Genomic DNA, 56,034 nt, shown 5'->3' with positions numbered 1-56,034 from the left:
TCGGCGACGACGGAGTACTCACCGGGGCGGTGTCCCGGGCGCTGGACGTGGCGCGTGATCGCCTGTTCGAACGGCGCGGGGCGGGAATTATCGGTTGATACGTCGTGGGTGCGGCCTTGTAGAGTCCCGGGGGTGAGCAGTCAAGATCAAGTCGGGGCCGAACTCGCCGCCTGGTTCCGCGACCACGCGACCCTGCTCGGGTCGCTCGAGGTGGACGATTCGCTCGACGATCTGGAGCCGCTGCGCGATATCGTCGGCGACGCGCGCATCGTGGCGGTGGGCGAGGGCGCGCACTTCGTCACCGAATTCCACCGGGCGCGACAGCGAGTCGTGCGGTTCCTGCTGGAGCGTCTCGGATTCACCGTTGTCACTTACGAATTCGGCTTCGGCGCGGGCTTCGACGTGGACCGCTGGGTGCAGGGCGAGACCGATGCGGAGCTGGCCGTCGTGAGCCCGGCCGCCGCGCGGTGGGGCGCGAGCGACTTCCTGCACTGGCTGCGCCGCTACAACGCGACGGCGGCCCGGCGGGTGCGCTTCGGCGGTATCGACCTGCCGGAGGCGGCCGGTTCGCTACGGCCGGTGCTCGATCCGGTGGCCGACTACCTGCGCGAGGTCGACCCCGACTCGCTGCCGACGCTGGACGCGGTGCTGGACATCGCCGATCGCGCCCTCGCGGGTGCCGGGTCGGGCGCGGCCGCCGCACCGGCCTGGGCCGTGCTGGACCCCGCCGACCAGGACGCCGTCACCGCGGGCCTGGCCCGGCTGCTGCTGCGCCTGCGCTCGCTGGAGCCGCGGCACGTATCCCGCTGCGGCCGACCGCGTTTCGAGATCGCCCGGCGACTGCTGGAGGCGGCGACCCACACCGACTACACGTTCCGGGCGGCGGCCGCGATGATGGCCGGGCGCGTCGCGGACATGTCGGTGCGCGAGATCTATCTCGCCGAATCGGTGCGCTGGCAGCTGGAGCAGGAGGATCCCGACGCGCGGATGGTGCTGCTGGCCCACAACAGTCACATTCTGCGCACCCCGATCGACTTCGGCGGGACGATCACCGGGCTGCCCATGGGCCTGCATCTGGATCGCATGTTCGGCGCCGACTACCGGCCGGTGGCGTTGACGCACACCGCGGGCAGTGTGCCCGAGATGGCGCCGGATCCGGCTGCGGCCGTGGGCTTCTCGCTGGTGGACGCGGAGCTGGCGGCACCGGAGCCCGGCACCGTCGAGGCGGCGCTGGTCGGCGCCGGGCTGGGCGAGCGGATCACGCTGACCGATGTGCGGCCCTCGCCGCGCGCCGAGGGCCGCCCCCTGCTCGACGGAATCCTTTCGCAGAGCACACCTATGCGCATGCCCGTCCCGGACGCCTTCGACGCGGTGCTGTCCGTGCCGACCACGACCCGTGATCAGACCGTCCAGTTCTGAAGATTTTTTCTTCATGATGGGTTAACGGAGCCGTTACTGGGGAAGTCCCGGAAGGGACTGTTACCGGATGGTGATGGTCCGGACGAGTGCAATACTCGGTCCCGAGAGCCGCATTGCATGCGTGGTCTCTCGCTGTCTTGGTCGCACCTTCACAACGTTGAGGAGGCAGTACCATGAGCAGTACCCTGCCCGGCGCCGACGCATTGATCTACAAAATCGCCGATACCGGTGCGCCGTTGCACATCGTGATGATTGCTCCGCCCTATTTCGAGGTACCGCCCGCCGGTTACGGCGGCGTCGAGGCCGTGGTCGCGCAATTGGCCGACGCGCTGGTGGCGCGGGGCCATCGGGTGACGCTGCTCGGCGCCGGACGCGCCGGGACCACCGCGCGTTTCATTCCGGTGTGGGACACCATCCTGTCCGACCGCCTGGGCGATCCGTTCCCCGAGGTGCTCAACGCCCTCAAGGTCCGCCAGATCGTCGCCGAGCTGGCCCGCACCGACCATATCGACGTGATTCACGACCACACCTTCGCCGGACCGCTGAACGCCCCGCTGTATCACGACCTCGGGATCGCGACCGTGGTGACGGTGCACGGCCCGGTCGACGGGGAGGCGCAGGAGTACTACCGGACGCTCGCGGACACCACGCATCTGGTCGCCATCAGCGATCGGCAGCGGTCGCTCGCACCCGACCTCAACTGGGTGGGCCGGGTGCACAATGCGATTCGGGCGAGCGAATGGCCGTTTCGGGTGAAAAAACAGGATTTCGCGCTGTTCCTCGGGCGATATGTCTCGTACAAAGGACCGGATCTGGCATTGCGGGCCGCGCAGGCGGCGGGAATCCCATTGGTATTGGCCGCGAAGATGAACGAGCCGCCGGAAAAGGCGTACTTCACCAAATCGGTACGGCCGCTGCTGTCCCCGCGCGACGTCGTCTTCGGCGAAGCCGACGCGGTAGCCAAAAAGCTGCTGCTCTCGTCAGCGCGATGCCTGCTGTTCCCGATCCGCTGGGAGGAGCCCTTCGGCATCGTGATGATCGAGGCCATGGCCTGCGGCACGCCGGTGGTGGCCCTGCGCGGCGGCGCGGTCGACGAGGTGGTCGAGGACGGCGTCACCGGCATCATCTGCGACGACCCGTCCGACCTCCCCGCCGCCATCGCCGAGGCGCACCGCATCGACCCGGCCGCCTGCCGCCGCCGCGTCATCGACCGCTTCTCGGTAGACCACCTGGGCGCAGGCTACGAATCCGCCTACTACACCGCCCTGGCCGCCCACCACTCCCGCTCCCTCCCCGACCGCCCCCTCTCCCTCGCCGGCCAAGCCGCCTACGACCTCGGCGTCCTCGCCTCCGAGGAGTAGCGAAAGCTCCTGCGCCCCAACGGTCCCGGCCAAAAGCACGCCGGGACCACAACAACCGGCGAAACGCCCGGATGACAACAACCGGCAGACATCGGGACCACAACCGGCGAACGCCGGAATGACAACAACCCGAGCCGTCACCCCATGGCCCCGGCGCGCTTTTGGCCGGGGCGGGTGGGTCAGTGGTCGAGGCCGCCCAGGCGGCCCTCGAGCATGAGGAGGAGGTCGCTGAGGATTCGGGCCAGGTTGTCGCGTTCGGGTTCGGGGAGGCCGGAGAGGAGGGCGTGTTCGTAGGAGAGTTGTTGTGGGAGTAGGCGGTCGATGAGGGTGCGGCCGGTGTCGGTGATGCCGAGGTGGGTGACGCGGCGGTCGCGGCGGTCGGAGCGGCGGGTGACCAGGCCCCGATCCTCCAGGCCGCGAACGCGTTTGGTGACGGCGGCGGGGGAGGCGAAGGTTTCGCGGGCCAGGCGGCCGGGGGTGAGTTCGCCGCCGACGCGGCGCAGGGCGCAGAGGATGTCGAATTCGGGGCGGCTCAGGTTCTCGCGGCCGAGCGGGGCGTCGGTGACCCGTTGCAGCAGTGCCGCACAGCGATTGAGGCGGCCGAGGATGGCGATGGGGCCGAGGTCCAGGTTCGGGTGGGTGTCTGCCCACTGCCGCAGCACCCCGGCGACCGCATCCTCCGCCGGGCTCATCGCGGCACGCCCGCCCGGGTCGACAGGTCGGCGAGCACCCGATGGCCCGCGCGTTCGGCCGCCACGATCCGCTCCTCCGGCAGTGGCGCGCTCCACCATTCGCCGGCCGCGGTGTCGGCGGCCTCGCGCAGCTCGATGAGCGCGGCGGTGAGATCCGCGCGGGCCGTGGGCCGGTCGGGGGCCGCCCGGGTGATGGCGGTCAGATTTCGCAGCGCCGCCTCGACCCGGCCGGTGACGCGGCGGTTGGGGATCGCGAAACAGACGAGGGTGCCGACGATCGCGCCCACACAGGTGTCCAGCCAGCGGTCGGTGATCAGTTCCCGCGCCGGGTGCCGGACCGCGAACTCGGTCATGATCAGCGCCATCGGCGTCACGAAAACGGTGGCGAGCGCGTAGTTCCGGGAGATGGTGCCCTCCGCGAGGAGCAGGCACACCAGCGAGACCACGACCAACGCCACGGCCCCGTGGGTGACCGGTACGAGCGCGGTGAACAGCAGCACCCCGCCGAGATTACCCGCCACCCGCTGCACCGCACGCTGCCATGACAGAGAAGTATTGGCGACGAAGACGGCGGTCGCGGTCACCACCGCCCAGTAGGGGCGGTGCACGCCGAGCGCGAGCGACACCCACCCGGCCGCCGCGCTGCCCAGCGCGACCCGCATGCCGATCGGGAACACCGTCGAGTGCGGGGCGAATGCCCGTGCGACCCTGCGGAATCCGCCGACACTGCGGCTGTCGGCGTGCTCGGCGGCGCGACCGCGCAGTTCGGCCTTCTCGCCGGGACGGCAGTCCAGCACCGGCACCGGTCGGCCGCGACGCAGCTCGCGGGCCCAGCCGACGAGTACGTCGGCCCGGTCGGATTGCCGTGTGGCGGTGAGGGATTCGGCCCGGACCACCAGGTGTGAGAGGGCGGTGAGCTCGGCGGCGCGGGTGTGCGAGCGCGCGGGCACCAGGCCGAGGGTGTGCCAGGCGACGTGCACGGCGGCCGCGGCATCGTGCCGCAGCCGATGCGTGGGCGACGCACCGGGTTCGGCCCGCAGCAGCGCGGCGGTGGCCTCCAGCACCCGGGCCACCGCGAACCGCTCGGGATCGTGCGGGCGGATCAGTCCCGGCGCCATGCAGACCAGCCATGCCAGCAGGCCGCCGAGCAGAACCAGGCCCAGATGCCCGGGCACATCCCCGGCCCGCTGCGGCACGAAGGCCGCGGTGGCGCTCACGAAGGTGAAGATGATGTTGTTGGGCGGCCCGATCCGGGTGGCCTCGCACACCATCTTGAACACGCCCGCCAGCAGCGCGATCACCGCGACCTTGATGATCGCCGAGTCGGTGAGCACCGCGGTCGCCAGCGCCACCCCCGTGCCCGCCGTCATGCCGAACACCACCCAGGCCAGCGTGCGCGCCCGCGCGGCATAGGGCAGCCCGTGCGCGTACAGCGCGCACAACCCGCCCGCGCTCGTATACAGCGCCAGATCCAGCCGCCCCAGGATCAGCAGCACCACCTCCGGCACCCCGATCGCGATCACCGCGCTCAGCCCCGACCGCAACCACGTGTCCGCCACCGGCCGCAACCGGAACATGCCCTGCATCGGCAGGGCCCGGCGCAGGCTGCGATACGACCGGGCAGCAGGCACGCGAAATCGAGCGGAGAGCGATGGCATGCAAGAAGGTTAACCGATGTTTTACTTGGAAAATACTGCTTGTGCGGGAGCCCACACGTCAGATCAGGCGAGGGAGTGCCAGCGCCATGTCATGTCGGCTTCGAGGGGGTTGGCGGGGGTGACCGGGCGGGGGGTGGTGTTGAGGCCGTTGGGTGGGCCGGATTCGGGTTCGACGCAGACCGTTTCGGGAGGGAGGTCGTAGACGACGACCCAGCGGGTGGGGCTGGTGATGGTCAGCCGGAGGGTTTCGGGCCAGGTGAGGGTGACGCGGACGCCGTCGGGCATGCCGAAGCAGTCGTCCCAGGGGCCGGGCAGCGGCGCGATGTGGTTGCCGGTGGGCAGGTAGTCGGCGCCGCGCTCCTCCTGCCAGCCGGGGGTGAAGTCGATCTCGACGTCCTTGCCGGTGGGGGTCAGGCGGCGCTGGAACCAGGGGTGCCAACCGACCTGGGCGGGAAAGGGATCCGACGCCGACTCCACGGTCATGCGGAATGCGGCGGAGTCGGGGGCGAGGTCGAAGGACTGGGTGACGCGGCCGCGGAACGGCCACGGCTCGCGAAGCTGCTGCGCCAGTACCAGTATCGTCTCCGAGCGCTCGACGACCTCCCACGGGTGGTCGCGCACGGTGCCGTGGATGGCGTGCGGCTCCGCGGTGCGCGGCAGCTGGTAGGTGGTGCCCTCCCACCGCAATTCGCCATTGCGCATGCGCCCGCACCAGGGCGCCATCGGGAAGCTGCCGAACCGCGCGCCGGTCCGCAGCACCTCGATATCTCCGAGACGGAAATTCGCGACGCGCCCGGTGGCGGCATTCACCGTCAGCCGCGCGTCCCCCGCGCTCAGGTGCAGTTCTTCGTCAGGCACTGTCGACTCCCGCCTCGCGCGATTCGGATACGGCCGCCGAGCATGACCGGCAGCCGTCGACCAGCATGGCACAACCGTGCCAGGGCGTGACCGAGCCGAAGCTCCGGCCTTCGGTCCCCGGCATGTGCTTCCACGATCCCGGCGCGCCCTCCCTGATCCCGGTGCGCCCTTCCATGATTCCGGCCGCGCCCTTCCATGATCCCGGCGCGCCCTTCCATGATCCCGGCGTACCCTTCCTTGATCCCGGCGTGCCCTTCCTTGATCCCGGCGTGCTTTTGGCCGGGATCTCGCGAGGATTCCGGCCAAAAGCACGCCGGAATCATGAGTGTCATGAGTGGGCACGGGACATGAGTGGACGTGGGCATGGACACGAGTGGACAAAGGCATGCACACGAGTGGACAAGGGCATGGGGCATGGTGGTGCTAGGAGAGCGGGATGATTTCGACCCAGTTCGGGTTGCGGCCCAGTGGGTGGCGGGCGAGTGGGGTGAGAGTGCCGGTAGGGGGATCTATGGAGTAGACCGTGAGGGCGTTCGAGTCTTGGCCTGCGGCGAGGAGGTGGTGGCCGGTGGGGGCGATGGCGAAGCCGCGAGGGCATGGCTCGGTTGGGGTGTGGCCCAAGGGGGTCAGGGTGGCGGGGTGGGGATTGATGCGGAAGGTGGCGAGGGTGTTGGTGTGGCGGTCGGAGGCGTAGAGGTGGTGGCCGTCGGGGGTGAGGCGGAGTTCGGCGGTCCACGGTTTCGAACCTTGGTCGGGGAGAACGGTGTACGTGTCGAGCAGGGTCAAACATCCGGTGTCGGAATCGAATTCGAAGGCGGAGACCGTGCCGTCCAGCTCGTTGGCGACGAAGGCGAGGCGACCGGCGGGGTGGAATACCAGATGTCGCGGTCCCGCACCGGGTTCGGTTACGACGAAGGCCGGGGTGTTCGGTGTCAGTCGCCCGGTTTCCGGGTCGAAGCGGAACTGGAGGATGGCGTCGCCGCCCAGCGATGTGGCGAACACGTAGCGGTTGGTGGGGTCGGGCACGATCGAATGGGCATGCGGCGGTGTCGAAAGCACCTCGACCGGGTCCGGTCGCACCACACCGTCGGGCCCGATGGGGTTCACCGAGACGACGTCGCCCGGGTAGGACGCGGCCAGCAGGTAACGACCGGTGCGATCGGTCGCCAGGTAGGCCATGTTGTCCGCCAGCGGAATCGTCGCGAGCGCGGTGAGACGCCCGGTGCCCGAACCGATGTCGAAGCACGCCACCGAGTACGGCCGCGATCGCAGCGCGGCGTACAGGTGGCGGCGGTCCGGGCCGACCGCCAGCGGCATGACCGCGGCACCGGCCGCGACCGTCTGCACCGGTGTCACCGTGCCGTCGGCGGTCAGGTGCAGGACCGAGATGGTGCCGCTGTCGGCATTGGAGACATAGGCCGCCGACCGTGTCACGCCGCCGCCTTTCCCGGCGCTCTCCCGACCCGCGCCCGCAGATCCAGTTCTATCCGTTCCAGGCTGCGCCCCTTGGTCTCCGGCACGAACCGCCGCACCAGCGCGAACAGCACGACGCTCACCGCGGCGAAGATCCAGGCCGAATACGCCAGGCCCAGCTGGTCGTTCAGCACCGGGAACAGGAAGGTGATGGCGAAGGTCGCCGCCCACAGCACCACGCTCCCGGCGCCCATCCCCACGCCGCGCACCCGCAGCGGGAAGATCTCGGCCATCATCACCCACACCACGGCGCCCCAGCCGAGTTCGTAACCGACCCAGTACAGATTCAGCAGCACCAGCGCCACGATGCCGGTCCCGGGACCCTTGCCCATGCCGAGCACGGCCGCGCCGAGCAGCAGCAGCGCCAGCGCCATGAGCACATTTCCGGTGAGCAGCAACGGTTTTCGGCCCCACCGGTCCACGACGACGAACACCCACGCGGTGAACACCAGCTTCACCGCGCCCATGACGATCGAGGCGAGCAGCGAGCCCGAATTGGCCAGCCCGAGGTCGGTGAACATGGTCGGCGCGTACAGATTCACCGCATTGGTCCCGGCGAACTGCTGGCCGACCGCCAGAATCATGGCCACCGCCAGCGCGGGCCGCGCCCACGGCGTGAGCAGGTCGCGCAGCCGCCCCTGCCGTTCGGTGTCGAGCCGGATCACCTCGCGAATGCTGCCCAGTTCGGCGTCGATATCGCCGTCGCGGTGGGTCTGCCGCAGCACCTCGCGGGCCTCGGCGTCGCGCCCGGCCCGCACCAGCCAGCGCGGCGTCTCCGGCATGCCGATGAGACCGAAGAACAGCACCACGGCCGGAATCGCGGCGATGGCGAACATCAGCCGCCAGTTCTGCGCACCCGACAGCGCCCAGTCGATGATGTAGGCGATGAGGATTCCCGACACGATCATCAGCTGATTGAGCGTCGACAGCGCACCCCGCACCCGCGTGGGCGCCAGCTCGGACAGGTAGGTCGGCACCGTCGCCGACGAGCACCCCACCGCGACGCCGGTCACGAACCGGGCCACCACCAGTACCGAAAACGTCGGCGCCACAGTGCAACCCAGCACACCCACGACGAACACGACCGCGGCGACCATGATCGACCGCCGCCGCCCCCACCGGTCGGTGATGCGCCCCGCGAACGCCGCCCCGACCACCGCCCCCGCCGCCAGGCACCCGCCGACCACCCCCTGGGCCACCGACCCGAGATGCCACAGCGGCTTGATGAACAACAGGACCCCGGAGATGACACCGAGGTCGTAGCCGAAGAGGATCCCGCCCAGCGCTCCGAAGAAATACAAGTAGGAGACGCCGATTCGCCGTCGCCGCCCGGGCGCCGATGCCGACTGCTGCATGTGGTGCTTCCTTAACTACCAAGCGAGTGTGCCCAGGGTCACATGCTCGAATAGTGAAGGCAATACGCGTTCCGATACTGATTCGGTATCGGGCCATACGTTCGTGTATACGAACTGGCCCAAGCGATTCCGGCGCGCTTTTGGCCGGAATCTTGGTGAGTTCCCGGCCAAAAGCATGCCGGGAACAAGAAATTGGCACGCCGGGAACATGGGTGGGCACACCGGGAACATGGGTGGGCACGCCAGGAACCAGAAGGGGCACACCGGGAACCAGAAAGGGCACGCCAGAAACCAGAAAGGGCACACCGGGAACCAGAAAGGGCACACCGGGAACCAGAAAGGGCACACCGGGAACCAGAAAGGGCACACCGGGAGGGGTGAGGGCTGGGGTCAGAGTGGATTGGGTTGTCCCAGTGGGCATTCGCAGAAGGTGCCGCCGAGGTAGTCGGGGAGCTTTCCCGGCGGGACCTCGGCGGCGAAGAGTTCCGCGTCGTCCTCGCTGTGGTAGCCGATCGCGGCGGCCTCGCGGAGGGAGACGACGGTGCGGGTGTTCGCCGAGACTGCCCACAGCACACGGTATCCCGGCTTGTCGGTGGCCAGGCAGGACTCCAGGAGGCGGGCACAGTCGTTGGGGGACAACCAGATCGACAGTTGGCGGATGTCGGCGGGGCGCTCGAAGCAGCTGCCGATTCGCAGGCAGGTGATGTCCATGCCGAAGCGGGAGTGATAGAGGCTGCCGAGCGCTTCCATCGCCGCCTTGCTCACGCCGTAGTAGGTGTCCGGGCGCGGGCTGCTGTCGGGGGGCAGGCCGTCGGGGCCCGCCTCGCCGATCCGCCGGAAACCCACCGCGTGGTTGCTCGAGGCCAGGATCACCCGCGGCACCCCGGCCGCGCGGGCGGCCTCCAGCACGGTGTGCGTGCCGTCGATATTGATCTCCAGCATGCGCGCCCAGGTGTCCTCGCGAGACAGTCCGCCCAGGTGGATCACCGCGTGCACATCACGACAGGCCGCGGCCGCGACCTCGGGATCGGTGAGCGATCCGGTGACGATCTCCACCCGCTCCCCCGGCCCGGCCGGATCCTGCGGCGCGATGTCGAGCAGCCGCAGCACCCGGTCCGGCCGGGCCAGCCGCGGGCGCATCAGCCGCCCGATTCCGCCCGCCGCGCCGGTGACGAGGATCCGTTGGTCGGCCATGGCTGACGCTCCTTGATGATCGAATTCTGGTTGATATCAACGAATTCCGGCGCGCCGCAGCTGGCGCGCGAGTTCGGCGGCGGCATCGCGCAGCACCGCGCCGATGCGGTGCTGCTCCCCCTCGGTGACCCGATCCATCGGCATCGAGCAGCTGACGGCGTCGGTGGCCGGAATGCGATACGGCACCGCCGCGGCCGCGCAGGCCACGCCCGCGGTGCCCTCCTCGCGCTCGGTGGCGTATCCGCGCTCGCGCACGACACCCAGTTCGGCGTACAGCGTGTCGCGGTCGGTGCGGGTGTGTGCGGTGAGCGCGGCCAGGCGCGGCGGCAGCAGGTCGGCGAGTTCGGGATCGGCCAGCTCGGCCAGCAGCGCCTTGCCCAGCGCGGTCGCGTGCGCGGGCAGCGTGCGGCCCACCCGGGAGATGAGATGGTCGGACCGTCGGGACTCGCGGGTCTCCAGGTACACCACCTCGGTGCCGGACAGCCGCGCGTAGTGGGCGGTGAATCCGGTGTCGTCGCGCAGCCGCTCCAGCACGGCGGTCGCGAACGGCACGGCCGGGTCGCGATCGAGATACGCCGTGCCACAGATCAATGCGCGCACCCCGAGCCGGAATCGGGTGCCGGTCTCGTCGCATTCGATCCATTCGGCGGCGCGCAGGGTGCGCAGCAGGCCGTGCAGGCTGGAGCGCGGAAAGCCGGTGGCCGCATGCATTTCGGCGAGCGAGAGCCAGGATCGGTTGGCGGCGAACACCTCCAGCAGCGTGATCGCGCGGCGCGCGGACTTGACGCCCGTCGCCGACGCCTCGTCGCGGTCCGCGTGGCCGTTGCGCTGCATGACGTTCCTCCGATCGACGGCCGCTGTGTCGGAGGCTAACCGAGGACCGCCGCCGTTCTCAATGCCGACGTTGTTCACGTACGTGAATCCCCCGGGTGATACCCACCGGATATCACCCGATACGAAACGAATGTTGGACCGGTATCACCGCCGGGTCCTAGCCTGCGAGGGAACCGATCCGCGCAACCGGAGGGCCGACCATGACCGGCGACGGCAAGCTGTCAGCCATGCTGTCCCTGGAGCAGGTGCGTGGATTCGTCGCGGTCGCCGAGGAAGGTAGTTTCCGCCGCGCGGCGGAACGACTGCGGATGACCCAGCCGCCGCTGAGCCGCCAGATCCAGAAATTGGAGCGCGACGTGGGCGTGCTGCTGCTGGACCGCACCCAGCGGCAGGTGGAGCTGACCCCCGCCGGGGTGGTCTTCCTGGCCGAGGCCCGCCGCCTGCTGGCGCTGGCCGAGGCCGCGCCGGGCACCGCGCGGCGGGTGGCCGCCGGTCGCGTCGGCACCGTCCGGATCGGCTTCACCGCGACCGCCGGATTCGGCTATCTCGGCCGCTTCCTCAACCGCGTCTCGCAGGCGCTGCCCGAGGTGCGGCTGTCGCTGAGCGAGCTGGTCAGCGCCGCGCAGTTCAACGAATTGTCCAGCGGCAGACTGGATCTCGCACTGGCGCGGCCGCCCTTCGACGGCGCCGAGTTCGCCGGGCGGCAGGTACATCGCGAAGCGCTGGTGCTCGCGGTGCCCGAACGCCACCGACTGGCCGACCGCGCCCCGATCGGCGTGCCCGACCTGGACGGCGAGCGCATGCTGGTGTACGCGCCCGGTCCCGCACGCTATTTCGCCGAACTGATGACCCGGGTGCTGGCGGGCGTGTCCTACGAACCGTCCGACCGGCTCACCCAGGTGCACACCATGCTCGCGCTGGTGGCGGCCGGGCGCGGGCTGGCCCTGGTGCCCGAGACCGCAGGCCACCTGCATCCGGACGGGGTGCGATTCCGGCCGCTGGCGGGGGTGCGCGAGCAGGCCGAACTGTATGCGGTCTGGCGGCGGGACACGGCCAATCCGGCCCTGCGCCGCGTGACCGATCTGCTGGAGATGTGGCCGGACGCCTGACGTCCGCGCGCCGACGATTCCCCGAGGAGGAAATTCGTGTCATCGATGTCCGCCGCCGAGTTGGGACCGGCGCTGAGCCGGGGCCTGCTCTCGTTCCCGGTCACCCATTTCGACGACGATCTCGCCTTCGACGAGGCCGCCTACCGGGAGCACATCGGCTGGCTGGCCGAATACGACGTGGCCGGGTTGTTCGCGGCGGGCGGCACCGGCGAGGGCTTCTCGCTCACCTCCGCCGAGCTGGATCGGGTGGTGCGCGCCGCGGTCGCCGAGACCGCCGGGCGGGTGCCGGTGATCGCCTCCGCCACCGCGGGCACCGCGACCGCCGTCGAACAGGCGCGGGCCGCGGAATCGGCGGGGGCACAGGGGATTCTGCTGCTGCCGCCGTATCTGATCGAGTCCGGGCCGGACGGGCTGGTCGAGCATGTGGCGGCGGTGTGCGCGGCCACCTCGCTCGGGGTGATCTTCTACAGCCGCGCCAATGCCGCATGCGACGATGTGACGGTGGCCCGGATGGCCGACCGCTGCCCCAATCTCGTCGGATTCAAGGACGGGGTCGGCAATATCGAGACGATGACGCGCATCTATGCCCGGCTGGGCGACCGGCTCACCTATATCGGCGGGCTGCCGACCGCGGAGACGTTCGCGCTGCCCTATACCGAAATGGGTGTCACCACCTACTCTTCGGCGATCTTCAATTTCGTGCCGGAGTTCGCGCTCGAGTTCTACCGGGCCGTGCGCGGGCGCGACCGGGACGCGGTCTACCGGCTGCTGCGCGCTTTCGTCCTGCCCTACCTGGAGATTCGCGACCGCCGCCCCGGCTATGCGGTATCGATCGTCAAGGCGGGGCTGCGGGCGGTGGGGCGGCCGTCGAGCCGAGTCCGGCCGCCGCTCACCGATCTCACCGGGTCCGAGCTCGCCGAACTGACCGCCCTGGTGAAAACCATTGTCTGAGTGGAGGACACAGTGATTGCGGAAACGACGCACGTCGATATCGACCGAATCGTCGCCGCCGCCGTGCGGGCCGGGGCGGCGCTGGCCGAATCCACACCGGGGGACCGGGTGCGGTGGCTGAACGCGGCCGCGGACGCAGTGGAGGAGGCTGGCGCCGAACTGGTGGCGCTGGCCGCGGCCGAGACGCACCTGCCCGCGCAGCCGCGGCTGCGATCGGAGTTGGTGCGCACCGTTTTTCAGCTGCGGCTGTTCGGCCGGGTGCTGAGCGACGGCGAATTCCTGCGCGCCACCGTCGATCACGCGGATCCGGCGTGGCCGATGGGTGCGCGTCCCGATATTCGGCGCATGGTGGTGCCGATCGGGCCGGTGTTGGTGTTCGCGGCGAGCAATTTCCCGCTCACGCTCAGCGTCGCCGGGCACGACACCGCGGCGGCCCTGGCGGCGGGCTGCCCGGTGGTGGTGAAGGCGCATCCCGGGCATCCGGAGCTGTCCGTGCGCACCCGCGACATTCTGGTCCGGGCGCTGACGGAAGCCGGTGCGCCGGAAGGGATTGTCGACATCGTCCACGGGGTCGACGCGGGCGTGACCGCGCTGCGGCATCCGGATATCGCGGCGGCCTCGTTCACCGGATCCGAGGCCGGGGGGCGGGCGCTGTTCGACATCGCGAACGCCCGCCCGCGGCCGATTCCGTTCTACGGCGAGCTGGGCAGCGTGAATCCGGTGATCGTCACGGCGGGCGCGGTGCGGGCGCGCGGGGCCGAGATCGCGGCGGGCTATGTCGGGTCGTTCTCCCTGGGCGCGGGGCAGTTCTGCACCAAGCCCGGACTGCTGCTGCTGCCGGCGGGGCACGGGCTCGGCGAAACCCTGCGCGCGGCAGTCGAATCGGTGCCTGCACAGGAAATGCTCAACGAGCGCATCGCGGGCGGCTACCGCGCCGGGGTGTCGCGGCTGCGCGAACAGCCCGCCCTCACGGTGCTTTCCGCGCCCGCGCCGGACGACCCGGAGTTCCGGCCGACGCTGTTCACCGTGCGCGCCGCTGATTTCGTGCGGGCCCCGGAAATCCTCGGTGCGGAATGCTTCGGACCCGAGTCGATCATCGTCGAATACCGCGACGGCGAGGAACTGCGCGCGGTGCTCGGGGTGCTCGAACCCGGGCTGACCGCGACGCTGCACGCCGAGGAGTCCGAGGCCGACGAGGTGCGGGCACTGCTGCCGACGCTGACCCGGCTGGCCGGGCGGCTGGTCTGGAACGGGTGGCCCACCGGCATCACGCTGTCCTGGGCGCAGCAGCACGGCGGTCCCTACCCGGCGACCACCGCGCCGACGTTCACCTCCATGGGAACCGCTGCGGTGGAACGGTTCCTGCGGCCGGTGGCCTGGCAGGGTTTCCCCGACGCCTTCCTGCCGCCCGCGCTGCGGGAGGACAATCCGTGGCGGCTGCCGCGCCGGGTGGACGGAGATCGCTGATGGCCGAGCGGCTTCCGATCATCACCGGGGTCCGGCTGACCCCGATCCTCGTCTCCGATCCGCCGCTGTTGAACCTGTCCGGCGTGCATCAGCCGTACACGCCGCGGCTGATCGTGGAGCTCGACACCGACGGCGGCGTGCCGGGGCTCGGCGAAACCTACGGCGACACCGTCTATCTGGAGCGGGCGGCGGAGCTGGGGCCGGAACTGGTGGGGCGTTCGATCGGCGCGATCACCGAGATCGCCCGGATCGGCGGGGGCGAGGGGCGACTGCTCGACGCCGCGCCCGCGGCCAGCGGCCTGCGGGGCGCGCTGACCACCGACAAGGTCAGGGCGAGTGTGGTGTCCGCGTTCGAGGTGGCCGCGCTGGACGCGCTCGGGCGGCGGCTCGGCGTGCCCGTGCACACGCTGCTCGGCGGTAAGGTGCGCGATCGGGTCGACTACTGCGCCTACCTGTTCTACAAGTGGGCCGAACATCCGGGCGGAGACGGTCCCGCCGACGACTGGGGCGCCGCGCTCGATCCCGACGGAGTGCTGCGGCTGGCCCGGAAGTTCGTCCGGCACGGCGGTTTTCGCTCGTTCAAGCTCAAGGGCGGGGTGATGGCCCCGGAGGAGGAGATCGCCGCCGTCCGCGCGCTGGCCGCCGAATTTCCCGGGCTGCCCCTACGTTTGGATCCCAATGGCGGCTGGTCGCTGCGCACCGCGTTGCGGGTCGCGGCGGAACTGGGCGGTATCGTCGAATATCTGGAGGATCCGGTCGCGACCGTCGACGGCATGGCGCAGGTGCACCGGCGGACCGGAATTCCGTTGGCCACCAATATGATCGTGACCTCGATGGACGAGGTGCTGCCCGCCTTCGAGCGGGACGCGGTGCAGATCGTGCTGTCCGACCATCACTTCTGGGGTGGGCTGCTTGCCACCCGCGACCTGGCCGCGGTGTGCAGGGTGCACGGCAGGGGGCTGTCCATGCACTCGAATACCCACCTCGGGATCAGCCTGGCCGCCATGACGCACGTGGCCGCCACAGTTCCCGAGCTCAATTCCGCATGCGACACCCACTATCCATGGCAGGCTGAGGATGTGGTCACCGAGCGGTTCACCTTCACCGACGGGGCAGTCACCGTCGGCGACGCTCCCGGCCTCGGCGTCGATCTCGACCGCGACGCCGTGGCCCGACTGCACGAACGCTGGAAGTCCCTGCCGCAGTGGCGCGATCGCGACGACGTCGCCGCCATGCGCCGGGCCGATCCGGCGTATCGGCCCCCGGACTCATCCAGATTCTGAGTCCGGGCCTGCCGGCCTCGCTCCACGTCGGCCGGCAGCGCGGCTCCCGGTACCAACCCCACCGGGAGCCGCATCCGGGGGTATCGACGTACCACCTGTTCCCGGCGCGCTGAGTACCACTTGTTCCCGGCGTGCTTTTGGCCGGGATCTGCGGGAGATCCCGGCCAAAAGCACGCCGGGATCAAGAGAAGAACGCACGCCAGGATCAAGAGACGAACGCACGCCGGGAACAAGAGACGGACGCGCCGGAACAAGAGACGAACGCGCCGGGACAAGAGACGGGATCGAGGGGCGAAGACGCCGGGATCGAGAGACGGTGGGGACCGTCACCGATAAGGGCGAGTTAGGACGGCGGGAGCTGGGCGGTTCAGTGACCGTTGGTCCAGGTGGTGGTCCAGGCGCGGGCTATGCGGGTGGCGCGGGTTGCGGGCATGCGGGTTGGTTCGGTGAGGACGGCTATGGCGAGGCCGTCGAGGAGGGCCAGCAATTCGGCTGCGGCGTCGGGGGATTCGGCGGCGCGGGCGGGGTTTACGGCGGCCAGGGCGCGGGATAGGACCTCTTCCAGGCGTTTCCATTGGGCTCGGTGCAGGGCGGCGATGTCCGGGTCGTGGGCGGCGCGGGCCACCAGGGCCAGCCACACTCGGGACAGTCTGTCGCCGCTGTCGGGGGCGATGAGCATGCCGGTGAGTGCCGCGTCGAGTCGTTGTTCCGGGGACAGGTCGGCCACCCCGGAGGCCCAGAAGCGCTGCTCCGCCTCGTCGCGGACGTGCTCCCACACCCGTTGCAGCAGATCGTTCTTGGTGGCGAAGTAGTACTGGACCGTGCCGATCGAGACCTGGGCGCGGGCGGCGAGGGTGCGGATGCTGACGCCCTCGATGCCCTCCTCGGCGATCACGTCGGCGAGCCGATCCAGCAGCTCGCGGCGGCGGTCGTTCGGCTCGGCGCCGACCGGGTTGCGGGCCGCGGCCTGCCTAGCGCCCATCGCGCCGACTCCTCTCCTGCCGATTGCGCTGCTGATAGTAGCGCCACGCGGCCCGGCCGAGCTGCTGCGCCATCGCCGTCGGCTCCCGGCGGCCGTCGGATCCCGGCTCGCGATCGACCACCGCGGCGAAGAACAGCAGCAGCACACCGATGCCGCCGATGCCGAAATACACGCTGTCACCCAGCAGGCTCACGAGGAAGCGGGTCGAATCGTGCTCCTCCCCGCGCAGCCGCGGCATGACCAGCCCCAGCTGCACCCAGTGGATGCCCTCGGCCACCAGCCAGGCCAGCGCGCCCCCCGCCAGCGCGAGCCCGGCGATCCGATAGCTGCGGGCCAGCCGCAGCCCGAAGGCCAGCGACCCGGCCACCAGCACCACCACCGCGACCTCGCTCGCCCCGAACACCATCGACCCCGACATCACCGCACCACCCGCTCGGACCGCGGCCGCCGGGCGATGGCGACCAGCAGCAGCACCCACGCCACCGCGAGCAACAGATTCCGCACGCCCGCACCGATTTCCATGCGTTCGGTCATGCCCTCCGCCCCGCCCCCGCCGAACCACATGGCCCGGCTCGTCACCATGCCCACCCCGGACCCGAACAGCGCCACCACCGCCGCCAGCACGGCCGGTACGAACGCCCGGCCCATCCGCCGCCGGTAGTACAGCACCATGCCCGCGCCGATCACGGGCGCCAACAGCCCGAGTAACTCGACGATCCGAAACACCGGCCCACCCCTTTCATACGACCGTATTGAGCGCTACCATACAGTCGTATGAAGGGGTGGTCAAACGACCGGGCGTGGGGTCGGCTATTCTCCTGCGGCGCGGCGGATTTCGCCGCCCGCGGCGCGGTTGCGGGTGGCGCGGGCGGCCGCGGCATCGAAGGGTTCGAGGTGGTCGAACATCGGGTCCTCGTCGTCGACATCGAGCACCACGGCCCGGCGGCGCAGGGCGCGGGACGAGTCGCGGTCGGCGGGTGCGCCGGTCCGGTCGGGGCGTTCGGCCGCGGGCTCCTCGCTCGACGCCCGGCGGCCACGCGCCAGCCGGGCGGCCCGGCGGCGGCGGATCTCCTCCTCCATACGCACCTGGCGGCGTAGGTAGAACAGGTACACCACCAATAACGCCGCGGACAGCCCACAGCCCCACCACAGCATCGGCGACACCGCCAGCGCGAACCCGCCGAACAGCAGCAGGCTCAGCACCAGCCCGAGCGCGGTGCGCTGCCGGAACCGGTACCGGGTCGCGCGGGCGATCGCGTCGGCCTCCGGGTCGAAGCCGCCGCGACCGCGCCGACTCGGCACGAAATCCGGGTCCGCGGAATCGAATTCATGGTCGGCCGGGTCCTCGGACAGGCGCTCGGGCCGCGCCGCGGAGCGGGCCGGAGGGATACGGGCCATGGCGCTCGCCACCGGTTCATTGTCGGCGAATTCCGGCTCTTCGTCAGCAAATTCCGAGTCCTGGTCGACGAATTCCGGTTCCTCGTCGCGGCGGACCGGATCGTCGGCGAATTCGGCCTCGTCGGCCGCCTCGTCGTCGGCCGAATCGGCCTCGCGCACAGCATTATCGTGCTCGCGCACACCGTCGTCGTTCGCGGCTCGCATGGTCGAGTTCTCGTCGTCGCGAGCGGTCTCGTCATCCTCGGTGACGGACTCATCTGTCGATGTCGTCATCCGATCCTCCGAATCATCGCCGTGGGGAAGCTTTCTCTGCACGCGGGTCGGCACCCAATCCGGGTCGGATTCGTGCCCGGCGGCCGGACCCTTCGTCGTGCGACGTCTGGTACCGCCGCGATGCAGTACCCGGGTGGCCAGGGCGGCGTCGGTCGTGCGCCGGATGCGTGGATGCCGGTCCGCGAGCATCGGGAACAGAACGAAGACCCAGAGCACGACCAGGCCGATCCACAAGATCGAATTCGGCATCGCGCTCGCACCTCCGTCCCCGCCTGGCTGTTGTCCCTTCGACGGTTGTCATCCGGGCGCCCGCGCCATATCGCGGGCTCCCTTCCGGTAGCGCGGGACGCACCACCGACGTCCGTAGGCTAATGCGGTGCCACAGGAATATCCCGCAGGCGCGCCGTCCACACCCGTCCCATGTGTCACAATAGTTGCCCCCGATGTCAGGCCGGGGACCTCGCGGTCGTGGCGTTACGGCAGGGTGACCCGGCCGGACCGGATCAGGCGATCGACCACGGTGCCGGAGATCTCCTCGACGGTCATGGCCACCAGCAGATGGTCGCGCCAGGCCCCGTCGACATCGAGGTAGCGGCGCAGCAGGCCCTCCTCGCGGAACCCGACATTGCGCAGAACCGCTTGGCTGGCAAGGTTTTCCGGGCGCACCGTGGCCTCCACCCGGTGCAGGCCGACCGGGCCGAAGCAGTGGTCCAGCCCCAGCGCCAGCGCGGCGGTGGCGACCCCCTGCCCGCCCACGTCCTTGGCCACCCAGTAGCCGATCCAGGCCGAGCGCAGCGCGCCGCGCACGATATTGCCGATGGTGAGCTGACCGCTGAAGGCCCCGTCGACCTCGATGACCAGCGGGATCATCGCCCCACGCCGCGCCTCGGCCTTGAGGCTGGACCACAGCGACGGCCAGTTCGACGGATGGTTGCGCGCGTCCCAGGCCCCGCGACCGGTCGGCTCCCACGGCTCCAGGTGGTCGCGGTCGCGAATCCGGGTCCGGGCCCAGGCCGAGGCGTCGCGCAGCCGGATCGGCCGCATGGTGACCCGCCCGGCCGCGACCCGCACCGGCCCCAGATGGGCGGGCCACCCAGGGTGCTGGGTGGCCCGAAACACGTTCATATCCATCAGCGTCCCGCCGCCGCTACCCGCGCTGGGCGAGGAAGGCGACCTGCACCTCGTCGCCCGTGCGCACATCGGTGACATCCGGGTCCAGCACGATGAGGCTGTTCGCCTCGGCCAGCGTCGACAGCAGATGCGAGGAGCCGTTCACCCCGAGCGGCTGCACCAGGTAGTCGCCGCTCTGCTCGTCGCGCATGAGCTGGGCACGCAGATATCCGCGCCGCCCCGACATCGAGGTGATCGGCATGATGGTGCGCGCCCGCACGATTCGGCGCATGGGCTGGCGGCGGCCCAGCGCGATGCGGATCAGCGGCCGCACCATGATCTCGAAAACCACAAGCGCGCCAACGGGATTCGACGGTAGTAGGAAGGTGGGCACCTCGTCGCGGCCGAGCCGGCCGAAGCCCTGCACCGAGCCGGGATGCATGGCGACGCGGGCGACCTCCAGCTCGCCCAGGCCCTCCAGCGCCTCGCGGATCTGCTCCGACACCCACCCGCCGACCGCCCCGGCGATCACCACCACCTCGGAGCGAACCAGCTGGCCCTCCACCACATCTCGCAGCCGCTTGGGATCGGCGCTGACGATGCCGACCCGGTTCACGTCCGCCCCGGCGTCGCGCGCGGCCGCGGCCAGCGCGTAGGAGTTCACGTCGTAGACCTGCCCCGGTCCGGGCGTGCGGTCGATGTCGACCAGTTCCCCGCCGATCGAGATCACCGACAGCCGCGGGCGCGGATGCACCAGCACCTTGTCGCGGCCGACCGCGGCCAGCAGGCCCACCTGCGCGGCGCCGATGATGGTGCCCGCGCGCACCGCGATATCGCCGGGCTGCACGTCGTCGCCGATGCGGCGCACGTAGTCGCCCGAGCGCACCGGCTCGTACACCTTGAGGCGAGCGCGCCCGCCGTCGGTGTAGTCCAGCGGCAACACCGCGTCGGCCAGCGTCGGCAGCGGCGCGCCGGTGTCGACGCGCACGGTCTGGCGGGGCTGTAACCGGATCGGCTGGCGCGAGCCCGCGGCCACCTCGCCCACCACCGGCAGCGTGAGATCGACCGGATTCCCGTCCTCGTCGCGGATATCGGCCCCGGCGCCCTGCACATCCACGCTGCGCACCGCGTACCCATCGATGGCCGCCTGATCGAAGCCCGGCAGCGGCCGCTCGGTCACGACGTCCTCGGCGCACAACAGACCCTGGGCCTCCGAGATCGCGACCCGGACGGGCCGCGGCGCCACGGCCGCCGCGGTCACCTTGATCTGCTGGTCCTCCACCGAGCGCATGCAGCCCTTCCCTCTTCGTCCGCCAACCACCCGATCTCGCCGCGACGGACTCCGGCCACCCGCGTCACTCGGACGAGGTCAGCTGCGGATTCCAGTCGGGAGCGAGCCGACGCTCCAGCCACGCCCGCAGGGCGGGGCCGTATTCGTCACGCTCCAAAGCGAAATCGACCGCAGCACGAAGATAACCGCCAGGGTTGCCCAGGTCGTGGCGCGACCCACGGTGGACCACCACATGAACGGGATGGCCCTCGGCGATCAGCAGCGAAATGGCATCGGTGAGCTGCAGTTCGCCGCCCGCGCCGGGCTCGATGCGGCGCAGCGCGTCGAAGATCGCGCGGTCGAGCAGATAGCGCCCGGCCGCGGCGTAGGTGGACGGCGCGTCGGCCAGGCTCGGCTTCTCCACCATGCCGTTGACGCGCAGCACATTCGGATTGGCCGCGTCGGGCACCGGGGCCACGTCGAAGACGCCGTAGGCGCTGACCTGATCCTTGGGGACGTCGATGGCGCACAGCACCGAACCGCCGCGCTTGCGCCGCACCCGGCTCATCACGTCCAGGACGCCGGAGGGCAGCACCAGGTCGTCGGGCAGCAGCACGGCGAGGGCGTCCTCGTCGGGGTCCAGCGCCCGTTCGGCCTGGGCCACCGCGTGACCGAGGCCCAGCGGCTCCTCCTGGACCACCGAGGTCACGTCCAGCAGGCCCGGGGCCTTGCGCACCTTCTCCAGCAGCTGGAACTTGCCGCGCTCGGCGAGGGTGCTCTCCAGCACCAGGTCCTCGACGAAATGCGCGACCACGCCGTCCTTTCCGGGCGACGTCACGATAACCAGGCGATTCGCGCCCGAGTCGGCGGCCTCGGCGGCGACGAGCTCGATGCCGGGTGTGTCCACCACCGGCAGCAGCTCCTTCGGCACGGTCTTGGTGGCGGGCAGGAAGCGTGTCCCGAGTCCGGCCGCGGGCACCACCGCGGTACGGAAGCAGGACGTCGGCTGCGGCGCGGCCGATCCGGCGTCAGCAGTCATAAGGCACACCCTATCCATCGGTACGGTCGGCGGAACGGGCATCATGCTCGTCCGGCATCACGGAAGCCTAAGCGGCGAAGGCCCTGGACGCTGGGTTATGACGACGGGAATCACAGCGCCCGCGCAACGCCCGGTTGCCCCTGATTACCCCGCGGTCCGCCCCGGAAACCCCCGCATATCCCAGGTCATCGCCGGTGCGCCCTATCGTGGTCGGCATGACGGCGGTCGACGGGCGGGACAAGCAGGAGTGGCGAAGCGAACTCTCGGCACACCGCGCGGCGGTGCCCGCGCAGGTGCGCGAGGCCGAGGCGCGCGCCCTCGCCGCGGCCATGGCCGAGGCGATCGCGGGCCTTCCGGAGGGCGGCTGGGTGGCCGCGTACGTGCCGGTGGGCGGCGAGCCGGGGGCGGTCGCGGGGCTCGACGCGCTGCGCGCGGCCGAGGCCCGGGTGCTGCTGCCGGTGACGGGTCCGCCGGGTCCGCTGGACTGGGCCGAATACACCGGGGCCGACTCGCTGCAACGCGCCCGCTACGGTTTGCTGGAACCGGCGGGACCGCGACTGGGGTCGGACGCGATCGCTTGGGCGCGAGTGATTTTCGTCCCCGCGCTGGCCGTGGATCGGCGCGGCGTGCGGCTCGGCCGGGGCGCGGGATACTACGACCGGACCCTGCCCGCGGCGCACCCCCGGGCCCGGACGATCGTGGTGATTCGCGACGACGAGCTGGTCGAGCGGCTGCCCGAGGAACCGCACGATCTGCGCATGGGCTGGGCGCTCACGCCGCGCGGCGGACTGCGGCGACTGGCCGGGAATCGGTGACGGATTGGCACTGTTGGCACTGTCGGCTGTAGAGTGCTAACGACGGAGACTGTGGAGGTTCCTGTGCCTACTTACTCGTATCAATGCACGCAGTGTGGCGACAAGTTCGACATCGTGCAGTCGTTCTCCGACGATGCCCTCACCACCTGCGAGAAGTGCGACGGTAAGCTGCGCAAGCTCTTCAACTCGGTCGGCATCGTCTTCAAGGGCAGCGGGTTCTACCGCACCGACAGCCGCAACGGATCGTCCACCGCGAGCGAACCGGCCAAGCCGTCGTCGAGCTCCAACGGGTCGTCCGGCTCGGAGTCGTCGTCGGGTTCGTCCGGCTCCGCGAGCGCCTCGACCGCGGCGAGCAGCAGCACGGCCTCGGCGGGCAGCGCGGCCTGACCACGCGAGTTGTCCACAGCCAGCTCGTTATCCACAGCCCGGTTGCGACCAGGCGTTCTCCGGTCCGGGTAGGCGGAGCCCGGCCGTAGCGTGCCGGGCATGAAGCGATTGCGTCTCGACGCCGACCTCGGTCGCGAGCCCCTGTGGGAGCCGCTGACCCGGCACCGGCCCGCCTGGGCCGACGCCACCCTGGCCCGCCGCCTGCTCGCGGCCGCCCTCGTGATCCTGGCCGCCGTGCTCGTCGTGCGCGGCGACCCGGCGGCACACCATGTCGAGGTGGTGGTCGCCGCCCGCGATCTCACCCCCGGCCGCGTGCTGCATGCCGACGATCTGCGCCGGGTGTCCCGCACCGCGGGCACCGTGCCCGGGGGCGCCGTGCACGCGGAGTCCGCGGTGCTCGGCGCGACCCTCGCCGGGCCGGTGCGCGGCGGCGAAATCCTCACCGACCTGCGGGTGGTCGGCCCACGCCTGGCGGCCGTCGCGGCCGGGGTGCCCGAGGCCCGGATCGTGCCGATCAAACCGGCCGACAACGCCATTGCCGACATCCTGCGCGCGGGCGACCGGGTCGACGTGGTCGCCGCCGAGGAATCCTCCGGCGATTCCGCCCGGGCCGGGCCGCCGCGCGTCCTCGCCACCGATGCCGCCGTGGTGCTGGTGGCCGGTGGCGAGAAGGAGCGCGGCGCAACCGAACGCGTCGTCCTGGTCGCGCTCGACTCCGCGCATGCCGTCACCGTCGCGGGTGCGTCGCTGCGCTCCGCGCTGACGGTGGTCTTCCATTAGTCGGTGTTGTTCGCCAAGCATTTGCCCGATTCCTCGGATAGCATCCGGCGTACCCGTTCCGGATGAGACAGGAGCCGCAATGCTGAAGGGTTTCAAGGACTTCCTGCTCCGTGGCAATGTGATCGATCTGGCGGTCGCGGTGGTCATGGGCACCGCATTCGTCGCGATCGTCACGGCGTTCACCGACGGCATCGTCAATCCGCTGCTCGCGATATTCGGGGGCACCAACGATCTCGGCTTGGGTTTCCGGATTGTCGCCGACAAGCCCGCGACCTATGTCGCGGTCGGCCCGATCATCACCGCGGCGATCAATTTCGTGATCATCGCGGCCATTCTCTACCTGGCGCTGGTACTCCCGGCGACCAAGCTGCGCAACCGCCGGGTGCGCGACGACGCGGCCCGCACCGACACCGATCTGCTGCGCGAAATCCGCGACCTGCTCGCGGAGGGCAGGGAGAGCGCGGGCGGACGCCACGAATCCTGAAGGGGGACAACGGAAAGGCCCGGTGCGAACGCACCGGGCCCATCGCGGTCGGAATTATCAGCCGAGGCTGAACGGCTGGCCCCAGATGGTGACCCAGGTGATGACGTTGTCGGTCTCGACCTCGACGCTCACGAACGACCGGGCCTGCGCGTAGCCGGCGCAGCCGTTCAGGCCGATGGTCTCGTCCTGCCAGGCCACCGAGCCCTGGCCGTTGTGGAACTTGTTGCTGGTCTTGTGCGCGTCCTGACCGAAGTCGTCCTTCTTCTCCAGGTCGAGGACGTAGAACGACTGCGCCTGGCCGGGGCCGAGGGTCAGGTTGGCACCGGTGGTGGCGCCGACGTTTCCGGTGACCTTCTTGCCGTCGCTCCAGTCCGCGCTGGCGTTCGGGCCGCCGCTGACGTTGCCGCCGGAGATGTTGACCTGGCAGCCGACGGTGTAGCCCGGGATGATCGAGCCGCTGACGTCGCTGTTGTTACCGGAGATCTGCACGTGCGCGGTGCCGGTGGCCCAGGCGTTGCGGTGCAGCGGGGTCGAACCCATGGACGGGTTGATATTGGCCGACTCATTGTCCAGCCATAGGTGCACGACGGTGCCGTCGGACAGGGTCTTGGTCAGATCGGCGCCCGGTAGCGGCACGAAGGTGTCGGCATTGGCGGCGCCGGTGGAGAACAGGCCGAGGGCGGCGGTGGCGACAGCACCGACACCGACGGCACGAGCCACGGTTTTGCGGATGTTCATATTTATGTCCCTCTAGGGTGAAATGCTTTGCGCGGGAATGAAAATCGACAGATCAGACCACCGTCAGCCGATGCTGAACGGCTGCCCGTAGAGGGTGGTCTTCGAGTAGTTGTCGCCGATGACCTCGACGACCGTGTAGGCACGCGCCTGGGCGTAGCCCGCGCAACCCTGAATCTGCATTTCCGCGTCCTGGTATTCCACCGAGTAATGACCAGGCTTGGTGATGTCCTTGGAATCGATCTGGACGAACTTGACCTGGCCGGGGCCCAGGTTGAGGCCGATCGAGCCGGAGGCGTTGGCGCCGGTCAGGCTGATACCGCCGGAGACACCGGCGGAAATCGCGTCCTGAGCGATGTTGACCTGGCAACCGACGATGTAGCCGGTGTTGATCTGCGAGGCGCCGTGCGTGGACGAGTTGTTGGTACCCGGGCTGCCCAGCTGGCCGTTGTTCGGGCCGACGGTGCCTTCGGGAGCGTTGGGCACATCGGCGGCGGCATTGCCCGAAACCCAGACGGTGCGCCCGGCTCCGTTGTCCGCCAGCGACGGCGAAATCAGGGCATGCTCATCGGTGCGGGTGATCACAACGCCATTCGGACCGAGCTTCTGGCCGTCCGGCAACGGCACGAAGGTGTCGGCGTTGGCAGCACCGGTGGAAAATAGGCCGATGGCAACGGCAGCGGCTGCGCCGATACCCGCGAAACGGGCACCACGCCGCAGGCCGCTGGTGCGGTTCTCGCTCATACTTCCCCTCATCAGGTTCTTACGGTCAGCCTCGACCATCGAGGCTGAAAAAGCGGTCCCTTCCAGGCCGAGCACAGTTTGTCGCCGGATTGTTGCCGCCGTGTAACCGACGACAAATTCTCCGGCAACCGACAGTGCCTACTGCCGGAACCGGGCCACGTTCCGCCGGGGTCGCCGCAGCGCGACTTCCCCAAGCCTTCGAGAACCGCAGGTGGAGCAGCCCAAAGGCGAACACTAAACGGAGAAACAAGGGCATGACAACGCAAGGCCGCGTAAACGTAGTGTGATCTGGATCACAGTGAATCCGCGCTATATCAGCGAACGTGCATAAAAGCAGTGCGGACTTGGAAAAACGTGTTGCCGTCCCGGGATGTGAACGCGACGACCCCGTAACTCACCCGTGATGGGGAGGAACCTGCGAGCGCAACCATTCGTCGGTGGAGTCCGGACGCTCGCCGTCGGGACTCCGTTCGTCACTGGTTGTTTGCGGCATCGTCTCGCCGAAGATACGTGCCAAACGGGCCGCCTCGGCGGCAGAACGCGAGCGACCCCCCGGCTGCGCCGTGGGGCCAGAGGGAGTTCCAGCCGTGGGGCCGGGGGAACTTCCGGCGGGGCGCGGGCGGGGGGTCTGGTCGTCGCGTGGCATTTCGGTGATTTACTCGGCCAATCCGGAAAGTTCGTCGATCACCTTGCTGGCGAGCGGGCCGAGGGTGGCCATGCCGTCGCGGACGGCGGCGCGGGTGCCGGGCAGGTTGACCACCAGGGTGCTGCCGGACACCCCGGCCAGCCCGCGGGACAGACCGGCCTCGAGCGAACCGGCCGCCAGCCCGGACGAGCGCAGCGCCTCGCTGATGCCGGGCAGCTCGCGGTCGAGCACCTCGGAGGTGGCCTCGGGGGTGACATCGCGCGGGGACATGCCGGTGCCGCCGACCGAGATCACCAGATCGACGCCGCCGATGACGGCGGTGTTGAGCGCATTGCGGATCTCGACCTCGTCGTTCCCCACCGACACCGTGGCGTCGACCAGAAATCCGGACTCGGTCAGCAGCTCGGTGACCAGCGGACCCAGCGAGTCCACCGCGCCGTGCGCGGTTCGGTCGTCGACGATCACCACAAGGGCACGGCCCGCCACGGGGGCATCGATTTCCATGCCGCTCACCGTAGCGTGGGCGGCCGACAGCGATTCCAATCCCCCGGTGTCGGGGCCGGTCTCGGGGAGCAGGGTCAGGCGGCGGATCGTCATCGGGTACCGTCCGCGGGCGCCTCGCCGAGGGTGACCTCGACGGTCTTGGGATTGCCGCCGTTCGGGTCGGTGTAGGTGATCTTGACCTTGTCGCCCGGCGGATGCGAGCGCACGGCCGCGATCAGCGAATTGCCGGAGTCGATGATCTGGTCGTCGACCTTGGTGACCACCACGCCCGAGGGGATGCCCGCCTTGGCGGCCGGACCGTCGGGCACGACGTCCTGCACGCGGGCGCCGTTGACGTTGTCCGCGCGGGGGACGGTGATGCCGATCTGGGCGTAGGTGGCGTGCCCGGTCTTGATCAGCTGATCGGCGACGCGGCGGACCTGGTCCACCGGGATCGCGAAGCCGAGGCCGATGGAACCGCTCTGCTGGCCGCTCATCTCGGACGCGCCGAGCGTGGCGATCGCGGTGTTGATGCCGATCAGCTTGCCGTTCATATCGACCAGCGCGCCACCGGAGTTGCCCGGGTTGATCGGGGCGTCGGTCTGGATGGCGGAGATCACCGTGGCGGTGCTGACGGGCTCGCCGCCCTCGCCGCTGGTGGACACCGGGCGGTTCAGCGCGGAGACGATGCCGGTGGTCACGGTGCCCGCCAGGCCGAGCGGGGAACCGATGGCGACCACCGTCTGACCGACCTGCAGGCCCTGCGAGGTGCCCAGATCGATCGGGGTGAGATTGTTCTTGCCGGTGGCCTTGATGACCGCGATATCGGAGATCGGGTCGACGCCGACCACGGTGGCCGGGGCGGTGCTGCCGTCGTTGAACTGCACCTCCATCTTCGCGCCCGGGCCCGCGCCGCTGGCGACGTGATTGTTGGTGAGGATCAGGCCGTTGGAGGACAGCACGACGCCGGAGCCCTCGCCCGCGCCCTGCCGCCCCTTCACCTGGATCATGACGACGCTGGGCACCACCTTCTGCGCCACCGCGGGCACCGTGCCGGACGGGGCGTTGGCGGCCGGGGCGGCCTTCGGCGGCGGGGCGTCGAGGGCGTTGCTGACCACGCTGGTCTGCTTGGCGGGCGCGAACAGCAGCGCGACACCGCCGCCGACCGCACCGGCGACCAGCGCCAGCGCCACGGCGGCCGCGACCAGCCCGCCCCGGCCCGGGCGGCGCGGCGGCTGCGGGTAGCCGCCGACGGGCATGGACGCCGTGGGCGGCGGTCCGGCGGGCGGCTGTCCCTGGCCCTCGGCGGCGCCGTAGGGGTGCGGATACGGAGGAATCGGGGTGGTGTGCTGGACGCCCGGCTCGAAGGCGGGATAGCCGCCGTAGGGCGGATTGCCGAGCCCGGGCGGCGGGGGCGCGAACTGCGATGTGGCGCCGTGCTGTTCGGCATGGGGGGTGGTGGGGAACTGCTCCGTCGGGTGCTGGCCCGGCTGCGGGCCGGGCGCCTCCGGCTGTGATGCCGGGCCCGGCTGCGGAGCCTGCGACTCGTCCCGCCTGTCCTTCGAATCCTCGGTCATCTCTCTCGTTTCTCCTCGAGTCTGCCGCCTAAGTGTGGTGAGCTCGACTGAGAGCGGACTGAGACCGCCATATCAGTTCTCCGTGACTACCTCGAGTCCAGCGATCGTCGAAGTCGATTCTCGCACCACGTGCGGGAGGTCGTGACGGCGGCCACGACAATACTGTTTCGTAATAACCCCAGTCGGGATCCCGGCCAAAAGCATGCCGGGAAAACCAGGTGGGCATGCCGGGAAAACCAGGTGGGCACGGGTGGAATTCCCGGCACCGCAACCGATTTCCTCAGACCTGCGGGGGAACCAGCTGGGTGCCCTCCCCCGGCAGCACGATGCGGATCAATGCGCCGCCGCGTTCGGAGGTATCGATGCTGATGGTGCCGCCGTGTTTGGTCACCACCTGTTTGACGATGGCCAGCCCGAGCCCGGAGCCCGGCATCGAGCGCGAGGAGGTGGTGCGGTAGAAGCGCTCGAACACCAGCTCCCGCTCCGGCGGCGGAATGCCCGGCCCCGCGTCGTCGACCGCGAATTCCAGCAGCCCGGGCCCGGTTTCGCGCATGCTCACCCGGACCTGCGCACCCACCGGGCTCCACTTCGCCGCGTTGTCGAGCACGTTCAGGATGGCGCGCTCGAGCCCGGCCTCGTGCCCGTAGACGAACCACGGCCGCAGCTCGGCGACGAACTCGATATTGGTGCGCCGCCGCCGCGCCCGCTCCAGCGCGTGCTCGGTCACCTCGCCGAGATCGACCTGCTCGTAGACGGTTTCGGGGGCGTCCTCGCGGGCCAGGTCGACCAGGTCGCCGACCAGCGTGGACAGCTCCTGGATCTGCGCCATCACATCCGACCGCAGCTCCGCCATGTCCTGCTCCGGAATGGCCGGGGCGCCGGGGCGACTGGACGCGATGAGCAGCTCCATATTGGTGCGCAGCGAGGTCAGCGGCGTGCGCAGCTCGTGTCCGGCGTCGGTCACCAGTCTGCGCTGCCGCTCCCGCGATTCCGCCAGGGCCCGCAGCATGGCGTTGAAACTGTCGGTGAGCCGGGCCAATTCGTCGTCGCCGGTGACCGGGATCGGCGTGAGGTCGTCGGTGCGGGCCACCCGCTCGGTGGCCGCCGTCAGCCGCGCGACCGGCCGTAAACCGGTGCGGCCCACCGCCGTCCCCGCGCCCGCGGCCACCACCACGCCGCAGCCGCCGACCACGAACAGCAGCCACGCCAGCCGGTTCAGCGTCTGCTGGGTGGGCCGCAGCGGACGCGACAGCACCAGCGTGTTGCCGATCCTGGTGTGCGCGGCCAGCACCCGCTGATTGTTGACCGTGCGCAGCGAGAAATTGGACTGACCGCGCGCCACCGCGATCTCCGACGACCCGATCGGCGGATAGGTCGGCTGCGGCGGAATGAACTGGCCGTCGGCGCCGGGGTAGATCAGCGCGATCCCGATGTCGTTGGAGTACAGGCTCGCCGCCTGCAGGATCGTCAGGTAGCCATAGCTGTCGAAATTGTTGCTGATCATGACCGACGCCTGCGACTGCAGCTGCTTGTCGACGGCCGCGTACAGCGAGCGCGCCACCATCGCGTAGGCGGCGATGGAGGTCAACGCCACCGCCACCAGCACGACCGAGGCGGCCAACAGGGTGACGCGCCAGCGCAGCGACACCGACCGGGTCAGCGGCATCGGCGAACGCATCTCGCGCGCCTCGGACCGCTGCCCCACCTCGGCGACCACGGGCCGGCGCTGAGTGGATCTGCCCACGACTGCCGCGCCCCTACGGCGGGGTCTCGCGCAGCACGTAGCCGACGCCGCGCACGGTGTGGATCAGGCGGGCCTCCCCCTCGGCCTCGGTTTTCCGGCGCAGGTACCCGATGTACACCTCGAGCGCGTTGCCGGAGGTCGGGAAGTCGTAACCCCAGACCTCCTCGAGGATGCGGCTGCGGGTCAGCACCCGGCGGGGATTGGCCATCAGCATTTCCAGCAGGGAGAACTCGGTGCGGGTGAGGCTGATGGAGCGGTCGCCCCGGGAAACCTCCCGGGTCACCGGGTCCAGCGACAGATCGGCGAAATTCATTGTCTCCGAGTCGTCGTCGGCCGAGTCGGCGCTGGTGCGGCGCAACAACGCGCGCAATCGGGCCAGCAATTCCTCGAGGGCGAACGGTTTCGGCAGATAATCGTCGGCGCCCGCGTCCAGCCCGGCCACTCGCTCGGACACCGAATCACGGGCGGTGAGAACGAGGATCGGTAGGTCGTCGCCGGTGCTCCGCAGCCGCCGGCACACTTCCAGCCCGTCGAGGCGGGGCATCATGACGTCCAGGACCAGGGCGTCGGGACGCGAGGTGGTCACCTTGTCGAGGGCGTCGACCCCATCGACGGCGAGATCGACGGAGTAGCCGTTGAACGTCAGCGACCGGCGCAGCGATTCCCGGACCGCGCGGTCGTCGTCGACTACCAGAATGCGCATGGCCCCCAGTCTGACCGCATCGACTGAGAGTCGACTGAGAAGCAAACATCCGACACGCCGAGTTATGCTGGGCCGATGACCAGTTGCTACGCTCGGACGCTTCCCGCGGAAACCGGACGGCACTCCGAAACGCCTTGTGGACAGGCGTATTCGACGACCTCCGCATAGCATCTCCGAATTGCCGTAGCCCTCTTCGCGCGGTATGTTGCGAGCCTGAAATGAAGACCTCCAGTTGGTTCTAAGCGGGTGAGACCACACACCGTGATACATACGTGATAGGGCAGGAAATTCGCGATCGCGGTCGGTCATGCGCCGGAACACACGGGGATCCATAGGTAAGGCGGAGGCGACAGAAGCGGGATGGAAGCTGCACCGCGCCCGAGGCAGATGAGCCTGTCCAACTGGTCCGTGACCCGCAAGGTCGGCATCGTGCTGCTGCTGCCGGTGCTACTCGCCTCGATATTCGCGGTGCTGCGGATCAACGATGGTCTCGCCCAGATCCGGAAACTGAACGCCGCCACCGAGCAAGCCAAGATCATCCGGCCGATGCTGGTGTTCACCTCGTCGTCGGAGCGTCTCGCGATCACCGCCGCGTCCCAGCGCGACGCGGCGAACCCGGATCCCGGCCTGGACAAGATCACGACCACCTTCGACCAGGCCGCCGCCGACCTGGACACCGCGCTGCGCAGCACCAAGGCCGACAGCAAGGTGACCACCGAACTGGCGGCGGCGCTGTCGGCGGCCCGGACCATGCGCGGCGGCCTGCGCACCAACTCCCCCGCCACCATCGGCCAGCAGTACGACGAGGTCGCCAACCACGTCAGCAACGCCATGGCGATCTCTCCGTCCGCGGAGGAGAACGGCATCGAGCGCACCTTCCTCCAGCTGGGCACCACGATGACCGCGCGCCGCCTGCTGCTGCAGGAATTCATGCTCACCGGAACCGTCGAGACCAATCCGGCCTCCCGGGGGCAGCTGTTCATCGCGCTCGGCGGCGAGATGATCATGGTGAATCACTACGGCCAGCTGCAAGCCGAGACGGCGATCAACGGCGACAAGCTGCTGCAGGCCGTGCAGATGCGCATCGGCGCGTTCAGCCAGCCCTCGATCGATGCGAACACGCTGGGCCAAGTGGCCAATTCGCTGCAGTCCAGCCTCGATGCCTACATTCAGGCCGACACGCACCTGGTCGACACCATCGACAGCCGATTGAACGCCCAGACCACCGACGCGCGCAGCTCCGTGCTTCGTGACGTCGCGATCGTGATCGGCATGCTGCTCGCGGGCCTCGCCCTGGCCCTCGCGGTCGCCCGCTCGCTGGTCGTGCCGGTGCGCCGGCTGCGGCGCGGCGCCCTCCAGGTCGCGCACACCGACCTGCCCCGGGAGCTGGAGGTGGTGCGCACCGGCGGCGAGACCCCGGAGATCACCCCGATCGAGGTGCACACCACCGAGGAGATCGGCCAGCTGGCCCGCTCGGTCGACGACATCCACCGCGTGGCCCTGGATCTGGCCGCCGAGCAGGCCCGGCTGCGGCTGCAGATCGGCAATATGTTCGAAACCCTGTCCCGCCGTAGCCAATCGCTGGTCGAGCAGCAGCTCTCGCTGATCGAGGAGCTCGAGCGCGACGAGGACGACTCCGAGCGCCTGCAAAGCCTGTTCCGCCTGGACCACCTCGCCACCCGCATGCGCCGCAACGGCGACAACCTGCTGGTGCTCGCCGGTACCGCGCTGCGCCGCGGCTATCTGCCCGCGGTGCCGCTGTCGGACATGCTGTGGAGCGCGGTCTCGCAGGTCGAGGACTATCAGCGCGTCGAGATCGGCGCCGTGCCCGACGGCGTCGTCGCCGGTGAACCGGCCGTCGACATCGAGCACCTGCTCGCCGAGCTCATCGACAACGCGCTGCGCTACTCGCCGCCGAGCACCCCGGTCGTGGTCTCGGTCGCCCGCGCGGTCGACGGCGGCTACCTGATCGAGATCACCGACCGCGGCCTCGGCATGTCCGGCGAGGATCTGCGCGGCGTCAACGAGCGCCTCGCCGCCGGTGGTGAGGTCACCCTCGAAACCGCCCGTCGCATGGGTCTTTTCGTGGTCGGCCGGCTCGCCAAGCGGCACGTCATCACGGTCGGCCTGCGTCGCACCTCGACCATGGCGCAGCAGCCGGGCCTCACCGCGAGCGTGCACCTGCCGGGCATCCTGGTCTCGCCCGCCCTGGACGACACCACCGGCCCGCAGCCGATCACCTCGACCTTCGCGCCCGCCACGCCCGATCCGACCGTCCAGCCGCGCGTGCTGGCCGCGGTGCCCGACCCGACGGCTAGCCGGGAATCCGACGCCGAATCGGTCACCGCCGAGTCAGGACGATTCTCGGTCACCAGTTCCGGGCTGCCGCAGCGCCGCCCCGGCGCGGCCACCGGCCTGGACACCGGCCGGTCCGGTGAGACCCCGACCCCGGTCGCCCGGCTGGCCCTGCCGGAGGCCATGGACTACGCCGATCCGGCCGAAACCGACGATCCCCCAGCCGATTTCGGTCCACCGACCGATGTCTGGCCGCGCCGCTCGCAGCCGGTCGAGCCGGTCATCGAGGCCCCGGTGGACATCTGGGCCGAGGCCGATCCGGATACCTTCGGTCCGCCGATCCGGCAGGAGCCGCCCGCGCGACCCGACGCCCCGCCCCCCGGCGGCCGCGGCGTCGCCCTCGCCCCGCCCCGCCCGGCCGATCTGCGACCGGTCAATTCCGAGTCGCCGACCCCGATCTACCAGCGCATGGTGTCGGAATGGCTGGTCGAACCGGCGACGGCGGCGGACGCGGCGGCCGAGGACTGGACCTCGGAGGCCGACGCCGGATGGCAGGCCGCCGCGGAGGCCAGCACCCCGACCAGCACGGGCCGCACCACGGGCGGCCTGCCGATTCGCCGCCCCGGTGCCCAACTGGTGCCGGGCGGCCTGGCCCCGTCCAACGACTCCGGTGCACCCGATCCGGAGGAGATCCGCAGCAACCTGTCCAGGCATCTGAGCGGTGTCCGCAGCGGACGGGCCGATACGCAGTACAACGACGGAGGCCACGCATGAGCACTACCCCGCAGATCCCGAGCGACGAGAACCTGAACTGGCTGGTGGCCCGCTTCACCCGCGATGTTCCGGGCGTCTCGCACGCCGTGCTGGTGTCCGCCGACGGATTACTGCAGGCGACGAGCCCGCACCTACCCTCCGATCGAGCCGAGCAGCTGGCCGCGGTGACGGCGGGCCTGGCCAGCCTGTCCGCCGGGGCGGCGCAATTGTTCAACGGGGGGAAGGTCATGCAGTCCATCGTGGATATGCAGCGCGGCTATCTGCTGGTGATGAGCGTCGGAAACGGCTCGCACCTGGCCGTGCTCGCCAACAAGTCGCACGACATCGGCCGGATCGGTTACGAGATGGCGCTACTGGTCGACCGGGTCGGATCGGTGGTCCAGGCCACCGCCCGTTCGGCGGTTTAGAGCGTGCGATGTCCAGTCCCATCGGGGCCGGCGGAGGCCGGCCGACCACGCGCGTCCGCCCCTATGCCCTGACCGCCGGGCGCACCGAGCCCGCCGTCGAGCTGCCGTTGGAGGCGGTGGTGGAGACGCTGCCCTACGCGAACCAATTCGAATGGCCCGCAGGCGATATCCGGACCGACATTCTGCGCCACGGGGCGGCCCGGCTGTCGGTCGCCGAGATCGCCGCCCACCTGAGCCGGCCGCTGGGCATGATCCGGGTGGTGATCGGCGATCTGGTGGTCGCGGGGACCATGCGGGTACACACCACGCTGAGCGACGATGCCAGCTACGACGAGCGACGATCCCTGATGGAGAGGACCCTGCGTGGACTCCGTGCCCTGTGATGCCAGGCCGCCCTATCAGCCCGACGACGCCCGGACCGCCTCCACCAAGATCGTGGTGGCGGGCGGCTTCGGCGCCGGCAAGACCACGTTCGTGGGTTCGGTGTCGGAGATCGTGCCGCTGCGCACCGAGGCGATGGTGACCATGGTGTCCGACGGGGTCGACGATCTGAGCGGCACGCCGGGCAAGCAGACCACCACGGTGGCAATGGATTTCGGGCGCATCATGCTGCCGGGCAATCTCACGCTGTATCTGTTCGGCACGCCCGGGCAGCGGCGGTTCTGGTTCATGTGGGACGACCTGATCCGGGGCGCGATCGGCGCCGTGGTGCTGATCGACACCCGCCGCATCGAGGACAGTTTCGCGGCGGTGGATTTCTTCGAGGCGCGGCAGCTGCCGTTCCTGGTGGCGGTCAACAGGTTTCCGGACGCGCCGCGATTCCCGCTCGGCGAGCTGCGCGAGGCGCTGTCGGTCCGCGAGGGCGTGCCGATCGTCGATGTCGACGCCCGCAATCCGATGGAGGTGCGGCGCGCGCTGGCGGCGGTGACGGAGTACGCGATTCAACGGCTCACCGCGTCGCAGCCGGAGACGGTCGGGCAGGCGTGAGGAGGCCGTCATGACCTACTTCGCCCTGGGCTACTGGGTTCTCGGGCTGGCGCTCGGGGTGTCGGCGTCCGGCGCGCTGATCGGCCTGGCCTGTATCCGGCAGTCGACGCTGTCGGTGACGGCGCGGTTCCGGCTGGTCTGGCAGGCGGCCGCGGCGGTCTCGATCGGCAGCGTGGGCATCTGGCTCGCGATGTATGTGACCATGCTCGGCGTCGGCGTGCCGAAGGGCGCGCTGAGCTACGACCTGCCGCGCACGGCCGCGGCGGCGCTGCTGGCGGGCGCGTCGATCATGGCCGGTCTGCTGGCCGCCGGGAAGACGCTGCACCCGGTCCGGCTGGCCGGGGGTGGCGTGCTCGCGGGCCTGGGCATCGGCCTCATGCACTATCTGGCCCTGACGGCCATCCAGGTCCAGGGTTCGGTGACGATCAACGCGCTGTCGGCGATCACCGTGATCGTGCTGGCGATCGTGATCGCGACGGCCACCCTGTGGGCCACGCTGCGGCTGCGCTCCCTCGCCGCGCTGACCGGGGTGGCGGTCGCGTTCGCGCTGGCCACGGCGGGCATGCACTACCTGGGCCTGGCGGGGGTGAGTCTGCACCTGGACAGCGCCGCGCCCCGCCCCGCGGGCGAGGACCTGTTCACCCTCTTCGTGCCGGTCTTCGTCCTCGGTACCCTCTCCCTGGCCGTCCCGATCACCGCGGTCCTGGTCGCCCCCGATCGCAGCACCACCGTGCGGCCCGGCCGACGGTTGTCCGATCCCACCGACGAACCGGGGCGACAGCTGGTGCGCTGAACGTCCCTGCGGGCCTTCGGGTTACGGTCGAATACGAAACGGGCCGGACCGCCTGGTGGCGGTCCGGCCCGTCTGGTGCTTACCGCGCCGGACTACTTGGTGGCCGGGGCGGGCGGGGTGGCCAGGTCGGAGCCGAACTGGAACAGGGCCACCGCGGCGACCGGGCCGCCGATGAAGATGGTGCCCGCGACGGCGCCCATGGCGCCCAGGGCCGCGCCGGTGACCAGGCAGCCGCCCAGGGCCGCGGGCACGGCCAGGGTGCCGATGGTGACCGCGGCGCCCGCCATGCCCGACACGATGCCGCCCGCGATGCAGCCGATGCCCGCGCCGATCGCGGTGCCGATGAGGCTGCCGACCGCCACGCCGACCGCGACCTCGCTACCGAGGTTGCTCAGCGCCTGGTTGAAGTTGGGGTTGGCGGTCGCGTCCACGTAGTGCACATCGGCGATGGGCGTGGCCTGCGCGCGATCGGTGCTCGGGGTCAGCGTGGCCCTGTTGCCATCGATGGCGGCGGCGATCGGGAAGTTCATGCCGTCCCGCTGGTAGCTCAGCGGTAGCGCGGAAACCACCTTGCCGGTGCCGTCGACGACCTGGAACTGGCCGTCGCGAGCGGCCAGCGAACCCGCGTCGGTGGTGATGACGACCGAGTGGTCGACCAGGCTCGCGTTGTAGTGGATGCCCGGCGCAATATCGGTCTGCAGGGTCGAATTGGCCGACGGAGCGGGCGCCGGGTCCGCGTAGGCAGTACCGGCAGTAACCCCAAGAGCGGCGATGACCAGCGCCGACGTCGCGGCGAACTTCCTCAGCTTCATTCCCTCATACGCTTTCTTCAGCAGTGCGCCACCTACCTCCGGCGCGCAGGCACAAAATTTGAACCCTTCAAGAGGCTGTCCTGCTCCGATTACGAGCAGGTAACGAACGGCGTCAAGAATTCGACAATAAAGCTGGCAATGTGTTAAAAGTCCGCAAATTCGGACGTGCCGCCCAGGCTGAGGGCTTCAGCAAACCCTCAGCCTGCTCTTATGCGGGGGTGCGCTACTGCGGCATCTCACCCACGGTCACGGCGGTGTCGATGAGCCCGAATACCTCGCCCTGCGGTGCGGCGACCATCGCCATCCGGCCGACCGGGGAATCCGAGGCGGGCATCACCACCGTCGCGCCGAGCTCGGACGCCCGGGCCACCCCGGCATCGACGTCGTCGAATTGGAACCAGGTCAGCCAGTGGCTGGGCACCGGCTCGACGGGCATGACGGTGTCGTCGTTCATGCCGCCCGCGGGCTGCTCGCCGCCGCGCGGGGTGAACATCGCGTAGTTCATGGTCTTGCCGTCGCCGACGTCGGTGTAGGCGAAGCCGAAGACGTCGGCGTAGAACTTCTCGGCGGCGGCGAGATCCCGGGTGTGCAGCTCGTTCCAGCAGTAGGAGCCGTGTTCGTTGTGCACGGCGGCGCCGTTGTGCGCGCGGGCCTGCCACACGCCGAACACCGCGCCGACGGTGTCCTTGCCGATGAACATGCGCCCGGCGTCGAGCACGTCGAACGGGGGCGTGAGCACCTGGCCGCCCGCGGCGCTCACCTTCCCGGCGATGGCGTCGGCATCGTCGGCGGCGAGGTAGGTGGTCCACACCGCGGGCATCCCCGCCTGCGGTTTGGGGCCGATCCCGGCGACGGCGTTGCCGCCCTTCATCCCCATGAGGTAGCCGCCCGCGCCCTCCTCGCCGCCCTCGATGGTCCAGTCGAACAGCGCGGCGTAGAACTCGCTCGCCTTGACCGGGTCGTCGACCTGGCAGTCGACCCAGCAGGGGGTGCCTTCGGGCCAGGGGGTGCTTCGCACAGGCATCGGATTCTCCGTTCGTTCGTGGGTTGCCTGCGGTCGCGGACCGGCCCCCCGCTCTCACCCCGACGTGATGCCGATCACACGGCCATCTAGTAGTCAACCAGCATCCGGGTCCGGTGTCCGGGAGTTCGCCGGGCGTTCACAGGAAATGACCGCAACCCACCCGCGCCGACACGACGGCCCAGCACACGGCGGCGACGACTTGGCAGATAGATCAGCGAGCACCATCGCCGCGAATTACAGTGAGGGGTATGCGTTCCGGTTTGGACTACGCCGCGGCCCGGCCCGGAGGTAGCGCCATCCGAGCCGCCGGTTACGACTTCGTGGTCCGTTACCTGTCCGACGGCGGCCCGGCGTTGCCGGGCAAGTTGCTGACCCCCGACGAGGCGGCCGATCTGCGCGCGCACGGGGTCTCGATCGTGTCGAACTGGGAGACCACCGCCGACCGCATGCTCGATGGGCACGACGCCGGGGTCGCCGATGCCCGCCTCGCGCTGCGGCAGGCGCTGGCCTGCGGCGGCCGCGCCGACCGGCCCGTCTACTTCTCCGCCGATTTCGATGCCACGCCCGAGCAGCAGACCCCGATCGACGCCTATCTGGACGGCGCGGCGAGCGTGCTGGGGCGCGCGAATGTGGGCATCTACGGCGGCTACTGGCCGGTGAGCCGGGCGCTGGACGCCGGGGCCGCGGTGTGGGCGTGGCAGACCGACGCCTGGTCGGGCGGCCACGTGGAAACCCGCCGCCAGCTGCACCAGACCACCCGGCAGGTGACGGTGAACGGGGTGGTCTGCGATGTGGACGAGGCGGAGACCGCCGATTTCGGCCAGTGGGATCACACCGCGGCGGCGGAGACCTTCGCGGCCGCGCAGGACGGCCTGCTGCGCGACATCCGGGTGCAGGTGGCGGAGCTGCTCGCGCAGTTCTCCGAATTACGCACGGAGATAGGCGATCTGGAGACGACCATCGCCGACCTGCGGCACGAGGTGCAGCGGCTGTCGCATCCGCAATGGCCGTGGCCGCTGTCGCTGCTGGGCGGCCCGGCGCATGCGATCGCGGAGCAGTTGGCACGGCTGGACGGGCGGCAACCCCTTTCGGGCGCAAGACATTCCAACGGTGAACGGGCCCAAGAGTGGCGATGAGCGGGTTCTTTCGAATGTTCGGAAGAACCCGCCCTCGCCGACGAGGTTACCGCCGCGACGCCTCGAATTCATCACTTCGAGCAGACTTTTTCATCGCTCAAAAACCAACCCACAGCAGGTAATTGATCGAAGAGCTACTTGAAAGCAACCGCGTCGAGACGACGCTGGTCAGCTCTGATCGATTCTCGTGATTGCCGGGCGGTCGCGGAATTTTCACAATTACGGCAACTTGGTCACGCTACAGCTTGGCGGGATCGATCAGTCCCCGCCGCACCGCCGCCACCAGCCGCCGCGGCACCCGATGGACGACGCCCCCGACGCGGACCGGCATCAGGTCGGGTGGCGTCGCCTTCCAGTTCGCCCGCCGGCTACGGGTATTCGCACGCGACATACGCCGCTTCGGAACCGCCATGCCTCAGCCCTCCCCTCGTGCGGGCCGCTGGCGCTTGCCGTACCGGCGTTCGAACTTCTCCACCCGACCCTGGGTGTCGAGCACGCGGTGCGCGCCGGTCCAGAACGGGTGCGAATCGGAGGTGACATCGACGGTGATCAGCGGGTAGCTGTTGCCGTCGGTCCACTCCACGGTGCGCAGGCCGGTCGCGGTGGACCGGGTGAGGAACCGCTTGCCGGTGCTCACGTCCTCGAAGACCACCGGGTGGTAATCCGGATGAATCCCTGGTTTCACGGGACCTACCTTTCGTTCACGCGCTGCTCGCCGAGCGGCGAGGCGCTGGATTGCGTTGTGTCGCACGGGTCTTCGTGCCAGTCCCCGAACGGGTCGTCCCAGCGGGCGACCAGGTCGGGGGCGCCGCGCACGAGCAGCAGTTCGGCGTCGTCGACCAGGGCCCAGTGCAGTGCCCGGCGGATCTCGTCGGGGTCGGCGTCGCAGGTCAGGATCACCAGCGAGGTGTGGCGATCGCCGAAGTGCTCGTCCCACCGCAGGGCGGCCAGCGCCCGGCGATCCGGATCGGCCGCCGCCAGCTCGTCCGGGCCCAGCGCGGCCAGCCATCGCCCCGCGTCGCCGACCCGCAGCCCGCCACCGGCCGATTCCAGCCACACCACGTGGTCGGGCTGGGTGGCCAGCCAGATCCGGCCGCGCGCGGTGACGACGCCGTCGAACAGCACGTCGAGCGCGTCGTGCAGGCGGCCGGGATGGAACGGCCGATCGGTGGCGAATTCGAACAGCGCGACCCCGTGCTCGGCGTCCAGCCGCGGCTGCCCGCGCAGCAGCGGCGCGTGCGCGTCGAAGATCCGGCCCCGCCGCGAGTCCGCGGGCACGCGGTCGAGCAGGTTCTCGATGCGGTTGCGGTCCAGGGCATCCGGGCCCTCGACCCAGCACACCGGGGCCTGCGGGAGCAGCCGCTCCAGCACCGCGGCCAGCCGGTCGCGGTCCGGCCGGTCCAACGCCTCGGCCGCGAAAACCAGTGCGGCATCGGCGAAGTCGACCTGCCCGACGGCGACCTGCGCCACCGTGCGGTCCTCCTCGGCGGCGCTCGGGTCGCGGTCGGCCAGCATCTCGTCGCCGAGCGCGTCGGCCAGCCAGGTGCGGGCGTCCAGGCAGGTCAGCACGGCCTCGATGCGCACGTCGCGCCCGGCCGGTCCGTCCACCCGGCCGTGCACGTCGACCACCGGCACGTTCTCGACGGCATGGCACACCGCGTCGGCCTCGAACGCCGGATCCAGCGCGATCACGATGCGCCGCACCGAATCCCGCGCCGCCAGCAGGCACAGGAACGGCAGCAGATCGGCACGCAGCGTGCACGACACACAGCCGTGCGCCAGCTCGTGCACCGTGGTCACCTCGCGGCCGTCGGCGCAGACGGTGCGCCGCACGATGCCCTCGTGCAGTTCGCTCAGGTCGTGCCGGATCACCACGGTGCCGGGCGTGGCCAGCAGCAGGCGGGCGGCGTGGTCGCGGCCCGCCGCGACCGGTCCCGCGGCACTCGGATCGGCCGACGCATCCGCCAGGACCACGACGGGTGTACGGCGGTCGGAGTGAGACGGCACCGGAGCCCCTTTCGACAATGATTTTCATTTACTGCCGACCAACGGTACAGTGTCGAGCGGCCATTGTCGAAAATGATTATCAGTAACAGGAGGCGCCCATGTCGGCTCAGTGCCAGGTCACCGGGCGGCGGCCGAGCTTCGGCAAAGCCGTCTCGCACTCGCACACGCGGACCAGCCGCCGCTGGAATCCCAATCTCCAGCGCAAGACCTACCACCTGCCCAGCGAGGGCCGCCGCGTGCGACTGACGGTCTGCACCAAGGGCATCGCGGTCATCGATCGCGACGGCATCGAGGCGGTCGTCGCCCGGCTGCGCGCCCGCGGGGAGCGGATCTGATGGCCCGCACCACCGAGCTGCGCCCGATCGTCAAGCTGCGCTCGACGGCCGGCACCGGCTACACCTACGTCACCCGCAAGAATCGCCGCAACGACCCGGATCGGTTGGTACTGCGCAAGTACGACCCCGTGGTCCGCCGGCACGTCGAGTTCCGGGAGGATCGCTGATGGCCAAGAAGTCCAAGATCGTCCGCAACGAGCAGCGCACACTGATCGTCGCCCGCTACGCCGAACGACGCGCCGAGCTCAAGAAACTCGTGCGCAACCCGGCGACGCCGGAGGACGAACGCGCCGCCGCCCGGGCCGCCCTGCAGCGGCTGCCGCGCGATGCCAGTCCGGTACGATTGCGCAATCGGGACGCCACGGACGGTCGCCCCCGTGGTCATCTCCGGAAGTTCGGCCTCTCCCGCGTACGGGTGCGCGAGCTGGCACACCGGGGTGAGCTGCCCGGTGTGCACAAATCGAGTTGGTAACCATCACAGACCTCGTGAGTGAGAAGGAACCCCGGCGTGAGCGGTCAGGGCCCGGAGGAGGCAGCCTGCGTAACCACGTAGGGCCCAGAGCTCAGGCCGAGAAAGGATACTGACATGGCAGTGAAACGAGCACCGTCGAAGAAGGTCCGCGCCGAGCAGGCGCGCCGCCCGAAGAAGAACCCGCTCATCGCCGCCGGCGTCGAGACGGTGGACTACAAGGACGTGAACCTGCTCCGCACGTTCATCTCCGACCGCGGCAAGATCCGCAGCCGCCGGGTCACGGGCCTGACCCCGCAGCAGCAGCGCGAGGTCGCCGTCGCGGTGAAGAACGCCCGCGAGATGGCCCTGCTGCCGTTCACCAGCCGCTGACGAGGCGCGCCAGCCGAAGACGAAGGCCCCGACGCATACGCGTCGGGGCCTTTTGCCGCTTTCTACGGAATCGTCAGCACCTGGCCGACATTCACCACGTCCGGGTTGTCGATGCCGTTGGCGGCGGCGATGTCGCGGTAGCGGTTGCCGTCGCCGTAGAAGCGCTCGGCGACCGCCCACAGGGTGTCGCCGGATTCGACGGTGTAGGTGCGGGGTTCGGGGGCGGGCGGGGGCGGCGGGGGGACCTCCTCGGCGACGGGAGCCGCGGCCGGTTCCTCGGCGGCGATCGGGGTGTCGGTGTGGGTGTCCGACGCCCACAGCGGGCTGCCGTCCTTGCCGTACAGCACGACGTTGCGGTCGGGCTGCACCACCAGCCGGTCGGCGTCCTTGCCGTCGGTATCGGTGGCCCACACCGCGCCGTCGTCCTTGTAGAGCACGAAGTTGCCGTCCTGCTGCAACACGGCCCGCTGCACCCCCTGCTCATGGGTGTTGGTCGCCCACACGACGCCGCCCGGTTCGGAGAGCACCAGGTTGCCGTCGTTCTGCAGCGTCAGGGTGTAGGCACCACCCTGCAGGGATTGACCGAGACCGAGTTCATCGCCTACGTGCAGCGTGTCGCCCATGGATGTTCCTTTCGGAGAAGGGGATTCGCTTCGTCGTGCGTGTTCGCCTTGCGCATCGGCGGCGGGGACCGCATACGCCCGCCGCCAGCGAACAGTACTGCGCGGCCGAGGCGGCCCGCAGGCGATATGCGCAGTCGTTGCAGAAAGTTCACTAGGTCCGCGACCGCGGTCGCCGCCACCCGGCGCGGCGCGCCCACTAGGGTGACGCTCATGACCTCGAACCCGCGGCCGCGCCGCGCCGGTGCGGCCGTCGCGCTGCTGGCACTGCTATCGATCGCCGCCTGCGGCTCCGCGAACAGCGATGGTACCCAACAGAATCCGAGCACCGCCTCGAGCGGACCCGGCCCGACCGAGCAGGTGCCGCCGCAGCCCGGCCGCATGTTCACCGCCAATCCCGCGATCGTCGGCGCGCGCGTCCTCCCGTTCGACAGCTGGAGCCGGGTCGCCCCCGACCGCATCGCGGTGAATTTCCAGATCGGCTCGCCGGATTGCTACGGGGTGGACGTCTCCGCCGCGGAGACCGACAGCACGGTAACCATCACATTGCGGGAGGGCACCCTGCCCGAGGCCACCGGCCGGATGTGCACGATGATCGCCGTCTTCGGCACGGTGGAGGTGCAGCTCGAGCAACCCCTGGGCAATAGAAAGGTCCTGAGTTCCCACTAATAGTGCGAGCGGCCTGCTCGTTCATCTCCGACGGCTCCGTCGTCCACGAATGGGTGTACGCTGTCGCCCGCACGAAGGTCGGTATCAATCCCGGTGCCGGACTTGCGCTTCGGACGGTGCGGACGGTGGCCGGACCGGCAGCCGGAAACCCCTACAGGAGTAGACCGATATCTTCGATGTGGTGCACGGTCTCGGGATGCCGTACGAAATCATCGGTGGCACAGTAGAACATCGAGTGCCGAATCACGAACCGTTCGACCCGGACACCGCGATGCGCTACTGAGACTCGGGACCCGAGACGAGGAAGACTCGGGGCCCGAAACCGAGAAAGACCCGGGGACCGGGATGGCCAAGGCCCGGAACCTGGATGGTGAACAGGGCCCTGCGCGAATGCCGCGCAGGGCCCTGTTGGTTCGCTACCCCTGTTCCCGGCAGGCTCGAAATCCCTTGTTCCCGGCATGCTTTTGGCCGGGACCTAGTGCGCGAAGTGGCGCGCCCCCGTGAGATACATCGTCACGCCCGCCTCTTTGCAGGCATCTATGGTCAGCTGATCGCGCACCGAACCGCCCGGCTGCACAATGGCTTTCACCCCGGCGGCGATGAGCTGCTGCGGGCCGTCCGGGAACGGGAAGTAGGCGTCGGAGGCCGCCACCGAGCCCTTGGCGCGATCGCCCGCGCGCAGCACCGCCAGATGCACCGCGTCGACACGGTTGACCTGCCCCATGCCGACGCCGACCGAGGCGCCGCCGTGGGCCAGCAGAATCGCGTTCGACTTCACGGCACGGCAGGCGCGCCAGGCGAATTCGAGATCGGCGAGGGTGTCGGCATCGGCCGCCTCGCCCGAGACGAGCGTCCAGTTGGCCGGATCGTCACCCGCGGCATCGACAATGTCGACCTGCTGCAGCAGCGCGCCACCGCTGATCGGCCGCAACTCGGCCCCGCCGCGCCGCGGCTGCTCCGCGATCAGGATGCGCACATTCTTCTTGCGCTGCAACACTTCCACCGCGCCGTCGGCGTAACCCGGCGCGACGATCACCTCGGTGAAGATCTCCGCGACCTGCTCGGCCATCTCGACGGTCACCTCGCGGTTGGCCGCGATCACACCGCCGAACGCGCTCACCGGATCGCAGGCGTGCGCCTTGCGGTGCGCCTCGGCGATATCCGCGCCGACCGCGATGCCACAGGGGTTGGCGTGCTTGATGATCGCCACCGCGGCCGCGGTGTGGTCCCAGGCGGCCCGCCACGCGGCATCGGCGTCGGTGTAGTTGTTGTACGACATCTCCTTGCCGTGCACCTGCTTCGCCTGCGCCAGCCCCGGCACACCGTCGGCATTGCGATACAGCGCCGCGGCCTGATGCGGATTCTCCCCATAGCGCAGCACCGCTTCGCGCGTCCACGCCCCACCGAGCCAGGCCGGGAATTCGCGCACTCCCGCCGCTCCCACGTCGGCCCCGGCACGACCACCCACATCGGCCCCGGCACGCCCTTCCGCCGGGGCAAGGACGTTCGTCATCCAGCTCGCCACCGCCACGTCGTAGCTTGCGGTGTGCTGGAATGCCTTGGCCGCCAGCGCGGTTCGCTCGGCGAGGGTGAACCCGCCGGACCGCACCGCCGTCAGCACCGCGTCGTAGTCGCCGGTGTTCACCACCACCGCCACCGACGGGTGGTTCTTGGCCGCGGCCCGCACCATCGAGGGGCCGCCGATATCGATCTGCTCGACGCACTCGTCCGGGCCCGCGCCGCTCGCGACTGTCTGGGTGAACGGGTACAGGTTCACCACCACCAGTTCGAACGCCGCCACGCCGAGCTCGACCAGCTGCTCGGCGTGCTCCTGCTTGCGCAGGTCGGCCAGGATGCCCGCGTGCACGCGCGGGTGCAGCGTCTTGACCCGCCCGTCCAGCGTCTCCGGAAAGCCGGTCAGATCCTCCACCTTGGTGACCGGGATACCGGCCTCGGCGATGCGCGCCGCGGTCGACCCGGTCGACACCAGCTCCACGCCGGCGGCATGCAGGCCGGTGGCCAGCTCGACGAGTCCGGTCTTGTCGTAGACGCTCACCAGCGCCCTGCCGATCGGCTTGCGCTCACTCACCGCAGAACTCGCTCATCTGGAATAACTGCCTTTCGTCCATCGGAGACAACACCTCTGGTCGCGACGGCCGCGACGACTTCCGCCAGCAACCGGCGCTCCACACCCTTGATCCGCTCGTGCAGGGTGGCCTCGTCGTCGCCGGGCAGCACCGCGACCGCCTCCTGCGCGAGGATCGGCCCGGTATCGACCCCGGCGTCCACCAGGTGCACGGTGGAACCGGTCACGCGCACCCCGTAGGCGAGCGCGTCCCGGACCCCGTGCGCGCCCGGGAACGCGGGCAGCAGCGCGGGGTGGGTGTTGATGATCCGGCCGCCGAAACGCTCCAGGAACGCCGGGCCGAGGATCTTCATGAAGCCCGCCGACACCACCAGATCGGGCGCGTAGGCGGCGACCGCCTCGGTCAGCGCGGCGTCCCAGGCCGCGCGGCCGGGATGGTCGGACAGCGCCACCCGGAAGTGCGGGATACCGGCCGCGTCCGCGTGTTCGGTTGCGCCACAGGCCCGGTCGACGCCGACCGCGGCGATGTGGGCCGGATAGCCGGGCTCGCGGGTGGCCGCGATGAGCGAGTGCAGCAACGATCCGGTGCCCGAGGCGAGCACGACGACGGTCGCGGGTGCCGTGGGCGGCACCGACGGGATGGGCGAGATCGTCAGCGCTCTACTCCCTGTGTGTCGGGGCTGAGGATTGCGGCGGCATCGTGGACCGCCGTACCAAAGCCTAACGACCGTCCATTTGATCACCGTGCGGCAGGTCCTGTTCCACCACCTCGGCGTCGACGACCTCGGCCTCCGCGTCGCCGAGGTAGGTACGCGCGGCCATGGCGCCGGTCGCGTCGAGGGCCAGCGGCTCCTCCACGAGCTCGCCGTCCACGACCTGGTCGGCGGCGTCGGGATCGAGGGTGTAGTCGACGTACTCGTAGTCGTACCCATGCGCGTCGTGGTCGACACCGGGCTCGTCGGCGTACCCGTCGGCGCGGTAATAGTCGTCGCCGTAGTCGCCCTCGGCCACGTACTCGTCGTAGGGGGCCTCGTCGTCGAAGGCGTCGGCGGCGTATTCGTCGGCGACCGGCACGGGCAGGAACCACCGCGCGGCCAACAGCCCCGCGAAGCCCGCCACCGCGAGCCAGCCGAAGGCCAGCAGGGCGGTGAGCAGCACGCCCGGCCCGATATCACCGAACGAACCGACCGCGCCACCGGCCAGCAGCCCGAACACGGTCAGCGCCACCGCGACCACCCCCGCCGCGGTCAGCGTCGCCCAGGGCGTCCGCGGCGAATCGACCGCGCGACCGCACTCCACCCCCACCAGCGCGCCGACCGCCGCCGGGACCAGCAGCAGCACCGGCCACCACCCGGCCGCCGGGCCGGTGGGGACCGCAGCGAGGATCGGCAGGGCCGGAACCCGCGCTCCCGCAACGGAGAACAGGCTCAGCGAGCCCCCACCGATGTGCACGTCCGCACCGACCAGCACGCTCGTCGCGGCGATCGCCACATTCGGCAGATAGCTCAGCGACAGCACCGTCAGGCCCAGCACGCCACCGAGATCGCCCGCGGCCCGGTAGGTTTCGCCGATCCGCGACCAGTGCAGCAGGAACGCGACCACGGTGGCGACGACCCCGGCGAGCAGCAGCCGCCGCAGCGCGTGCAGCGCCGCCCGCGCCCCGGGCAGCACCCAGGCGGGCAGCCGGTCGGTGACCAGGTCCCGCCACGGCGGCACGGCGTACAGCCGAGTCGCCATTCCCGCCACGGCCGCCGCCAGATGCAGGCCGCCCACCCAGCCGAAGGCCACCAGCGTCTGCGGCGGCTGCAGCGCGACCACGGCCGAGGCATCCTCCGCCACCGCCAGACACACCGCCGTGATCAGCAGCGGCCCGGCCAGCGCGGCGCCCGCGATCCAGGCCAGATCCACCCGCGGCGCCTGCGGCTCGACCGCCCGGGCGCAGTCGCGGGCGGTGAGCCAGGCGATGACGGCGGTCGGCGCCAACGGCAGCAGGCTCAGCGAGGTCTTGCCGATCACCAGCGGAACCTGGTGCACCGCAAGCCAACCCGCGGCGATCGCCCCGGAGGCCCCGGTCATGCCGCTGCCGGCGGCGAGCAGCGTGCCGAGCACCAGCACCACGATGACGACCATGGTGAAGCTCGACGCCCGGGCGGCGACGAACAGCAGCACCTTGGCCCGCTCGGGGCTCAGCGAGCCGAAGACGTTGTCCTCCGGCGGGCGCGGGGTGCCGCGCGAGTCGTCCCAGCGAGCCAGCGAGGATCTCACGACACCGCCTCGGCCGCGCGCCCGGCCCGGATCACGCGCGGGTTCCCGGATCGGACTGCAGAGTGCACAGCGCCCCCTCGCCACAGGTCGGCAGTGTCGTGAGCGAAATGTCTCGCGCGCAAGCGTGACAGTTTCCCCCGCGCCGACGGGTCAGGCGCGCCGCACGAGACCGCACCCGGCCCGCCGACGGGGCGGGGGAAACGGGATTACTTCTGGTCGTCCTCGGGACGGAACGCCTTGGTGGCGTCGCCGGACGGGTTGGCGGGCTGCTCGCCGCCGAACGGCTGACCCTGTGCCGCACCCTGATTGCCCAGGTTGAGCGAGCCGTACTGCGGCTGCGCGGACTGCGCGCCGAAGTTCTGGGTGGCGGCGTTCTCGTCGGCGGCGGCCTGCTGCGGACGCTGCTGGGCGCCGTAGGCCGACTGCGCGCCGTACTGCTGACCGTAGGGCTGCTGGGCCTGCTGGCCGTAGGGCTGCTGACCGTACTGCTGGCCGTACTGCTGCTGCCCGTACTGGCCGTAGGACCCCTGCTGCGCCTGGCCGTAGGCGGCCTGCTGGCCGAACTGGCCGTAGGACGCCTGCTGGCCGGGCTGCGCCGCCTGACCGTAGGCGGCGGGCTGCTGCCCCGCCTGCGCCTGGCCGTAGCCCGGCTGCTGGCCGTAGCTACCCGGGGCGCCGAAACCGCCCTGTGCCGCAGCGGGTTTCGGGGCGGGCTCGGACAGGATGCCGACCTGGAACAGCAGCGCGATCACCGCGGCCGCGGTCTGCACCAGGCCCAGGAAGATCACGACCCAGGCGCCCCACGCCGCGCTGATGTTGTCGGGCAGGCTGAAGGTCTGGAACAGCAGGCCCAGGAAGCCCGCGGCGGACGCCGCCGCGGCCACGCCGGTCCAGTTCTGCTTGGGCAGCAGGGATAGGCCCGCGAGCAGGCCGCCCAGCAGCAGGAACACCAGCAGCGGCGACACGCCGGCGGTCTTGAAGAAGCTCGCGCTGGTCTCGGGGATGCGCACGCCCATGCCCGCGTCGTACCCCTTCTGGGTCGCGTACGACGTGAAGCCCAGGAGGAAATTGATGACACCGAGCGCGGCGGTGCCGATCGCGAGATAGAAAGACAGCCCCTTCCCGCTCGCTTCCGGGGCGGCTGCTGAGCCAGCGCCGGCACCACCGGCCGACGGCTGGCCGAAGCTGGGTGCTGAGGAGGGCGTCGGCGCGGGTCCGCTGTACCCGGAGCCCCCGGTCGGGTATGACATGTCGTCGTCTCCTATCCAGTTCTTCAACGTCTTCACGGCTCGGATGCCCTCTTGACGCTACTGCACACACGCGTCTCGGTCACGGCCACCGCAACCGTACGGCGTCGACAGGCCGAAGGCCGCCTCCCTTTTCGGAGGCGGCCTTCGTGCGTGGCCGGGATCAGGCGGTTACCGCTGCCTTTTCCAGGATCTCGCGGGCCAGGGCGGCGGTCTCGGACGGCGTCTTGCCGACCTTCACGCCCGCGGCCTCCAGCGCGTCCTTCTTCGCCTGGGCGGTGCCCGACGAACCGGACACGATCGCGCCCGCGTGGCCCATGGTCTTGCCCTCGGGGGCGGTGAAGCCCGCGACGTAGCCGACGACCGGCTTGGTCACGTTGGCCTTGATGTAGGCCGCGGCCCGCTCCTCGGCGTCGCCGCCGATCTCACCGATCATGACGATGACCTTGGTCTCCGGGTCCTTCTCGAACGCCTCGATGGCGTCGATGTGGGTGGTGCCGATGACCGGGTCGCCGCCGATGCCGATGGCGGTGGAGAAGCCGAAGTCGCGCAGCTCGAACATCATCTGGTAGGTCAGCGTGCCGGACTTGGACACCAGGCCGATCGGACCCTTGCCGGTGATGTTGGCCGGGGTGATGCCCACCAGCGACTCACCCGGGGTGATGATGCCGGGGCAGTTCGGGCCGATGATGCGGGTCTTCGGGGCGGAGCTTGCGGAGCCCCCATCAGACACAGCCCCTTGATTTCCCTTGTCCACGTTGTAGGCCCAGGCGAACGCCGAGTCCTGCACCGGAACACCCTCGGTGATCACGACCAGCAGCGGGATCTCCGCGTCGATGGCCTCGATCATGGCGGCCTTGGTGAACGGCGCCGGGACGAAGGCGATCGACACATCCGCACCCGTCTTCGCCATCGCCTCGGCGACGGAACCGAAGACCGGCAGCTCGACCGGGTTGCCGTCGGCGTCGGTGTGCGACACGGTGGTTCCGGCCTTGCGGGCGTTCACGCCGCCCACGACCTGGGTCCCGGCCTTGAGCATCAGCGCGGTGTGCTTGGTGCCCTCACCGCCGGTGATGCCCTGGACGATGACCTTGGAATCCTTGTTCAGGAAGATAGACATTGTCCCGTTGTCCTTACTTGGCCGCGGCCAGTTCGGCAGCCTTGTCGGCGCCCTCGTCCATTGTCTGCGCCAGCGTCACCAGCGGGTGGTTGGCGTCGGCCAGAATCTTGCGACCCTCCTCGACGCGGTTGCCGTCGAGACGGACCACCAGCGGCTTGGTCGCCGAATCGCCCAGGATCTCCAGGGCCTTCACGATGCCGTTCGCCACGGCGTCACACGCGGTGATGCCGCCGAACACGTTCACGAACACGCTCTTGACCTGCGAGTCGCCCAGGATGACGTCCAGGCCGTTGGCCATCACCTCGGCCGAGGCGCCACCGCCGATGTCGAGGAAGTTGGCGGGCTTCACGCCGCCGTGGTTCGCACCGGCGTAGGCGACCACGTCCAGGGTCGACATGACCAGGCCCGCGCCGTTGCCGATGATGCCGACCTGACCGTCGAGCTTGACGTAGTTGAGGTCGTTCTCCTTGGCCTTCAGCTCCAGCGGATCGGTCGCATCCCGATCCTGGAACGCCTCGTGGTCGGCGTGGCGGAACCCGGCGTTCTCGTCCAGGGTGACCTTGCCGTCGAGGGCGAGGATCTCGTTGTCGGGGGTGCGCACCAGCGGGTTGACCTCGACCAGGGTGGCGTCCTCGGCGACGAACACCTCCCACAGCTTCTGGATGGTCACCGCGGCGGCGTCGAGGATGTCGGCGGGCAGGTGGCCCTGCTCGGCGATCGAGCGGGCGAACGCCAGGTCGACGCCCTTGGTCGCGTCGACGGGGACCTTGGCCAGACGGTCGGGCTTGGTGGCGGCGACCTCTTCGATCTCCATACCGCCCTCGACCGAGCACATGGCGAGGTAGGTGCGGTTGGCGCGATCGAGCAGGAAGGAGATGTAATACTCGGCGGCGATGTCCTTGGCCTCGGCGACCAGGATCTTCTTGGTGATGTGACCCTTGATGTCCAGGCCGAGGATGTTGGAGGCATGGGTGAACGCATCGTCGGGAGTCGCGGCGTACTTCACGCCGCCGGCCTTACCGCGGCCACCGACCTTGACCTGGGACTTGACCATCACAGGCTTGCCGATTTCGGCCGCGATCGCACGGGCTTCCTCGGCCGAGTCCGTGACCCGGCCTTCCGACGAAGGCACTCCGTGCTTCACGAAGAGCTCCTTCGCCTGATATTCGAAGAGATCCATGTACTCACCGTCTCGTCTGCGTTGTTGTGACAACGACTTTGTTGGCGGCCCGTCGTCGGAGGCGGGTCGGCTCGGACTCTAATCAGTCACGTGGACGGGAAATCAGCCGCATACAGCCTAAGTGGCGCAGGTCACGGGTCTGTCTCCGGGTGAAAAAACCACCGGTGACCACTACCCGTCGGTAGGTTCCGGCGAGCCCGGCTGGTGGGGCGAGGGAAGTATCGGGTTGAAACTTCGACTACTACGTGCCGTCGTCGAGTATCCTCACTCACGACCTGCCGTAGGGCGGGATATTCCGGGGTGTGACGTGATCAATCTCACAAGTTTCGACAGAGGCACCGGAGCGCTTGCCCACCTGCAATCGTTTCGTTACCGTCGATGCGGTCGATGTCACAGCACGGTCACAACTCGGGTTACGACTAGGAGGACGGCAGGCTTGAGGCAGCACCACGCTCCGCAGGTAGCGAGCCGCTCCGCAGGCGACCCGACCACCGCTCCGCTTCCCTTCGAATCGGAATTCCGTCGATGACCAACGGCCCCTTCCAGTCCGGTCATCGGGCGCAGTCCGCGCGGCGTTATCGCCGAGACGGCGAATCCTTCGACAGCCCCGCGTATTTCGGCGAGGCCGACGCGTTCGGCGGCTACCGGGCCGCGCCCGCCGACGACTCCGGCTGGAACGCCTGGGACAGCGGCGAACCCGGCGACCACGAGGACTACGACTACCCCGCCGCCGACGACGACCAACAGCGATTCGCCCCCGCCGGTTCCGGGACCGGTTGGCCGACAACCGGTTCCGGCGAGCGCCCGCGGGCCGCGCGCAACGCCCGCGCCCGCCGCTCCGGCGCGCACCGCATGCCCGCCCCGCCCGCCGCCCTCAAGGGCCGCGCGGCCGTGGTCGCGGTGGCCGCCGGCGCCGTGGTGGCCGCCGGGCAGGCCGGCATGCAGTCCAGCGGCCAGCACCGCCCCGCCACGGCCGATTACGAGGCCGCCGGGCAGGTGCACGAGATCGCGGCCCAGGCGGTCAGCACCCCCGAGACCTCCGGCTCGCAGTCGCCGCAGGTGCTCAATGTCGCCCCCGTCGCCGATGTCAGCCAGTTCCAGGACATCCTGCAGCACGGCCAGCAGTACGCCGCCGACCTCGCGGCCAAGGAGGCCGCCAAGCTCCGCCCGCTGTTCGTGAAGTTCGCCAACGGCACCTTCACCTCCGGCTTCGGAAGCCGCTGGGGCGTACAACATCTCGGCGTAGACGTGGCCGCCCCCATCGGCACCCCCATCTACGCCGTAGAAGACGGCACCGTCCTCGACGCGGGCCCCGCCTCCGGCTTCGGCATGTGGGTCCGCCTCAAACACGACGACGGCACCATCACCGTCTACGGCCACGTGGACACCGCCACCGTCTCGGTAGGCCAACGCGTCATGGCCGGCGACCAGATCGCCACCGTAGGCAACCGCGGCTTCTCCACCGGCCCCCACTGCCACTTCGAAGTCTGGCTCAACGGCCAAAACAAGGTAGACCCCCTCCCCTGGCTAGCCTCCCGAGGCATCTCCCTCGGCCCCGAACGCGACTGAGGACCCCGGCCAAAAGCGTGCCGGGGCAAACGAAAGTCCGAGTGCCGGGGCAAACGAAAGTCCGAAGCCCAGCCACTCGTCTTCTCGTCACGGCCCCGTCCATCCGTCATTCCCTGTTGTTCCGGTTGTTCCGGCCCCCTAGGGCCGGAACAACAGGGTCTACAGCTTCATCAATGTGCGGCTGTACTGAGGAATCAGGCGGATCTTCCCCGCCGTACCGAAGTCGATCGTCACCGTTGCCAACGATCCGAATCCCTCGGCGGCGATCACTCGACCCAGCCCGTATTTGTCGTCGCTGACCCGGTCGCCTACGGCCAGGACCAGGTCGGTGTTGTTGCGTTTGGCGGCGGAGGGGGCGGGGCGGCGGTCGTGGAGGCCGGGGCGCTGGTTGGACCAGCCGTCGCCGCGGGTCCAGTCGCGATCCAGGGCGTCGTCGTCGGTGCGGCGGCGGAAGCCTCGGGTGGTGGGGGATGTGGCGGGCTCGAGGCGCTGCCAGTCGACGAGGTGGCCCGGGATCTCCTGGAGGAAGCGGGATTCCGGGTTCGAGACCGGCTGGCCCCAGCCGGAGCGGACCACCGCGCGGGTGAGGTACAGGCGGCGGCGGGCGCGGGTGAGGCCGACGTAGGCCAGGCGGCGCTCCTCCGCGAGTTCGGTCGGGTCGCCGAGGGCCCGCATGTGCGGGAACTGGCCGTCCTCCCAACCGGTCACGAACACCACCGGGAACTCCAGGCCCTTGGCGGTGTGCAGGGTCATCAGCGTGACCACGCCCGTGCCCTCGTCGGGGATCTGGTCGGTGTCGGCGACCAGCGAGACCCGCTCCAGGAAGGCGGCCAGCGAACCCGGGTCCGGCTCGCCCTCGGCGGCCTCCGGCACCAGGCCCTCGGCCCGGGCGGCCTCCACGCTGTTGCGCGCCTCGGAGCTGAATTCCCGCGCGACGCTGACCAATTCGTTGAGGTTGTCCAGCCGGGCGCCGTCCTGCGGGTCGTCGGAGGACTCCAGTTCGATGCGGTAGCCGGTCTTGTCCAGCACCGCCTCGACCACGGTGCCCACATCGGGGAACTCGACATCGTCCTGGATTCCCGCGGACCGGATCTCCTCCAGCAGATCCAGGAAGCCCGCGATGGCCCGCTGCGCGCGCGTGTTCAGCAGCGCCACCTTGCCGTCCGCGGCGCCGCGCAGGGCGGCCGCGAAACCGATGCCGCGCTGTTCGGCGTGCACCGCCACGCACGCCTCGGCGCGGTCGCCGATGCCGCGGCGCGGGGTGTTGAGGATGCGGCGCAGGCTCACCGCGTCGTCCGGGTTCTCCAGCACGCGCAGGTAGGCGACGATGTCGCGCACCTCCTTGCGCTCGTAGAAGCGGACGCCGCCGACCACCTTGTACGGCAACCCCATCCGGATGAAGATCTCCTCCAGCGCCCGGGAGTTGTTGTTGGTGCGGTAGAACACCGCGACATCGCCGTAGTTGTAGTCGCCCTGGTCGACCAGCTTGTCGATCTCGCGGGCCACGAACGACGCCTCGTCGTGCTCGTTGTCGGCGACGTAACCGACGATCAGATCGCCGTCGCCCGCGTCGGTCCACAGCTTCTTGTCCCGGCGGCCCTCGTTGCGCGAGATCAGCGCGTTCGCCGCGGACAGAATGTGCTGGGTGGAGCGGTAGTTCTGTTCCAGCAGAATGATTTCCGCGTCCGGGAAGTCGCGCTCGAACTCCTCGATATTGCGGATGGTGGCGCCGCGGAAGGCGTAGATGGACTGGTCGGCGTCGCCCACCACGCACAGCTCGCTCGGCGGGACCGCGTCCGCGCCGCGCACCGGGCTGAACTCCGGATCGACCGCCGCCGCACCGGCATCCGCGTCGTCCAGCTCCTCCGCGCCCGGCGCATGATGGCCGACCAACTCGCGCACCAGCACGTACTGCGCGTGATTGGTGTCCTGGTACTCGTCGACCAGCACGTGCCGGAACCGGCGGCGGTAGTACTCGGCGACCTGCGGGTGGTCCTGCAGCAGCGCCACGGTCTCGCCGATCAGGTCGTCGAAGTCCAGCGCGTTCGCCGCGCGCAGCCGCCGCTGGTATTCGGTGTAGACCCGGGCGACGATGCGGGGCAGCTCGCTCTCGTCGGATTCCGCGTCGGCCGAGGCGGTTTCGGGATCGATGAGCTCGTTCTTGAGGTTGGAGATGGCGGTGGACAGCAGCCGCGGCGAATACTTCTTGGCGTCCAGCTCCAGGTCGCGGCCGATCATCGCGAGCAGGCGGCGCGAATCGTCGGCGTCGTAGATGGAGAAGTTGGAGTTGCGGCCCGGCAGCAGCGCGGCCTGGGTGCGCAGGATTCGCACGCAGCTGGAGTGGAAGGTGGACACCCACATGTTGGTGGCGCGCGGGCCGACCAGACCGATGACGCGCTCGCGCATCTCGGCGGCGGCCTTGTTGGTGAAGGTGATGGCCAGGATCTGGCCGGGCGTCACCCCGCGGGCCCCGAGCAGGTAGGCGATGCGCCGGGTCAGCACGGCGGTCTTGCCCGAACCCGCGCCCGCGACGATCAGCAGCGGGGTACCGGTGTGCACGACCGCCGCCCGCTGTTGCGGGTTCAACCCCTCCAGCAGGCGTTCGACTCGATCCGTCTCGTTCTGCGCCTGCCCGCTGCGCGCCTTCTCGGCCACCGTCGTATCCATCGCCCATCCACGCTACCGGCGGGCACCGACAACGTGTAGACCGGCGGCCGCCGCATCAGAAGATGTTTTGCTCCACTTCCGTCCCGTGGCACACTGGCCACATGACCAGCGCTCCCGCGACCCCTGGGCGCTGCTTTGCTGTCGTCGGGGGAACAATGTCAAGGCCCACCGGGTCTGTTCACGGTGGAAGAACCGGTCGGTAACAGGTCGGGGCCGCCTGCCGATCGAAGTTCTGACACGAGGAGAAGAAAGTATGAGCACCTCTACGACCGCGACCGGATCCGATTCAGCGCTGCCCAGCAGCGAGGCCGAGATCGATAAGCTCCGCAAGGAGATCGACCGGCTCGATGCCGAGATCCTCGCCGCGATCAAGCGC

General features: G+C 69.9%; 57 protein-coding genes (2 of these 57 cut by a window edge). 24 read left to right on the top strand and 33 right to left on the bottom strand.

The features are described from left to right. The 3 genes from HPY32_RS24895 to HPY32_RS24885 all read left to right on the top strand — a co-directional run. Positions 1-98: the end of an ROK family transcriptional regulator gene (locus HPY32_RS24895; RefSeq protein WP_067593726.1), read on the top strand. The gene continues 1,081 nt to the left of window position 1, outside the view; only the last 98 of its 1,179 coding nucleotides appear in the window; the start codon falls outside the window, past its left edge; the stop codon is at positions 96-98. 34 nt (positions 99-132) lie between these two features. After that, positions 133-1,419, top strand: coding sequence for an erythromycin esterase family protein (locus HPY32_RS24890; RefSeq protein WP_067593729.1), 1,287 nt, complete (start codon positions 133-135; stop codon positions 1,417-1,419). Between the two features lie 185 nt (positions 1,420-1,604). Continuing rightward, positions 1,605-2,780 (top strand): glycosyltransferase family 4 protein, encoded by a 1,176-nt coding sequence (locus HPY32_RS24885; RefSeq protein ID WP_373686689.1) that lies wholly within the window; start codon positions 1,605-1,607, stop codon positions 2,778-2,780. A 179-nt stretch (positions 2,781-2,959) separates the two neighbouring features. Here HPY32_RS24885 and HPY32_RS24880 read toward each other — a convergent pair whose 3' ends face one another. From HPY32_RS24880 to HPY32_RS24850, 7 genes are all read right to left on the bottom strand, one after another. Next, positions 2,960-3,472 carry a MarR family winged helix-turn-helix transcriptional regulator gene (locus tag HPY32_RS24880; protein WP_067593732.1) on the bottom strand — a complete coding sequence of 171 codons (513 nt, stop codon included), beginning with the start codon at positions 3,470-3,472 and terminating at the stop codon, positions 2,960-2,962. Beyond that, entirely contained in the window at positions 3,469-5,130 is a 1,662-nt protein-coding gene (locus HPY32_RS24875) for an FUSC family protein (protein ID WP_067593735.1), read from the bottom strand. The genes HPY32_RS24880 and HPY32_RS24875 overlap by 4 nt, the downstream gene beginning before the upstream one ends. 63 nt (positions 5,131-5,193) lie before the next feature. After that, positions 5,194-5,988, bottom strand: coding sequence for an aldose epimerase family protein (locus HPY32_RS44810; RefSeq protein WP_067593738.1), 795 nt, complete (start codon positions 5,986-5,988; stop codon positions 5,194-5,196). 423 nt (positions 5,989-6,411) lie between these two features. Next, positions 6,412-7,422, bottom strand: coding sequence for a lactonase family protein (locus HPY32_RS24865; protein WP_067593741.1), 1,011 nt, complete (start codon positions 7,420-7,422; stop codon positions 6,412-6,414). After that, a complete protein-coding gene (locus HPY32_RS24860) occupies positions 7,419-8,816 on the bottom strand; it encodes a sugar porter family MFS transporter (RefSeq protein ID WP_171983042.1) in 1,398 nt (465 codons plus the stop codon). The genes HPY32_RS24865 and HPY32_RS24860 overlap by 4 nt, the downstream gene beginning before the upstream one ends. 390 nt (positions 8,817-9,206) lie before the next feature. Next, the gene (locus tag HPY32_RS24855; protein WP_067593747.1) at positions 9,207-10,010 is read right to left on the bottom strand and encodes an NAD-dependent epimerase/dehydratase family protein; all 804 of its coding nucleotides are present in this window, start codon (positions 10,008-10,010) and stop codon (positions 9,207-9,209) included. A gap of 36 nt (positions 10,011-10,046) precedes the next feature. Then, entirely contained in the window at positions 10,047-10,844 is a 798-nt protein-coding gene (locus HPY32_RS24850) for an IclR family transcriptional regulator (protein WP_067593750.1), read from the bottom strand. 200 nt (positions 10,845-11,044) lie between these two features. Between HPY32_RS24850 and HPY32_RS24845 the strand changes: the two genes are divergently transcribed. The 4 genes from HPY32_RS24845 to HPY32_RS24830 are packed head-to-tail and all read left to right on the top strand — an operon-like array spanning position 11,045 to position 15,654. After that, positions 11,045-11,953: a LysR family transcriptional regulator gene (locus HPY32_RS24845; protein WP_231951857.1), complete on the top strand. Its 909-nt coding sequence runs from the start codon at positions 11,045-11,047 to the stop codon at positions 11,951-11,953. 36 nt (positions 11,954-11,989) lie between these two features. Then, positions 11,990-12,904 (top strand): 5-dehydro-4-deoxyglucarate dehydratase, encoded by a 915-nt coding sequence (gene kdgD, locus HPY32_RS24840; RefSeq protein ID WP_067593753.1) that lies wholly within the window; start codon positions 11,990-11,992, stop codon positions 12,902-12,904. Next, the gene (locus HPY32_RS24835) at positions 12,905-14,371 is read left to right on the top strand and encodes an aldehyde dehydrogenase (NADP(+)) (protein ID WP_231951859.1); all 1,467 of its coding nucleotides are present in this window, start codon (positions 12,905-12,907) and stop codon (positions 14,369-14,371) included. Then, on the top strand, positions 14,371-15,654 hold the full coding sequence (locus tag HPY32_RS24830) for an enolase C-terminal domain-like protein (RefSeq protein ID WP_067593756.1): 1,284 nt from the start codon (positions 14,371-14,373) through the stop codon (positions 15,652-15,654). Before HPY32_RS24835 ends, HPY32_RS24830 begins: the two co-directional genes overlap by 1 nt. A gap of 367 nt (positions 15,655-16,021) precedes the next feature. Here HPY32_RS24830 and HPY32_RS24825 read toward each other — a convergent pair whose 3' ends face one another. The 7 genes from HPY32_RS24825 to HPY32_RS24795 all read right to left on the bottom strand — a co-directional run bounded on the left by HPY32_RS24825 (position 16,022) and on the right by HPY32_RS24795 (position 21,726). Next, on the bottom strand, positions 16,022-16,636 hold the full coding sequence (locus tag HPY32_RS24825; protein WP_067593759.1) for a TetR/AcrR family transcriptional regulator: 615 nt from the start codon (positions 16,634-16,636) through the stop codon (positions 16,022-16,024). Next, the gene (locus HPY32_RS24820) at positions 16,626-17,054 is read right to left on the bottom strand and encodes a hypothetical protein (protein ID WP_067593763.1); all 429 of its coding nucleotides are present in this window, start codon (positions 17,052-17,054) and stop codon (positions 16,626-16,628) included. Before HPY32_RS24820 ends, HPY32_RS24825 begins: the two co-directional genes overlap by 11 nt. Beyond that, entirely contained in the window at positions 17,054-17,362 is a 309-nt protein-coding gene (locus HPY32_RS24815; protein ID WP_098697642.1) for a hypothetical protein, read from the bottom strand. The genes HPY32_RS24820 and HPY32_RS24815 overlap by 1 nt, the downstream gene beginning before the upstream one ends. Before the next feature lie 84 nt (positions 17,363-17,446). After that, entirely contained in the window at positions 17,447-18,556 is a 1,110-nt protein-coding gene (gene sepX / locus HPY32_RS24810) for a divisome protein SepX/GlpR (RefSeq protein WP_067593770.1), read from the bottom strand. Between the two features lie 225 nt (positions 18,557-18,781). Beyond that, positions 18,782-19,432: a GNAT family N-acetyltransferase gene (locus HPY32_RS24805; protein ID WP_082871930.1), complete on the bottom strand. Its 651-nt coding sequence runs from the start codon at positions 19,430-19,432 to the stop codon at positions 18,782-18,784. 22 nt (positions 19,433-19,454) lie between these two features. Continuing rightward, the gene (gene glp / locus HPY32_RS24800) at positions 19,455-20,708 is read right to left on the bottom strand and encodes a molybdotransferase-like divisome protein Glp (protein WP_067593773.1); all 1,254 of its coding nucleotides are present in this window, start codon (positions 20,706-20,708) and stop codon (positions 19,455-19,457) included. Between the two features lie 64 nt (positions 20,709-20,772). Then, complete coding sequence (locus HPY32_RS24795) at positions 20,773-21,726, bottom strand: UTP--glucose-1-phosphate uridylyltransferase (RefSeq protein WP_067593776.1); 954 nt, start codon at positions 21,724-21,726, stop codon at positions 20,773-20,775. 215 nt (positions 21,727-21,941) lie between these two features. Between HPY32_RS24795 and HPY32_RS24790 the strand changes: the two genes are divergently transcribed. From HPY32_RS24790 to mscL, 4 genes are all read left to right on the top strand, one after another. Further along, positions 21,942-22,541 carry a 5-formyltetrahydrofolate cyclo-ligase gene (locus HPY32_RS24790; RefSeq protein ID WP_067593779.1) on the top strand — a complete coding sequence of 200 codons (600 nt, stop codon included), beginning with the start codon at positions 21,942-21,944 and terminating at the stop codon, positions 22,539-22,541. 63 nt (positions 22,542-22,604) lie between these two features. After that, positions 22,605-22,928, top strand: a complete 324-nt coding sequence (locus HPY32_RS24785) for an FmdB family zinc ribbon protein (protein ID WP_082871731.1) — start codon at positions 22,605-22,607, stop codon at positions 22,926-22,928. A 99-nt stretch (positions 22,929-23,027) separates the two neighbouring features. Continuing rightward, the gene (locus HPY32_RS24780) at positions 23,028-23,708 is read left to right on the top strand and encodes an SAF domain-containing protein (protein WP_067593785.1); all 681 of its coding nucleotides are present in this window, start codon (positions 23,028-23,030) and stop codon (positions 23,706-23,708) included. Positions 23,709-23,787: 79 nt separating this feature from the next. Beyond that, positions 23,788-24,192, top strand: coding sequence for a large conductance mechanosensitive channel protein MscL (mscL, locus tag HPY32_RS24775; RefSeq protein ID WP_067593788.1), 405 nt, complete (start codon positions 23,788-23,790; stop codon positions 24,190-24,192). 57 nt (positions 24,193-24,249) lie between these two features. Here the strand turns inward: mscL and HPY32_RS24770 are convergent, their stop codons facing one another. The 6 genes from HPY32_RS24770 to HPY32_RS24745 all read right to left on the bottom strand — a co-directional run bounded on the left by HPY32_RS24770 (position 24,250) and on the right by HPY32_RS24745 (position 30,824). Beyond that, positions 24,250-24,930, bottom strand: coding sequence for an MspA family porin (locus HPY32_RS24770; RefSeq protein ID WP_067593791.1), 681 nt, complete (start codon positions 24,928-24,930; stop codon positions 24,250-24,252). 63 nt (positions 24,931-24,993) lie between these two features. Next, entirely contained in the window at positions 24,994-25,671 is a 678-nt protein-coding gene (locus HPY32_RS24765; protein ID WP_067593794.1) for an MspA family porin, read from the bottom strand. Positions 25,672-26,326: 655 nt separating this feature from the next. Further along, complete coding sequence (locus HPY32_RS24760; protein ID WP_194251621.1) at positions 26,327-26,821, bottom strand: MogA/MoaB family molybdenum cofactor biosynthesis protein; 495 nt, start codon at positions 26,819-26,821, stop codon at positions 26,327-26,329. An 89-nt stretch (positions 26,822-26,910) separates the two neighbouring features. Next, entirely contained in the window at positions 26,911-28,377 is a 1,467-nt protein-coding gene (locus HPY32_RS24755; RefSeq protein ID WP_082871732.1) for a S1C family serine protease, read from the bottom strand. 280 nt (positions 28,378-28,657) lie between these two features. Continuing rightward, positions 28,658-30,055, bottom strand: coding sequence for a HAMP domain-containing sensor histidine kinase (locus HPY32_RS24750; RefSeq protein ID WP_082871931.1), 1,398 nt, complete (start codon positions 30,053-30,055; stop codon positions 28,658-28,660). 79 nt (positions 30,056-30,134) lie between these two features. Continuing rightward, the gene (locus tag HPY32_RS24745) at positions 30,135-30,824 is read right to left on the bottom strand and encodes a response regulator transcription factor (RefSeq protein WP_067593803.1); all 690 of its coding nucleotides are present in this window, start codon (positions 30,822-30,824) and stop codon (positions 30,135-30,137) included. A gap of 387 nt (positions 30,825-31,211) precedes the next feature. Here HPY32_RS24745 and HPY32_RS24740 point away from each other — a divergent pair, with 387 nt between their 5' ends. From HPY32_RS24740 to HPY32_RS24720, 5 genes are read left to right on the top strand one after another with little or no spacing between them, the layout of a single operon-like run. Continuing rightward, on the top strand, positions 31,212-33,893 hold the full coding sequence (locus HPY32_RS24740) for an ATP-binding protein (protein WP_231951861.1): 2,682 nt from the start codon (positions 31,212-31,214) through the stop codon (positions 33,891-33,893). Continuing rightward, entirely contained in the window at positions 33,890-34,300 is a 411-nt protein-coding gene (locus HPY32_RS24735; RefSeq protein ID WP_067593809.1) for a roadblock/LC7 domain-containing protein, read from the top strand. Before HPY32_RS24740 ends, HPY32_RS24735 begins: the two co-directional genes overlap by 4 nt. A gap of 8 nt (positions 34,301-34,308) precedes the next feature. Beyond that, positions 34,309-34,683 carry a DUF742 domain-containing protein gene (locus HPY32_RS24730; protein ID WP_067593812.1) on the top strand — a complete coding sequence of 125 codons (375 nt, stop codon included), beginning with the start codon at positions 34,309-34,311 and terminating at the stop codon, positions 34,681-34,683. Further along, positions 34,664-35,287 (top strand): GTP-binding protein, encoded by a 624-nt coding sequence (locus tag HPY32_RS24725; protein ID WP_231951863.1) that lies wholly within the window; start codon positions 34,664-34,666, stop codon positions 35,285-35,287. Before HPY32_RS24730 ends, HPY32_RS24725 begins: the two co-directional genes overlap by 20 nt. A gap of 10 nt (positions 35,288-35,297) precedes the next feature. Then, complete coding sequence (locus HPY32_RS24720) at positions 35,298-36,080, top strand: MHYT domain-containing protein (RefSeq protein WP_067593815.1); 783 nt, start codon at positions 35,298-35,300, stop codon at positions 36,078-36,080. Between the two features lie 92 nt (positions 36,081-36,172). Here HPY32_RS24720 and HPY32_RS24715 read toward each other — a convergent pair whose 3' ends face one another. Both HPY32_RS24715 and HPY32_RS24710 read right to left on the bottom strand, forming a co-directional pair. Continuing rightward, on the bottom strand, positions 36,173-36,892 hold the full coding sequence (locus HPY32_RS24715; protein WP_067593818.1) for a DUF8020 domain-containing protein: 720 nt from the start codon (positions 36,890-36,892) through the stop codon (positions 36,173-36,175). A gap of 223 nt (positions 36,893-37,115) precedes the next feature. Beyond that, positions 37,116-37,916 (bottom strand): VOC family protein, encoded by an 801-nt coding sequence (locus HPY32_RS24710; RefSeq protein WP_067593821.1) that lies wholly within the window; start codon positions 37,914-37,916, stop codon positions 37,116-37,118. Between the two features lie 248 nt (positions 37,917-38,164). On the opposite strand from HPY32_RS24710, the gene HPY32_RS24705 reads away from it, so the two are divergent. Beyond that, a complete protein-coding gene (locus HPY32_RS24705) occupies positions 38,165-39,052 on the top strand; it encodes a DUF1906 domain-containing protein (RefSeq protein WP_067593824.1) in 888 nt (295 codons plus the stop codon). Between the two features lie 238 nt (positions 39,053-39,290). Here HPY32_RS24705 and rpmF read toward each other — a convergent pair whose 3' ends face one another. From rpmF to mrf, 3 genes are read right to left on the bottom strand one after another with little or no spacing between them, the layout of a single operon-like run. After that, on the bottom strand, positions 39,291-39,464 hold the full coding sequence (gene rpmF, locus HPY32_RS24700) for a 50S ribosomal protein L32 (RefSeq protein WP_067593827.1): 174 nt from the start codon (positions 39,462-39,464) through the stop codon (positions 39,291-39,293). 3 nt (positions 39,465-39,467) lie between these two features. Next, positions 39,468-39,737, bottom strand: coding sequence for a type B 50S ribosomal protein L31 (locus HPY32_RS24695; RefSeq protein ID WP_067593830.1), 270 nt, complete (start codon positions 39,735-39,737; stop codon positions 39,468-39,470). A 5-nt stretch (positions 39,738-39,742) separates the two neighbouring features. After that, positions 39,743-41,059, bottom strand: coding sequence for a ribosome hibernation factor-recruiting GTPase MRF (mrf, locus tag HPY32_RS24690; RefSeq protein ID WP_067593832.1), 1,317 nt, complete (start codon positions 41,057-41,059; stop codon positions 39,743-39,745). Between the two features lie 98 nt (positions 41,060-41,157). On the opposite strand from mrf, the gene rpmB reads away from it, so the two are divergent. From rpmB to rpsR, 4 genes are all read left to right on the top strand, one after another. Beyond that, entirely contained in the window at positions 41,158-41,394 is a 237-nt protein-coding gene (gene rpmB, locus HPY32_RS24685) for a 50S ribosomal protein L28 (protein ID WP_067593835.1), read from the top strand. Next, a complete protein-coding gene (gene rpmG / locus HPY32_RS24680) occupies positions 41,394-41,561 on the top strand; it encodes a 50S ribosomal protein L33 (RefSeq protein WP_067593838.1) in 168 nt (55 codons plus the stop codon). The genes rpmB and rpmG overlap by 1 nt, the downstream gene beginning before the upstream one ends. Beyond that, positions 41,561-41,866, top strand: a complete 306-nt coding sequence (gene rpsN, locus HPY32_RS24675) for a 30S ribosomal protein S14 (protein ID WP_067593840.1) — start codon at positions 41,561-41,563, stop codon at positions 41,864-41,866. The genes rpmG and rpsN overlap by 1 nt, the downstream gene beginning before the upstream one ends. Before the next feature lie 114 nt (positions 41,867-41,980). After that, the gene (gene rpsR, locus HPY32_RS24670; protein ID WP_067593843.1) at positions 41,981-42,235 is read left to right on the top strand and encodes a 30S ribosomal protein S18; all 255 of its coding nucleotides are present in this window, start codon (positions 41,981-41,983) and stop codon (positions 42,233-42,235) included. A 62-nt stretch (positions 42,236-42,297) separates the two neighbouring features. Here rpsR and HPY32_RS24665 read toward each other — a convergent pair whose 3' ends face one another. Then, positions 42,298-42,858 carry a LysM peptidoglycan-binding domain-containing protein gene (locus HPY32_RS24665; protein WP_171983041.1) on the bottom strand — a complete coding sequence of 187 codons (561 nt, stop codon included), beginning with the start codon at positions 42,856-42,858 and terminating at the stop codon, positions 42,298-42,300. Between the two features lie 210 nt (positions 42,859-43,068). On the opposite strand from HPY32_RS24665, the gene HPY32_RS24660 reads away from it, so the two are divergent. Next, positions 43,069-43,524, top strand: coding sequence for a hypothetical protein (locus HPY32_RS24660; RefSeq protein ID WP_067593846.1), 456 nt, complete (start codon positions 43,069-43,071; stop codon positions 43,522-43,524). 475 nt (positions 43,525-43,999) lie between these two features. On the opposite strand, the gene purH is transcribed toward HPY32_RS24660, so the two are convergent. The 6 genes from purH to sucC all read right to left on the bottom strand — a co-directional run bounded on the left by purH (position 44,000) and on the right by sucC (position 51,422). Next, positions 44,000-45,613 (bottom strand): bifunctional phosphoribosylaminoimidazolecarboxamide formyltransferase/IMP cyclohydrolase, encoded by a 1,614-nt coding sequence (gene purH, locus HPY32_RS24655; RefSeq protein ID WP_067593849.1) that lies wholly within the window; start codon positions 45,611-45,613, stop codon positions 44,000-44,002. Continuing rightward, entirely contained in the window at positions 45,610-46,242 is a 633-nt protein-coding gene (purN, locus tag HPY32_RS24650) for a phosphoribosylglycinamide formyltransferase (protein ID WP_067593851.1), read from the bottom strand. The genes purH and purN overlap by 4 nt, the downstream gene beginning before the upstream one ends. 88 nt (positions 46,243-46,330) lie before the next feature. Continuing rightward, entirely contained in the window at positions 46,331-47,875 is a 1,545-nt protein-coding gene (locus tag HPY32_RS24645) for a cell division protein PerM (RefSeq protein WP_067593856.1), read from the bottom strand. Positions 47,876-48,081: 206 nt separating this feature from the next. Continuing rightward, entirely contained in the window at positions 48,082-49,125 is a 1,044-nt protein-coding gene (locus tag HPY32_RS24640; protein ID WP_067596209.1) for a DUF5336 domain-containing protein, read from the bottom strand. 160 nt (positions 49,126-49,285) lie between these two features. Next, a complete protein-coding gene (gene sucD, locus HPY32_RS24635) occupies positions 49,286-50,242 on the bottom strand; it encodes a succinate--CoA ligase subunit alpha (RefSeq protein ID WP_067593859.1) in 957 nt (318 codons plus the stop codon). Between the two features lie 13 nt (positions 50,243-50,255). Beyond that, complete coding sequence (gene sucC, locus HPY32_RS24630) at positions 50,256-51,422, bottom strand: ADP-forming succinate--CoA ligase subunit beta (protein ID WP_067593862.1); 1,167 nt, start codon at positions 51,420-51,422, stop codon at positions 50,256-50,258. 525 nt (positions 51,423-51,947) lie between these two features. Here sucC and HPY32_RS24625 point away from each other — a divergent pair. Next, the gene (locus HPY32_RS24625; RefSeq protein WP_082871734.1) at positions 51,948-52,991 is read left to right on the top strand and encodes a M23 family metallopeptidase; all 1,044 of its coding nucleotides are present in this window, start codon (positions 51,948-51,950) and stop codon (positions 52,989-52,991) included. Positions 52,992-53,150: 159 nt separating this feature from the next. On the opposite strand, the gene pcrA is transcribed toward HPY32_RS24625, so the two are convergent. Continuing rightward, positions 53,151-55,658, bottom strand: coding sequence for a DNA helicase PcrA (pcrA, locus tag HPY32_RS24620; protein WP_067593865.1), 2,508 nt, complete (start codon positions 55,656-55,658; stop codon positions 53,151-53,153). Positions 55,659-55,911: 253 nt separating this feature from the next. Between pcrA and HPY32_RS24615 the strand changes: the two genes are divergently transcribed. Beyond that, positions 55,912-56,034, top strand: partial view of a chorismate mutase gene (locus HPY32_RS24615; protein ID WP_067593868.1) — the 5' end (the start) only. 171 nt of this gene lie beyond the right edge of the window; only the first 123 of its 294 coding nucleotides appear in the window; it begins with the start codon at positions 55,912-55,914; its stop codon lies beyond the right edge, outside the window.

Origin of the sequence: Nocardia terpenica (genome assembly GCF_013186535.1) — a bacterium.
Classification (GTDB): domain Bacteria; phylum Actinomycetota; class Actinomycetes; order Mycobacteriales; family Mycobacteriaceae; genus Nocardia; species Nocardia terpenica.
This window is presented reverse-complemented; position numbering and strand designations above follow the sequence as displayed.

Bases quoted from the DNA above. Each gene is read 5' to 3' on its own strand.
- HPY32_RS24880 (WP_067593732.1), bottom strand. From the start codon at position 3,472: ATGAGCCCGGCGGAGGATGCGGTCGCCGGGGTGCTGCGGCAGTGGGCA.
- HPY32_RS24875 (WP_067593735.1), bottom strand. From the start codon at position 5,130: ATGCCATCGCTCTCCGCTCGATTTCGCGTGCCTGCTGCCCGGTCGTAT.
- HPY32_RS24860 (WP_171983042.1), bottom strand. From the start codon at position 8,816: ATGCAGCAGTCGGCATCGGCGCCCGGGCGGCGACGGCGAATCGGCGTC.
- HPY32_RS24855 (WP_067593747.1), bottom strand. From the start codon at position 10,010: ATGGCCGACCAACGGATCCTCGTCACCGGCGCGGCGGGCGGAATCGGG.
- HPY32_RS24850 (WP_067593750.1), bottom strand. From the start codon at position 10,844: ATGCAGCGCAACGGCCACGCGGACCGCGACGAGGCGTCGGCGACGGGC.
- HPY32_RS24845 (WP_231951857.1), top strand. From the start codon at position 11,045: ATGACCGGCGACGGCAAGCTGTCAGCCATGCTGTCCCTGGAGCAGGTG.
- HPY32_RS24830 (WP_067593756.1), top strand. From the start codon at position 14,371: ATGGCCGAGCGGCTTCCGATCATCACCGGGGTCCGGCTGACCCCGATC.
- HPY32_RS24825 (WP_067593759.1), bottom strand. From the start codon at position 16,636: ATGGGCGCTAGGCAGGCCGCGGCCCGCAACCCGGTCGGCGCCGAGCCG.
- HPY32_RS24820 (WP_067593763.1), bottom strand. From the start codon at position 17,054: ATGTCGGGGTCGATGGTGTTCGGGGCGAGCGAGGTCGCGGTGGTGGTG.
- sepX (WP_067593770.1), bottom strand. From the start codon at position 18,556: ATGCCGAATTCGATCTTGTGGATCGGCCTGGTCGTGCTCTGGGTCTTC.
- HPY32_RS24805 (WP_082871930.1), bottom strand. From the start codon at position 19,432: ATGAACGTGTTTCGGGCCACCCAGCACCCTGGGTGGCCCGCCCATCTG.
- glp (WP_067593773.1), bottom strand. From the start codon at position 20,708: ATGCGCTCGGTGGAGGACCAGCAGATCAAGGTGACCGCGGCGGCCGTG.
- HPY32_RS24795 (WP_067593776.1), bottom strand. From the start codon at position 21,726: ATGACTGCTGACGCCGGATCGGCCGCGCCGCAGCCGACGTCCTGCTTC.
- HPY32_RS24790 (WP_067593779.1), top strand. From the start codon at position 21,942: ATGACGGCGGTCGACGGGCGGGACAAGCAGGAGTGGCGAAGCGAACTC.
- HPY32_RS24780 (WP_067593785.1), top strand. From the start codon at position 23,028: ATGAAGCGATTGCGTCTCGACGCCGACCTCGGTCGCGAGCCCCTGTGG.
- mscL (WP_067593788.1), top strand. From the start codon at position 23,788: ATGCTGAAGGGTTTCAAGGACTTCCTGCTCCGTGGCAATGTGATCGAT.
- HPY32_RS24770 (WP_067593791.1), bottom strand. From the start codon at position 24,930: ATGAACATCCGCAAAACCGTGGCTCGTGCCGTCGGTGTCGGTGCTGTC.
- HPY32_RS24765 (WP_067593794.1), bottom strand. From the start codon at position 25,671: ATGAGCGAGAACCGCACCAGCGGCCTGCGGCGTGGTGCCCGTTTCGCG.
- HPY32_RS24760 (WP_194251621.1), bottom strand. From the start codon at position 26,821: ATGGAAATCGATGCCCCCGTGGCGGGCCGTGCCCTTGTGGTGATCGTC.
- HPY32_RS24755 (WP_082871732.1), bottom strand. From the start codon at position 28,377: ATGACCGAGGATTCGAAGGACAGGCGGGACGAGTCGCAGGCTCCGCAG.
- HPY32_RS24750 (WP_082871931.1), bottom strand. From the start codon at position 30,055: ATGCGTTCGCCGATGCCGCTGACCCGGTCGGTGTCGCTGCGCTGGCGC.
- HPY32_RS24745 (WP_067593803.1), bottom strand. From the start codon at position 30,824: ATGCGCATTCTGGTAGTCGACGACGACCGCGCGGTCCGGGAATCGCTG.
- HPY32_RS24740 (WP_231951861.1), top strand. From the start codon at position 31,212: ATGAGCCTGTCCAACTGGTCCGTGACCCGCAAGGTCGGCATCGTGCTG.
- HPY32_RS24735 (WP_067593809.1), top strand. From the start codon at position 33,890: ATGAGCACTACCCCGCAGATCCCGAGCGACGAGAACCTGAACTGGCTG.
- HPY32_RS24730 (WP_067593812.1), top strand. From the start codon at position 34,309: ATGTCCAGTCCCATCGGGGCCGGCGGAGGCCGGCCGACCACGCGCGTC.
- HPY32_RS24720 (WP_067593815.1), top strand. From the start codon at position 35,298: ATGACCTACTTCGCCCTGGGCTACTGGGTTCTCGGGCTGGCGCTCGGG.
- HPY32_RS24715 (WP_067593818.1), bottom strand. From the start codon at position 36,892: ATGAAGCTGAGGAAGTTCGCCGCGACGTCGGCGCTGGTCATCGCCGCT.
- HPY32_RS24710 (WP_067593821.1), bottom strand. From the start codon at position 37,916: ATGCCTGTGCGAAGCACCCCCTGGCCCGAAGGCACCCCCTGCTGGGTC.
- HPY32_RS24705 (WP_067593824.1), top strand. From the start codon at position 38,165: ATGCGTTCCGGTTTGGACTACGCCGCGGCCCGGCCCGGAGGTAGCGCC.
- rpmF (WP_067593827.1), bottom strand. From the start codon at position 39,464: ATGGCGGTTCCGAAGCGGCGTATGTCGCGTGCGAATACCCGTAGCCGG.
- rpmB (WP_067593835.1), top strand. From the start codon at position 41,158: ATGTCGGCTCAGTGCCAGGTCACCGGGCGGCGGCCGAGCTTCGGCAAA.
- rpmG (WP_067593838.1), top strand. From the start codon at position 41,394: ATGGCCCGCACCACCGAGCTGCGCCCGATCGTCAAGCTGCGCTCGACG.
- rpsN (WP_067593840.1), top strand. From the start codon at position 41,561: ATGGCCAAGAAGTCCAAGATCGTCCGCAACGAGCAGCGCACACTGATC.
- rpsR (WP_067593843.1), top strand. From the start codon at position 41,981: ATGGCAGTGAAACGAGCACCGTCGAAGAAGGTCCGCGCCGAGCAGGCG.
- HPY32_RS24665 (WP_171983041.1), bottom strand. From the start codon at position 42,858: ATGGGCGACACGCTGCACGTAGGCGATGAACTCGGTCTCGGTCAATCC.
- HPY32_RS24660 (WP_067593846.1), top strand. From the start codon at position 43,069: ATGACCTCGAACCCGCGGCCGCGCCGCGCCGGTGCGGCCGTCGCGCTG.
- HPY32_RS24640 (WP_067596209.1), bottom strand. From the start codon at position 49,125: ATGTCATACCCGACCGGGGGCTCCGGGTACAGCGGACCCGCGCCGACG.
- sucD (WP_067593859.1), bottom strand. From the start codon at position 50,242: ATGTCTATCTTCCTGAACAAGGATTCCAAGGTCATCGTCCAGGGCATC.
- sucC (WP_067593862.1), bottom strand. From the start codon at position 51,422: ATGGATCTCTTCGAATATCAGGCGAAGGAGCTCTTCGTGAAGCACGGA.
- HPY32_RS24625 (WP_082871734.1), top strand. From the start codon at position 51,948: ATGACCAACGGCCCCTTCCAGTCCGGTCATCGGGCGCAGTCCGCGCGG.
- pcrA (WP_067593865.1), bottom strand. From the start codon at position 55,658: ATGGATACGACGGTGGCCGAGAAGGCGCGCAGCGGGCAGGCGCAGAAC.